Here is a 57,465-nt window from a genome sequence, read left to right as displayed (position 1 = left end):
GGCGGGGTGGGCCGGGCGGCCGCGCCGCGCACCACGGCGCCCCGCCCGCCGGGCCTGGATGGCACCGGAGGCGGGGCGCGGTGGTGGGCAGCGTCAGTGCCCGGTGCGGTGGTGGCGGATCTCGTCGAAGCCTTCGTGGAGGAGGAGGGCGCGGGCGGAGCGGGCCATGCGGTGCTGGTAGCGCAGGACATCGTCCGGCACCCGCTGGTGGTCGGGCCTGCGCGAGTTCCGTGCGAGGCACAGGTCGAGCGGGGCGTCGGTGAGGACCGCGACGGCGCGGCGCCCGTGGGCGTGAGCGAGGTCGACCAGCTGGAGCCGGTGATGGGCCTCGCAACTGACGTTGTCGATGTACGTCGTCAGGCCCCGGCGCAGCCGCACGTTCAGGATCTGGTGCTGGAGGAGGAGGGCGTCGGCCGTCGCGGCCTGGTCGCCGGGCTCGGAGACGACGGCGCGCAGCTGGTCGAGGCTGACGATCTGGTGCGGCGGCACGGTGAGCAGTGCGGTGGACTTGCCCGAGCCGCTGGGGCCGATCATGACGACGACGTCGCCGGGTTCGACGGGGTCGAGGGTGCGGGCTTGGGGGGTGGCGAGGTTGGTGGTCACGGCGGTTGACTCCGGGGCGGGGTGGGGTGGGTTAGTGGGTGGTCAGACGGCGGCGGACAGGAGCGCTGCGGCGGAGACGGCGAGGACGGCGACCCTGTCGGCCGGCTCCGCGCACCACAGCGCCCCGCACGGCCGGGCCTGGTGTGCGGGGCGCGGGGCCGGTGTGCAGCGTCAGCGCCCGGAGCGGCTGACCGCCGGGTGGAGACGCCTTTCCGGTGTGGGGCTGGTGGGCGGCCCCGGGGTGGCGGTCAGCGGGCGAGAACGGCGGCGGCGATGGTCTCGAAGCCGTGGTGGACGGCGCCGTCCATGCAGTACGCGCCGTTCATGCCGTGGTCGGCGAGCCGGTAGAAGTTGCCCTTGCCCGTGGTGTCGGCGAACTTCTCGAGAAGGCCTCCGGGGACCCGGCGATCGATGGCGTAGTGCGTCAGCCCGCTGATGGCGAGGGCGGCGGCCAGCTGGACGGGGCGCAGGCGCAGGCCGAGCGCGCGGGCGCCGAGCAGAAGGGCCGCGGCCTGGGTGGCCGAGTAGGTCAGGCAGTGCAGGGCGCAGGCCCGGCGGCCGGCGGCGGTGCCGTGGACGTTGCCGTCGCTGTCCTTTACGGGGGCGGCGTCGGTGGCGCCCTTGGTGCGAGCGCAGTGATCGCTCTGCACGAGGTGGTCACCGATGTCCGCCCCGACGCGGAGCAGGGCGTAGGCGGCGGCGAAGCGGGCGCTGCGGGTGGTGGTCATGGCGGGTACCTCCGTGGTGTTCGGGGTCGGCCGGACGGCCGGCGCCGCTCGCCACCAGGCCCCGCCGCCCCGCGGCCTGGCTGGCCGGGGAAGCGGGGCGTGTTGGTGGGCAGCGTCAGCACCCGGCGGGGGTGGGGTGGTCAGTCGTCCTGCTCGCCGGGGGAGGGGCGGGTTCGGGGGTCGTGCCAGCAGACGCGGGTGTGGCCGATGGCTTCGGCGACGTAGCCGGTGCTCATCAGGGAGCCGGACCGGTTGATGCGGTAGCGCAGCTCGTTGAGCATGTGGGCCATTTCCGCCGGGTCGGTGAGGTCGGCGGTGCCGTGGAGCGGGGGTTCGACGACGTCGCGGCCGACGTGCCGGTGGGTCAGGATCACGCTCGCGCCGAGGTCCTGGAGCAGTCGGCCGGTCTCGCGGCCGACGGCCACACTGCGGTGCCTGCCGCCGCGGCAATAGACATGGATGCGGACCGTCTCTCCGGGCAGCGCAGTGTGCTGGGCCAGGGCCCGGCTCACGGTGCGCTCCACGATCTCGCGGGCGCCGGGGGTGGCGAGGACGTAGTCGAAGACGTGCTGGTCGAGGCCGGTGGACTGGATCATCTGCTCGCGCACGGCGGGGTCCTCGGGCGGATTACGCAGGGCGGTGGTCAGGTCGACGGTGAGGGCGTCGCCGGGCGGCGGGTCCTGGTGGAGGGTGCCGTAGGTGGTGACCTCGACCTCGAAGGGCGTGGCGGCGAGATGGTCGTCCCAGGTCGTCGTGCTCAACACCGTTCTCCGATCTGGTGGTGGTGTCGGCCGGGCGGCCGCGCCGCGCGCCACCGCGCCCGCCGTCCCGGCCTGGTTGGCCGGGACGGCGGGCGCGGTGGTGGGCAGCGTCAGTGCCCGGAGGCGAGCAGGCCGGGTAGGCCGCCGCCCCAGGAGGGTGCTGGTCAGTTCTGGTCGTCGGGGCGGCTGGTGCGGCGCCCGTCCCGGTCGACGACCAGCACCGTCTCGATGCGCGGCTCGGCGGCAGGGTGGTCAGGCCGTGAGGCGGACCGGCAGCGGACGGGCCGGGGTCAGCCGGAGAGGCGGACCGGCATGACCAGGTACTGGTAGGTGGCGTCGTTGCCGTCGCCGAGGCGGCCGGCCAGGTACGCGGGCTTGTGCGGGTGGCGCACGTGCAGCTCGGCCTCGCTGGTGCCGAGCGCTTTCAGACCGTCGATCAGGAACTGCGGGTTGAAGGCGAGGGCCAGACCGTCGGCGGCGCCGTCCGCCCGGCCGGTGGTGTGGGCGGGGATCCGGTCGCTGGCCTGGGCGTCGTCGCCGGAGCCGGCCTCGACGCGCAACTGCTCGCCGCCGGGCTCGACGACCAGGCGCACGGGGGTGTTGCGGGTGGCGACGAGGGCAACGCGCTGGATGGCGGCGACGGCCTCGGCGACCGGGACGGCGATGGCCATCGGCCACTCGCCGTCGAAGAAGCCGCCCATCTTCGGGAACTCGTAGCCGTCGAGCAGGCGGGTCATGTAGGTGCGCCCGCCCGGGATGGACAGGCCCAGCAGCCCGTCCGACCAGTGCAGGGTCAGGGTGTGCTCGCCCTCCAGGGCCTTGGCGGCCTCGGCGAGGTTCTTGGCGGGCACCAGCGCCGCCACCTCCTCGCTGTCCTTCTTCCCGCCGCGCTTCGCCGGGGCCGGCATCGTGCCGGTCGGACGGACCCTGAGTTCCTTGTGGGCCATGCGGTAGCGGTCGGTGGCGTCCAGGTGGAGCAGCTCGCCATCCAGGCGCAGCTTGATGCCGGTCAACGCCGGGAGGGCGGTGTCGGTGGAGGCGGCGACGGCGACCTGGGCGACCGCCTCGGCGAGGCCGTCGGCCTGGACGGTGGCGACCGGGTCCGGCAGGGCGACGGTGGCCGGGTACTCGTCGACGGGGAGCACCGGGAGGGTGAAGCGGGCCGCGCCGCAGCCGACGGCCAGGCGGGCGCCGCCGTCGACCAGTTCCAGGTCCACGTCGGTGGTCTTGGGCAGGCGGGAGCAGATGTCGGTCAGGAGCCGGCCGGGCACCAGCGCAGTGCCGTCGTCGGCGACCTCCGCGGAGACGGTCGCGGACGTGTAGACCTCGCCGTCGGCGGCCGACAGGCGCAGGCCGCCGTCGCCGGTGGCCAGGAGCATGCCGAGCATGACCGGGACCGGCGCGCGGGACGGGAGGGCCTTGGCGGTGTAGGAGACGGCGTCGGCGAGGGCGGAGACGGGCAGGCGCAACTTCACGGTGGTGCCTTCCGAGGCGATAGTGGTTTGTTGTCGGGCGGGGCGGAGCCGGTCAGCCCTCGTCGTTGGGGCCGAAGGGCGCGCAGGTGGGGTAGCCGGTGTCCAGCAGCAGGCAGTCGCCGTAGTCGGCGGCGTGGTCCAGGACGAGCTCGTCGGTGCCGGCCCAGCCGTCGACGACGGCCATCACGGGGGCGTGGTCGGGCAGGTCGGCCAGGACGGCGGCGAGGTCGCCGACCGTCAGCACTCCGGCCAGGGCCGTACGGCGGGGCACGGAGGGCTGCGAACCCGGCGCTTCGCCGTCGGCGGCGGGCGCGGGCAGGTGGAGGTCGAGGGCCAGGGCGTTCGGGTCGGGGTCGGGCGCGGTGGTGTGCAGGACCAGGGCGCCGTCCCAGGTGGTGGAGCGCACCGGCCAGGCGGCGCGGCGGTTCGACTGCGGGATGCCGGAGACGACCATCAGGTGCCCGGGCATGTCCGCGATGCGGGCGGTGAGGTCGCCGACGGTGAGGCGGGCGGCGCTGTAGGGGGTGCCGGTGATCCGCCAGGGGGCCTGGCGGTCGACCGGGGGGCGGTGGCGGGCGGCGTCCTTGATGGCCTCGGTGATGGCGGTGACCGCGGCGGCGCCGATCTCCTCGGGGCTGGCCGGGTTGGCGGTGACGGTGACGGTGGTGTGCACGACGTCCTCCAGGCGAATTGCGGTGTCGGCCGGTCGGCCGGCCCCGTCCCCGGAAAGCGGCCCGCCCGCCCGGCCGCGGCGTGCGGCGGGGCGGGCGGGTGCGGGCCGGGGGCGAGACCGGCGGGCCGGTCAGACGAGCGAGCGGGCCGCGTGCGGCAGGACGGTCGCGGTGCCGTCGTCGATGCGCTCGCGCAGCTCGGGCGGTGCCGGGTGTGCGGGGGTGCCGTGGACGGTGAGGCCACCGGCGAGGAGCCGGGTGCGGAGGGTGTGCGGCCACACGTCCAGGTACAGGGTGCTGGTGGCGACGACGGTCTCGATGGCGAGTGAGCGACCGATGGTGACGATCTCCTGGAGCTGGGCGGCCCGGTCGGGCTGCTGGCGCAGGAGGTGGTCGGCCCGGTCGATCAGCAGCAGGACGCGCGGCTGCTCGGGGGTCGGGGTGTGTGCCGTCCTCTTCTTCTGCCGGGCGGCGGCGGTGCGCCGGTGGGCGAGGTCGAGGACCTGGCCAAGGAGCTGCCCGGCGTCCTGGAAGCCGACGTGACAATCGGCGCCGGTCAGCTCGCCGCGGGGGGTGATGGCCCAGGTGGTGGTGGCCGGGTCGGTGGCGGCCTGGGTGATCAGCTGCTGGAGGTGGTGGGTCTTGCCGGAGCCGGTGGTGCCGACGATCAGGTGCGTGGACATGGTGCGGGTCCTTTCGGTTGACGGGTGGTCGGGGCGGGTGGCTGGTCGTTGTCCGGGAAGCGGTCCGCCCGCCCGGCCGGCGTTCGGCCGGGCGGGCGGACGGATCAGCCGGGGTCAGAGGCTGTCGGCGAACTCCGGCACGCTGTCGCGGTCGGGGTTGTTGTGGAGCGGCAGGCCGTATTCGCCGGCGCCGCGGCGTACCAGCGTCTTGGTGCCGGCGAGCTTGGAGCAGGTGTTCTCGACGGTCTTGCGGGTGACGCCGGTGATCGTGGTGATCGCGTCGAGGCTGAGGTAGCCGATCTCCTCGTTCAGGGGGTCGCGCTGCTCGTCGAGGGCGCGGAGAATCTTCTCCTTGGCGGTGGGCTCCTTGGTGAGGACGGCCGGGGCGGGGCCGGGTTCCCAGCTGGTCCCGCCGTCGGCGGCGGGGCGTGCGGCGGGGTCGATGGGGGTGGCGGCGATCAGGTCGCGGTCGTCCCAGCCGGGGAAGTCGTGGGGGATGGCGATGTTCGCGGGGTCGAAGAGGCCGGCGGCGGATTCGAGGATCCAAGCGCGCATCATCTCGGCGCGCTCGTCGGGGCCGACGACGTAGCCGACGCCGAAGGTCCTGCGCGGGTCGTCCTCGGGGACGGTCGGGTCGTAGATGAGCGAGTCGTCGCCGCCCTGCCAGTAGGCGGGGATCTTCGACGGGTCGGCGCCGTCGAAGCTGTCGGGCAGGTCGACGCGGTTCTTCTGCGCCCCGTCGGACCTCAGCAGGATGAGGGCGCCGCCGTAGAAGATGTTGTCGCGGATGCTGGTGTCGGAGCCCATCTTGTCGAGGTTGAGGATCTGTCCGCACAGCACGGCGGCCATGCCCAGGGAGCGGCCCTGCTCGGCGATGGCGGCGACGATCATCGCGGCCTCCGCCAGGTGGGGGCTGTTCTCACCGAGGAGCTGCGCGAACTCGTCCAGCACGAGCGCGATGAACGGCATCTCGTCGCTGGCGGCGAAGTTCTTCATCCGCAGCTCCTGGGACTGCTTGATGCGGTGCCGCAGGATCGCGTACGCCAGGCGCAGGGCGCCCATGGCGCCCTCGCGGCCGCAGCCCGCGAACGACGCCATGTCCTCCACGTCCGGGTTGCTGGAGCCCTTGGGGTCGGCGTAGATGATCGCCACCTTGTTGACGTGGTAGGAGAGGCAGACGAGCTGCAGGACGCCGCCCTTGCCGGAGCCGGTGACGCCAGCGACCAGGACGTGCCGGGCGCCGCCCTTCGGGTCGAACAGCTGGACCCTGGACGGGCGGCCGCTGATGCCGGTACCCAACCGCACGAAGCCGTTGGCGTTCACACGCAGCGCCTCCGGGCCGGGCAGGGCGACGCCCTCCTCCAGCGGCGAGCGCAGCATCTTGCGGACCTTGGCCCGGCGCGGGTCCGCGGTCGGCTCGAAACTCACGAGCAGCGGCGTGGTGCGCAGGGCGCCGGCGAGCTGGTGGGCGTCGGGGACGGTGACGGTGTCGGTGTCCTCGTCGGCGACGACCCACGCGGCGACGCCGCCGGTGGCCGGGTCGTCGACCAGGCCCTCCAGGTGCGTGCCGGGCACGCACCCGCCCCTGCGGGCGACGCGCTGCATCCACAGCGTCTCCAGCTCACTGTGCTGCGCCTGGTCGGCGGGCGGGGCGACCAGGTCGACGTGGATGGTGCGGGAGCTGGTGTGAGGGCCCTCCTTGATACGCACCCAGGCCGCGGGGATGCGATAGACGCCGGAGACGGCGTCGGGGGAGACGTTGACCGGCCGGCCGGGGGCGGCTTCGACGACGCCTTCCCACGCCTGGGGGCCGTGGGCGGTGAGGGCCAGGTGCTCGCCGGGGTGGGTGCCGTACTCGCCGGAGATGTGGGCGTGCCACAGCTCCAGGACCTTCCGGGCCCCGGGCGGGATCTGGTCCGGCGTCTGCTCCGCCGGCTGCCGCGCCGGTGCGGCCTTGCGCCGGGTGCGGCCGCTCGTCAGGACCCGGCGCAGGGAGAAGCCGACGAACGCGACGCTGCTCCACCAGGCCACGGACACGAAGCCGGCGACGGACGGCATCTGCATCCACCCGGCGGCCAGGGCGTCGATACCGGGCAGGCCGCTGACCGTCGCGGTCGCGGCCGCCGTCGCCGTGGCCACCGCCGAGACGAGCAGCGGGCGCCGGTGCGCGCGCACGATGTCGCCGCCCGGCACCGCGTCCAGGGTCTGATCGGCGATCAGCCCCAGGTGGTTCGCCCCGGCGACCACGATGGGCACGGCGAGGAACGTGTCCATGGTCGCCATGGCCTGTGCCTGCAGCAGCGGCATCACCGCGGCGGTGACCATCGGCGCGGCGACCTCGCAGACGGCGAAGGCCTTCTCGACGGACGCGCTGCGCACCGCCTGCGCGGTGGGGGTCGGGGTGGCGTGGTCGGTGGTCACGGCTTTTCTCCTATTCCTGGGTGTACCAGCTGGCCTTGGCCATGGGGACGGTGGAGCGGTCGACGGCCTGCTGGATGCCTTCGTGCACGCGCATGGCCTCCTGGTCGGCGTCCGTCGCGGCGAGGGCGGCCTCGTCGGCGGCGCCCTCGTAGGCGAGGGCGGTGACGGACAGGCCCTGCATGATCCTCGACACCTCGCGGGTCTCGGAGACCGTGGAGGAGTCCACCTTGAGGGCGGCGATCTGCTCGGCGATCCGGCCGGTGTCCGTCGCCTCGCCGCTCAGGAGGCGGGCGTGCTTCTTGTGGGCCTCGGCGTCCTTCCTGATCTCCCGGGCCAGCGCCCGGACCTGCCTGCGCAGCTCCCGATAGGTCATCGAGGCGGCCATCAGATGCCCTCCTTGTCCTGGTAGAACTCGCGCTCGGCGGGGCTGGTGAGCGGCGAGTCGACGACGGCCCTGTAGATGACGCCGTGCCGCTTCTCAGCGTTGGCGGCCAGGACGATGACGGCCTCGGCACCGCGGGCGGCGCCCTTCTCGATCTCCTCGGTACGGGCCCGCAGCGTCTGGGCGCGTTCGGTCAGGCGCTGGAGCTTGGCAAGCAGCCGCTCCCCGCCCTTGACCTCCCGGGCGTCCTCGGTGAGGCGCTGGGCCCGGAGGGCCTGCTCGGTGGCCCTGGCCCGGGTGTCCCTGCTGCCCTCGGCGACCTTCGTCAGGACCGGACGCTTGGCGGCCATCCGCGCCTCGAACTGGCGGAGCGTGCGAACCTCGCCGCGGCTCAGGCGGTGCTCGGCGCCGTCGGCCTTGAACAGGACGAGACCCGGGCCGACGGCCAGGGCCCGCGCGGGTTCGGCCTGCGGCCGGTCCGTCGGCGCCTCGCCGGGAGCCGGGGGAGGTCCGGACGGGCGTGGCGGGTGGGCCGGGCGCGGCGGAGCGACGGCTGGGCCGGCCGTGGCCGTCGCGGGCGGGGGTGCGGGGGGCTTCTTCGCCAGGTCGGCGGTCGATCCGCTGACCGGGGCCATCCCCGCGGGTTTGGGCTCGTTCATCGTCACCTTTCTGTCCGGCCGGGCGGGACGGTTCATCGGGTTCAGGTCCGGCTTCCCGGCGCCGCCCGCCCGTGCTTGGGCTGCTGCTTGGGTACGGAACTTGTCCTTCTGGCCTCCCGGCTGGCCGTGGTCCAGGACCGGGCGGGCGTGCTGCGGACGGCCCGCGTTCACGGAGCCCGCGGCCCGGCCGAACTTGGTGGCCAGGCCCTTCGCGTCGACCGCCTTCGCCGGGTCGGCGGTCGGGCCGCCGGCCTTCGCCCCCAGGAACTTGCTGTCCGCCCCCTTCGCGGCAGCCGCCGTCGTGGGAGCCCCGGGCCTGCGGGCCCCGGGCGTACGGGGCCCGGGCATGGGAGCCCCGGGCGTGCGGCCGTCGGACGACGCCGGGCCCCAGGTCTTCACCAGGCTGCTGGCCTTCGCACCCAGGAACGCGCCCTTGGCCGGCTTCGTCTCGGCCCGGCCACCCGGGCCGGCCGGGCCACCCGGTGCCGGTCCCGGGCCCGGCGCGGTGCCGCCCGTCGGCCCGTCCTTACCGGCCTTCGCCTTGCCGGCGCCGGGGACGTCGTCGCCGCCCGCCTTCACGGGGCCCTCGGGCTTCAGCGTCTTCCTGCCGCCGCTGTCGCCCTTGCCGGTCTTCGACGACTCACCGTCAGCGCCCTTGCCGTCCGGCGCCCCGGCGGCCTTCCCACCGCCGGGGCCCTTGCCGTCCTCGCCGGTCTTCGACGCGGTGTCGCTCTTCGAGGCCTTGGCGTCGGCGGTCTTGCTGCCGGTGCTGCGGGTGTCCTCGCCGGTCTTCGACGCGGTGTCGCTCTTCGAGCTCTTCGTGTCGGCCGTCTTCGCATCCGACCCTTTGGAGGTCTTGTCATCCCGGTGGTGCTTGTCGTCCCGGCCCGTCTTCGACGTCGAGTCGTCCTTCGAGCTCTTCGTGCCGGCGGCCTGGGTGGCGGACGAGTTCGAGCTCTTGTCATCCCGGTGGTGCTTGTCGTCCCGGCCGTCCTTCGAGGCCTTGTCGCTCTTCGACGCCTTGGTAGCCGCCGTCTTCGCGTCGGTACTGTCGGCCTTGCGGACGTCCCGGTTGTCCTTGCCCTGGTGCTGGTGGGTCTTGTTACTCAGATCGGCGACCTTGGCGTCGCGCTGCGAGCGGTGCTGCGCCGTGTTCTCGTTCTTGGCGTTCCGGTCGGACTTGTTGGTGTTGGTGGTGGAGGTGCCGGAGACCCGGGTCTCCTTGACGTCGTGGGTGCGCTTGATGGTGGTGGCGGTGCCGGTGCGGCCCAGGCGCTGGGCGAGGGCGCGGACCAAGGCGCCGAGGGGACCGTCGTCGGCGCCGGACTTGCCGCCGGATCCGGCGGCGTCGTCCTTGCCGGTGCCCTTCGAGGTGCCGGCGGTTTCGGGACCGTCGTCGGCGCCGGACTTGGGGCCGAAGTCGGCGGTGGTGCCGAGGACGGAGCGGGCGGGCTGGACGGGGGCCAGGGCCCGGGCGAGGGTGCCCGGCCCGGTCCCCGTCCGGGGCCCCGCGGCCGCCTCCGAAGCGGGGCTCGCGGCCCCCTCCCCGGGGACGGCGATGCCGTCCGCAGAGGGGGGCGGCGGGGTGGCGGGGGTGCCGTCGGCGGGCGCCCGCAGGACCGTGGGCGGGTAGTCGGGCGGGGGAGGAACCGCCGGATCAGCGGGTGACACCATCTCAGATTCCTTACTCTCGGTGACTTCCCACCCATTCCCACCCACCCGGAGAATCCCCGCCCCCAGGGCCGTGACCGGCCCTGGGGAACGGGGAAGGACTGTTTCGTGGGTGGGTGGGAAAGGGTGGGAAGTCACTGACGGTTACTTACGGGCGAAGCGCCTCTTCATCCAGCCGCCCGCCACGAGGACGCCCGCGCCCCCCAGGACGGCCAGGCCGACACCGGAGGTCGAGGCGTCGCCGCCCTCGCTCGCGGCCACCTTCTGGGAGGTGTTGACCATGCCCGGGGAGTCGACCGCCGGGTACGCCTTGGCGCAGTCGGCGACAGCTCCGTAGGCGCCGGCGGCCTTCGCGACGCACGCCTGGACGGCCTCACGGCGGGCCTTCTGCGCGTCGCTCTCCACGCTGCTGGTCTTCGCCAGTTCGGCCGCCGTCGCGGCGTCCTGCTTCTGCCGCTCCAGGTCGATCCGCGACTGGTCGAGGGCGATCTGCGCCTTCTTGACCTCGGCGTCGGCCTCGGCGGAGGCGTACTGCGACCAGGCGAACATCCCGGTCGCGACCAGGACGACCGCCCCCGCGGCCACACCCGCCTTCGCGCGGGGGGACAGGCGGGCGTTGGGGGCGTAGGCGCCGTGCAGCGGCGGCGACTGCTTCCAGGACGGGATGCTGCTGATGTCGTACGCGGGGTCGTTGTAGACCGAATCACGCTCGGCCATGACGTGCTCTCCTTCTCTGTTCGGTGGTGCTCGGCGCGCCGGGGCCGGACGCCTTCGCCGGCCACCGGGCCCGTCAAGGGGCCCGGTGACCAGCCGAGATGCCCGGATCTCGATGGGGGGTGGACAGCCGGTCAGCGACGACGGCGCAGCCGGGGGTGGCACCACCAGCAGTCGGGGCCGTGCTCGGTCTCCGTGAGGGCGTGGGCCACGGCGATGGGCGTGACGATGGCCATGACGCCGGCCACGATCATCACGGCGATGCCGATCAGGGTGCTCATCAGCTGCTCCTTGTGCTCTGTACGGTGGTGCTCGGCGCGTCGGCGCCTTCGGCGGTCACCAGGGCGCTTCCTTCGCCCTGGTGTCACCGGAGAGGCCGAGTGCTCAGTCAGCCCGTCTTGGCGAGGTCGCGGTAGGCGGCCACGCGTCGGGAGGCGGTGGACTTGGAGACGCCGAGCTCTTCGGCGATGGGCTGCAACGGCAAACGCTCGGGCGGGCCCTGGTGGCGTTGCACGTGCCGGGTGATGACCTCGATGTCGGTCTCGGTCAGGACCCGTGCAACGCTCACGGTTGTTGCACCACCGGTCCCCGTTGCAGCGGCGGGCGTTGCAGCAGGCCGGGGCGTTGCAGCCGTTGCAGCCGCCCCATTGCGTCCCGTTTCACCGGCCGCCAGTGCCAGCCGCGTTGCACCGCCGACGGTTGCACGACTCGCGCCACCTGCGGTTTCACCCACGGCTGCGGGTCGTGCAACGGGCGCGGACGGGGCAGCCAGCACCACGGCCGGGGCGGAGTGGACCGGGACCGTTGCAGCGCCCGTTTCAGGCCCATCGGGCTCCGTTGCAGACGCCTCGTCCGCCGGGGCGGTGTCATCGTCGTGCGTTGCAGGGGCATGCGGGATGAGCGCGTGGACGCGCCACACGACGATCGGTGCGATGCATGCAACGGCGACGATCAGCTGCCATTGCGCGTGCCACTTTCCGTCGGCGCCCAGCGCGACTCCGAGGAGGTGGGCGTCGGCGATGTGGTAGATCGCGTTCGCGAGGATCATCGTCATCAGCGCGACGACGACTTCCTTCGCCTTGCGGGCGCGGATCGCGGACATCGCCCACACGTCGATGCACACCGGCAGCAGCCAGCCGATCGAGGCCGGGATGCCGACCAGCACCGCCAGCGCGTACTCGCCGCTGGCAGTGAGGCCGACACCGGCGCCCAGCGCCAGCCACGGCGCCTTCGTCCACGCCCAAGCGGTCAGCTGGGTGGCACGGCGCCGGGCCCGCGCGGGAAGGCCGCGCTTGCGCGCCGCCTGCTTGGCCGCGATCCGCCGCTCCTCCGCGACCAGCACCGTGACCCTGGCCTCGGCATCGACCACCTGCTGGGCCGCCCCGCCGATGATCTGCTCGGCCTCGATGCGGGCCTGGTTCACGATCCGCTGCGCCTCGCCCTCCGCCTTGCCGCGCGCGGCCTTGGCCTGGCGCTCCACCTCGGCGGCCCGGCCCTCGGCCGCGGTGCGCAGCGAGTCGGCGTGCTGCTGGCCGCGCTCGCGCAGGCCGGCGGCCTGGCGGGCGGCTTCCTCCCGGATGGTCTCGGCCTCGTTTTCCGCTTCTTCGCGCAGTCGTTCGGCTTCGGCCTGGGCGGCCTCGCGGATCTCGTCCGCGTCCGCCCTGGCCGTCTCCTCCAGTCGCGCGCGCAGTTCCTCGGCCTGACGGCGCAGTTCCTCGGCCTGGGCCTCGGTGGCGTCGGCGAGCTCGCGGGCCTTGGCGGCGGCGGTGTCGCGGATGCGCTGGGCATCGGCGGCCGCGTCCGCGCGGGCCTGGTCGGCGGCGGTCAGGGCGTCGCGGCAGGCCTGGTCGGCCAGCGCCCGACGGCCCGCCAGGTCGCGCTCGGCCTCGGCCTGGTAGGCGTCGACCCGGGTGCGGGTGCGCTCCAGGGCCTCGGTGGCGTCGGCGAGCTGCTCGCGGGCGGTGGTGAGGTCGGAGTCCGCTTTGCGGCGGATCTGCCGGGCCTCGGTCTCGGCGGCCTCCACGATCTGGCCGGCCGTCTCGGTCGCGTCCGCGATGATCTGTTCCGCGCGGCGTCCGGCCTTGGTCTCGGCCTCGGCGGTGAGCACTGCGGCCGCCTGCTCGGCCTGCGCCTTGGCGTCGGCCAGCAGCTGCTCCGCCTCGGTGCCGGCGGTGGCCCGGATCTCCTCGGCGCGGGTCTCGGCGTCGGCGAGCGTCTTCGCGGCGCTCGCCTTCGCGTCGGCGAGCAGCTGCTCCGCCTCGGCGCCGGCGGTGGCCGCGCCCTGCTGGCGCAGTGCCTGGGCGTCCTGCTCGGCTCCGGTCAGGAGGTCGGCCGCCTGCTGCCGGGCTCCGTTCAGGATCTGCGTCGCCTGCTCGTCGGCGGCCTGGGTGAGGGCGGCGGCGTCGGCGGTGGCCTGCTCGGCCAGGCCCAGGAGGTCGGCGGCGCGGTCGCGGGCGTCGGCCAGGGCGGCGCGGGCCTGGTCGAGTACCGCGTCGACAACGTCGGGCACCGGGGCGGTGGCGGGCTGCTCGACCGCGGCCGCGGTGGTTTTCTTCGTGGGGGGCTTCGCCGCGGTCGTGCGGCGCGCCGGGGTGCGTCGGGTCGCCACGAGGGCTCCTCCTCTCTATATGCGCGCGGGGAGCGCGGCGGGTCAGCGGCGGTGGAGCCAGGCGAGGCGGTCGGCGTTGCCGTCGGCGTCCATCACCAGCCGGACGTAGCGGGCGACCTCCTCACCGCGGGCGCAGCAGCCGGGCCAGGTGAGGGCGGCGGCGAAGGTGCCGGTGCGAAAGGCGTCGGCGGCTTCCTGGTCGCCGTCGGCGATCCGGGCCCTGATGTCGCGGGTCAGCTCTCGGTGGCTCAGGAACTCCGTGACGGTGTCGGTGATGACATCGCGCAGGCGCTCGAACATCGGGCTTCTCCTCTCGGTCCGCCGGAGTCGGCGGGCGGTGCCGTCGGGCACCGTCGAACGCCCCCGCAGCCGGTGAGCCGGTGGCGGGGACGAACGGCGGTACCCGGTCAGATCCGGTTGGGCTGGAGGTCGAAGTAGATGACGTTCGCGCGGGCCAGCTCGGGCTGCTGCTGCACGATGCTGTCGCGGATCGCCTTGTAGAAGTCGGCGCGGGTCCAGCCGGGGGCCGGGGTGTGGGTGCCCTCGGTGGTGAAGACTTGGAAGCCGTTCCCGAGGGACGCCTGCAGGGTGAGGATGAAGTGGTAGGAGCCCTGCGCGGCGGGGGCCTGCGGCTGGGCGGTGGTGGTCTGGGACATCAGCTGCTCCCGAGGTTGGAGGGACGGTGCGTCGGGCACCGACGAACGGCGCCGCGCCCAGCGCCCGCAGGTGCGGGGGCGGGGCGCGGCGGCGAACGACAGCAACCGCGGTCAGGTCAGAGGCACGCGAGGGCGTAGCGGTCGGCGAGCGCCGCCTGGCGGCGCAGTCCGGTGGCGATCTCGGTGGCCTGGTAGTCGCCGTCGGCGAGGCCTTCCAGGCAGCGGACGTAGGCGCCGGCGGCGGTGAGGATCGCGGGCAGGGTCATCAGGAAGCGCTGGAGGGCGGGCGGCGCGTCGATGGTGAGGGTGGACAGGGCCTCCAGCTCGGCGATGAAGTCGGGGCCGAACTCCGCGTCGGACAGCGGGTCGATCAGGGACATGGACGTCTCCTCGCTTGGTGTGGGTGGCGCGGTGCGTCGGGCACCGACGCCCGGCGCCGCGCCCGAGCCCCGTCAGTGCGGGGCGGGGCGCGGCGGCGAACGACAACAACCGACGGCGGGTCAGGCCAGGGCGGCGAGGCGCCGCAGCGCGGCGACCTGGTCGGGGTGGGCGGCCTCGTGCAGGAAGTGCCGCTGCTCCAAGAGCGCCCCGCCGGTGACCGGCTGCTCCAGGACCGGGTCGGCCCAGGCGGCGAGGTCGCGGGCGTCGAGCTCGTCCATGTACGCGACGGACTCGGCTTGGTCGGCCTCCTCGTAGGCGGCGTTCATCGCGGCCAGCTCGGCCTGCTGGCGCTCGTACTCCTCGATCGTCATCACGGTGCTCTCCTTCTCTCCTACTGGGGGTACGGCTACTGCTGCTGCCCGGCCTTCTCGGCCTGGGCCCGCTCGTGCATCTCGCGGGCCCGGCGCAGCAGCTCGTCCATCTGCCGCTGGGTCCAGGCTTGGTCCTCGGGGCTGCTCACCGGTCATCGCCGGCGGGGGTGGGTGCGGGCGGGGTCGGCGGGGTGGACGGCTTGGTGCCGGTGCCGTTGGCGTACGCGCGGCAGACGTGGACGGTGGTCACTGAGTTCCTCCCTGGGCGGCCTGCTGCTGGCGGAGCTGCTCGGCGAGCGCGCGCTCGGCGGCGTGCTGAGCGGCGAGGCGGTCGGCTTGTTCCTGGATCTGGCGCTGGAGTTCGGCGATGGCCTGGGCGTCCATGGCGGTCAGCCGGCGAGGGGGAGGGTGTGGAGGGTGGCGATCGTGGAGGTGGCGGTCGGGAGCGGCCGGGGCTGGGCGGGGACGGTGGTGGTCCGGGCGGCGAGGGTGTCCAGGACGTCGGGGGCCTCGGCGCGCGGGCGGGCCTGGGGGAGTCCGGCGGGCCACTCGCGGGTACGGACGGAGCGGACCCGGCGGGCGGCGCTGTCCAGCAGGACGAGGAGGCCGTCGAGGCCGTAGTGGTTGGTGGGGTAGTGGCCGGCGGCGACCTCGGCCCACACGTCCTGCGTGAGGTCCTCGTCCAGGCTGGTGGCGTCGGGGCCGATCGCGGCGAGGCGCTCGGTGGCGGCGGCGCGGAGGGGGGTGGAGTAGCGGTGGTAGAGGTCGTCGAGGTCGATCTGGGGGATGATGGGGGACACGGTCGTAGTCCTCTCCTGGGTGGGTGGTGCGACCGGCGACGGCTCCCGGGGGCGCAACCCCGGGGGCCGTCAATTTGCGCGCTGGCTGCCGTACGGGCGGCCACGGCCGCCGCCCACCCGGTGATCGGGTCGGCGACGGCCGTGGTGGTCCGTGCTGCTGCTGATGGGTCAGGCCGGGCGACGCCGGGACCAGGTCTCCTCCGACCCGGGAGCGGTGCCGAGGTACTGCCCGATGAGGTAGTTGGGGACGACGGCCGCGCACTCGTGCCACGACGGCCGGCCCCGCTCCGACGGGACGCGGGCCACACCGTGCTCGGCACCGTCACGGGTACGGGCCAGATAGGCAACCAGGTGGATGCGCATCAGGCCGCCGCGAGCTGCGGGCGGCGGTGCTCGGCGGCGCGGCGCGGGCGGGGAAGCGGCCGGTGGCCGGCGCTGTCCGCGGTGGCGAGGGCGAGCTCGGCGATGTCGACCGGGTCGGCGGCGGTGTCGAGCCGGCCCGCCGGGCACGCGTCCGGCTGGTGGTGGAGGCGGGCGACGAGGAGGTCGGCGAGTGTCTCCAGGCGGTCCAGGAGCTCGGTGAAGGTCAGGTCGCGGGTGGCGGTGACCTCGGCGGCGTACAGCCACAGGTCACCGCACAGGTCCTCGACCGTGTCCGTGCTGGTGTCCAGGCCGGCCTCGTCCAGCAGCTCGTGCACGAGCTCACGCAGGCCCGGCCCGTACCAGGTGAAGGCCTCGGCGAGCAGCTCGGCGGCGGGGATGTCGGGCAACGTGGTCTCCTCGGGGACGGTCTCGCGGGGCGGGTTGCTGTGCGGAGCGCGACGGCCGCCGCCCACCCCGGTAGGTCGGGGTCGGCGGCGGCCGTCGTTCGTGCTGCTGGCGGTGGGTCAGGCGGCGAGGCGGGAACGCTTCCGGTGCTTCCGAGGCGGCTCGGTGGCCACGCCACCGGGCAGGGGCAGCGAGAAGAGCGGGCCCCGCGCGCCGTACAACGGCTGCTGCCTCAGCGCGTCCGTCACGAGCGTGCTGACGCGGGCGGCCTCCCAGCCTCGGGCGCGCTTCCTCGCGGCCTGCCTGGCGGACTCGGTGGGCTCGGCCGGGCGACCCTGCGCGATGTGGAGCACCGCCGGGGCCTGCGGGGCCTTGACCTTCTTCAACACCGTGGTCGGCCGACGGGCGGCGGTCTCGGTGAGGCCGTCTTCGGTCCGCGTCACCCACTGGGCGACGGTGAGGTCGATCTCGATGCGCTGGCCGCTGCCGGGGCACCGGGTGTCGCGCCGGACCAGGTTGCCGTCGATGTCGCGCAGGTCGCGGCCGAGGTCGGTGGAGCGGTGCGCCGGGATCATCGAGCGGGTGAGCTTGCGCCAGGTGCGGCAGTCGGGGCAGACGACGGTGACGGGCTCGCCGGGGTGGAGGGTGATGTCGGACGGGTTGAGCTTCGTGGCCTTCAGGGCGGGCCGGCCGTTGTGGCGCACTGGGAGTCTCCCTCGGTCTCGGGAATGGCGGGGCGGTTGAGTTCTCCGACCGCCACGGCCGAAGGGGCCGTGGAGAGCGGGCAGCGCAACCGCTGCGTAAGGACTGCCGTAGCCCGGCGGCGGGGGACCTCGTGGTTCGTCACCCCAGTGCCTTGGTGGGCCCCGGTCAGGTCGAGCATGCAGTTAGAGCTGGTGCAAGTTGCTTAGCTGGTACCTCTTGCGCAACTTGTCTGCACCAGTTGTAGAGTGATCGTGCACCAGCAGAGCGTCACTCGTCAAGCGATTGGGCACGACATGTATGAACCAGTTGCGCATGTAGGGCATGATGGCCCTATGAGAAAGCCGCTGTACCGCCAAGTCGCCGACGGGTTGCGCTCGGAGATCGACGCTGGCATCTACCCGCCGGGCGCGTCCCTGCCTTCCGAGCGCGAGCTGAGTGCCCGGTTCGACGCCGCCCGCAACACCGTGCGGCAGGGCTTGAATGTCCTGGTCACCGAGGGTCTGATCGCTCCGAGTCAGGGACGCGGCTACGAGGTCCGCTCGCACGACCTCTTCATCCTGGACGCCTCACGGTTCGAGAACCTGACGCTGAATGAGGACCAGGACGGCGACGCCTACTCGGACGAGGTGCGACGTGCCGGACGCCGGCCGCACCAGGAGTTCCGCGTCGAGTTGCAGCCGGCCTCGGACGAAGTTGCCGCCCGGCTGTCGGTCGAGGCCGCGTCCTCGACCGTCCTCCGCTTCTGCCTCCGGTACGTGGACGGTGTTCCTTGGAGCACCCAGGCGACCCACTACCCGGCCTGGGTGGTGAGTGAGGCCCCGCGGATCGCCGAACCGCAGGACATCGCCGAGGGTACGACGCGGTACCTCAACGGCTTGGGCTTGGAGCAGGTGCGCTTCCACGACACGTGGTCGACCAGGATGCCGACGCCGACGGAGGCCCGCGAGTTGCAGGTCGGGCCCGGGGTTCCGGTGCTGATCTGGTCGCGCACCGGCTTCACCAGCACGGACCGAGCCGTCCGCAGCACGGTAACCACCTTCCGCGGCGATCTGAACCAGGTCACGTACGACATCGACACGCGCCACACGCCGCCAGGAGACGCCCAGTGATCATCTCTCAAGCCCACCCATCGGACCTCGCGCTGCTTCTGGCGTTCCGTCGCGAGACTGCGCAGTGGCTCGCCGGCCGGGGGATCGACCAGTGGAGCAACCCCTTCCCCGAAGAGGTTCTGCTCGCGAGCATCGAGGCGGGGACTGTCTTCCTGGTCCACGACAACGGCACCGCGGCCGCCACGGTCACACTGGACAACAATCCGGAGCCCAACCTCTGGACCTCGGAGGAGCTCGCCGAACCGTGCATGCATCTGCACAAGCTGACGGTCTCCCGGGCCTACGCCGGACAAGGACTCGGCGGCCAGCTGCTCGATTGGGCCAGCGACCGAACGGCACGAGCCGGCGGTCGATGGGTTCGGATCAACGCGTGGACCACCAACGTGGGTCTGCACCAGTTCTGGCTCGGCCACGGCTACCACCACGTCCGCACGGTAAGCGGCGGGGGGATCGGCGGCCAAGGCGTCTCCGGCTGGCTGGCACAGCGCGAGGCGGCCTTCGCTGATCACGGGTTCGACGACCAGACTGCCATCTAGGCGCCGGGCCGAACTTGTCGGACATTCAGCTCGTTGGGACGTCAGATCGACACGGTGTATTCGCCGCTACTCTGCGGGTTGTCCACAGGGGTAGGCTGGCATCGTCTGTGATCCAAAACGACTTCGCCGTCCGGACCCGAGGGTCCGGACGGCGTTCAAGTGGAGCGGCGCCCGGCCAGGGGCCCGTCCCGGTCAACCACGTAAGGGGTGGTGACGTGATGCAGGGTACCCGCAGTGGCACCCCCTCATACGCGCGGCACCCCGCCGTGGAGTCGACCGGGAGGTCCCGGGTCTCGCTCCGGCGGGGTGCCGTCGTCGTGTGTGTGGCCGGCCACGGCGGCCCCCAAGGTGGGGGTGTTCCGTGACCTAGCCCTCGTCTGCGGCGCCTGACCGTTCCACGGGTCTAGCTCCGCTGGCCGCTCCCCCGGGTTTTCCACCCCGGATCAACGCGGCCTCCCTGCTGTACCTGCTCTCGGGCTTCCACACCGTTGAGCGGGCTTGCTGGAGATCGGCTGCCAACCGACCACACCAGCGGCACTACCTAGTCGCACCACAACCGGCCCCTTTCCAAGGGCCGCCTGTAGCACCCGGCCCCCGGCAAGGGGCCGCCGCTTCGGCCCTTCCCAGGGCCAACCGCAGTTCCGCAGTCGGGGCCTTTCCAGGGGCCTCGGCTGCACCCAACCCGCAACGCCCGGTCCGTGAGGAGAGGAGGTCGCCGATCGGTTTTCCGCCCCCGGGAGGGGGCTTGTTGTCCGGCCCCGAGGGGCCGATGCCGTCCGTCCCGCTGATGCGGGCCGGCCCACTGCCGTTTTGTACGTACAGAAGGAGGCTCTGCCATTTTGCAGCAGCTCAGGGGGCCTTTCCAGTCTTCCCCGCCCACGTTTGTCGATCTTGATGTCCCCGGTGCGGGCCTTGACGCGGATCCCGTCCTGCGGGATCCGGGCGTCCCACCCTCAGTTTCCAGGGGATTCGTTGAGGGACGGGTTGGCGGACCGGTTCTCGGACCGGCTGCCCGCAATCCCGGGACTGTGACGGACATCACTCGTCCGGGTGAGGGTGTTGGTGCCGCCGTGGACAGCCTGTCGGGTGTAGTTCCGGCCGCCCGGCTGGTTCTCGGCCAGCGGGGCGCGGGGTGGCAGTCCAAGATCCCCTCACAGCTGTCGGCTCGGATGCGGGCGTTGGTGGTCGAGGGTGCGGGGATGGAGCGGTACCGGGAGGGCGGTTCGGACGGCGGTTCCGGTGCCGGCCGGGACACCCACCGGGTCACCTCCGCGATCGCGTTCGGGTTCGCCCGGGCCGGGGCTGATCGGCTCGCGTTGCGGGACGTCCTGCTGACCTCGCCGGCCCCTGGCGGTGCGTTGCTGCGGGACCTGGCACGCGCCAAGGGACATGACCACGCCTCGAAGTACTTGGACCGGGTGTGGCGGCGTGCCGTGCGTGTGACGGGTGAGTCCGCACCGATCCGGGAGCGGCGGGACGCGATGGCGGCCCTGGCCGAGCGCCGGGTCACGGTGGAGGTGTTCCCGTGGGTGGGGCAGGCCGGGCAGACGGATCGGGCGAATCTGCTGTACCGGCTGGGCCTGTGTGAGCGGGCCGGCGGCATGGACCACGAGGTGTCTCAGCGTCAGCTGGCGCTGGGCATCGGGGTGGGGGAGTCGACGGTGAAGCGCTCGGATGCCCGTCTGGTGGCTGCTGGGTGGCTGTGGCGGGCCGAGCAGGGGAGTGCCGGGAAGTCCTCGAAGTGGGTGTTGGGCAGGCCCAGGCGGGCGGCGGCTGACGTTGTGTCGCTGGTTGACCCCAACCGCCAGGTAGGGCACGAGGCCCCCGGGTACCTGAATGGGGTCAACCGGCGACACACCCCCGCCACGACGCCTGCTGGCCCGTCCGATGCCTGCGCCGAGCTGGACTTCCGCCTCCTCTCCGATCTGGTGGCCAGGGACGCGTTCCGTGCCCGGGGACTAGGCAAGACCGCTGCCGAGGTGGTTGCCGCTCTCGCGTACCGGGATGGGCAGACCGCGGGGGAGCTCGCGGCCAGCACCCGGCGGCACCGTGCCACCGTCCACGCCCGCCTGGCCCGGCTCATGGAGCACGGCCTGGTCGTGAAGATGGGCGAGCTGTACTACCTGGCCGAGGGCCTTCTGGACAGCCCCGCGAAGCGCACCGAGGGCAGCCGCCTGCCGTCCTGGCAGCCCGTGGACCGGTGGGACGAGGTGGCCGCTGACCTGGGCGTTTTCGGCGCTTCCTACCGGCAGTGGTGCCTGTACGCGTTCGACCGGATCGCGGCGGACGAGGTGTACCGCCGGGTGCGCGAGCACGTCCGTCCGGCCAGGCCGGCCAACGAGCTCACCGACCAGGACTGGGAGTTCCTGAACCTTTGGAGCTCCGAGAATGCCGACTGGGTGGTGAGTGCCTGATGAGCCAGCCCGTCACCAGCGGAGCCGACCTGGCCCGAACCGCCCTACGAGCTGCTCGTAAAGCCGCCGCCAACCGCGGTGACACCCAGGTGAAGCGCCCCGCCGCCAGCCTGCGCCGCGCAGATCGGTGCGGTCGTGAGGCCCGGGAGCCGCAGCCGATCGCGGACGTGTTCGTCGCCCTGGTCGCCGCGCACGGCTGGACCCTCGGCACCGCCGGCGGAGGCCTGCGAGACCGCTGGCCCGACATCGTCGGACCCGACGCCGCCGCCCACTGGCACCTCGCCGGCTACGACCCGACCACCCGCCGCCTGCGCGTGACCGCCGACTCCCCAGCCTGGGCAGCCCAGCTGCGCCTCCACCGCCGCCGCATCCTCACCGACCTTGAGCAGCTGCGCCCCGGAACCGTCCGGGCCATCGACGTCCGCGTCGGCCCCGCCCCCGTGGTGCAACACGCTCAGGACCTCGACGACCGACCCACCCGCCGCGACGACCGGCCCACCACGCAGCTGGCCCTGCTCCCGCTCGCCGACCACCACGCTTACCAGGGCCTGCGCCGCCGGATGCGGGAGGACGCCGCCGCCCGCCAGGCCGCGCTTGACGAGGCCGCCGCCGAGCCTGCGCCGGTACTACAACCGGCTGCGCGAGCCCGAGGACGCCCACTGGCCCGCGGTCGCGGACTCCCCGACCCCGGACGCCGATGAACACGCCCGTCAGCAGCGCGAACGCCACCGCGCCGCTCTCGCCGTCGCCCGCGCCACCCGGGCCGGAGCGATCCTGCTGCGCACCGCCCGGCCGGCTCCGCCGCGGACCGGAGCTGCGTGAGCCGCAGCCGTTCTCGCTCGTTCGGGGAAAGCCGGGACAACGGCGCGGCGAGAGCGGCAGGGTGGCCGCGACAACCGTTCGCCGGCCCCGGCCCGGGCCGCACCAGATGATCAGTAGAGAGGTGATTTCGCATGAACGAACAAGTGGAGACATTCCCACCCTTAAAGCGGATCGTCTATGCGATCGGCAGCAGCGCCTCGCCGCTGGTGAAAATCGGCATCACGAAGAACTTGCCGAAGCGCTTGTTGCAGATCCGCACAATGTCCCCCCTTCCCCTATCGGTCATCTGGCAACACGAGACCGAGGACATGCAGCTCGAAACTAAGCTTCACCGGCACTTCGCCGACCGCAGACGACACGGCGAATGGTTCGACCTCAGCGGCCTCGTAACAGACCAGGCCCTGGACAGGGCGGTCCTCCGCCTGGAGTCCAGCCTGCCGACGCAACGATCCAACGATCCGGTAGAGCCGCCTAAAACGCCGGAGCTCGACAGCAATTCCCCCGACTGTAACTGTGGCCATTCCGTCCTGCGGCACTCAGGACCGAATGTCAAAAACAATCCGCCGTATCTATGCGCCGCAGACGACGGGTACGGATTCGACTGCATCTGCCTCGGATACGACCCGGAACCGATGACCATGGAAAAGTGGCTCAAGCTCCGGATTCGGGCAGACTACGCAGTCCATCATCCGGCCTTCCGATCCAAGGAAGTCCGTTTCACCTCACCATTACGTCCTGCCCTGGCCCGCGCCGTACTCAGTGACCCGAGTGCCCACCCCGAGGGCTGCGAGCTCGTCCTGCGGGACCTCGGCCTCTACCTCACTGCCCTCGACCTGATCGAGCGCAACGGCTCGACGAACGCAACCGAGATCGCCGAAGCGATCGGAGGCCGGCTGTCCGTCGAGGCTGTACGAGCCGACCTGAAAGCCCTTGTCAAACAGGGCTTCCTCCGCCTGGGCCCGGAGTAGAGAACTTCTTCAAGAGGCACGTTCAGGCTCCGTAGTCGCCGTACTCCACGACCTTCCACCCCTGGGGAACCTTCCGGACCTCGACCCCGGGGGTGAGCACCTGGTGCAGGCTGGAGCCGTCCTCCCAGTTGGTGAGCGTGCTGTGGACGGTCGCGATGATCGGCTCCTCCGTGTTGTCGAAGAGCACCACCGGCTCCAGCTCGGAGCTCATGATCGCGCCGGAGTCCTTCACGATCGGCAACCACCCGATCACCGGGACCACCATGATCATGTTGTCCGCCGGAATCCTGATCGCCACCCGCCACCCGTTCGGTGCCGCCACGAACCCCGCCAACCCGCTCTTCTCATCGTTCGTCATGACCACCACCTTGGCCCTACGCCCGCCCTTACGTCCCGGTCTTCCCCGCTTTCCCTGTCCGCCGTGAAGTCGACGGGGGAACCAAGGTCCTCGCCGAGCCCCCGGGCCCGCGCCGACAAGGCACCGTGCGACGACCGGCCCGCCGCGCAGCCGGCCCGGCACCCGCTCGCCAACCATCCCGCCTACCAGGAGCTGCGCCGCCGGATGCGCGAAGGCGCCGTCGCCCTCCTGGCTGCGCTCGACGAGGCCGCCGCCGAAACGACGGCGGCGAAGTCGCCGATCGGGGAGGGGCCAGGGGAGGACGGTCATGCCGTTCGACAAGCGGGACAAGGGCCGCAGCGCCTACAGGGCGGCCAAACCGGTCGCGGACATCGTGCGGGAGCAGATCCGGCGGTCCGCACTGCACGAGCGCCTACTGGAGGAGTACCCGGCCGTCGGAGATCAGGCCGGGGGCGGCGAGTAACAGCCGACCTCGCTACAGGCCCTGGTCGGCCTCCCCGTCACAGCGTCAACCGGGCACACGACGTCTCCCCGCTTTCGAGTGGATCACGGGTCCGAAACACGCCCAACGGCGCCGTCCACCGAGACCATGACCCGCGTGAAGATCCCGCACCTGTCTCTGCGCGTCACCGCAGGCGTCCTCGGCGCTCTGCTCCTCACCGCCTGCGCCACCCGGACGCCAGCCTCCCAGGAGGCCCGGCTCACGAAGGCGTCCGGCGTCGCGAACGTATCGGTCGTCATGCCGGAGGGCCTCTGGAAGGACACCAAGCCGTACCGGGACCTGGACAAAGTCGCGGTCGACCACCTCGACGGTGACCGGGGCGCCCGCGGCCTCGTCCGGGTCAACCTGACCGGCACCCAGGTGGTGACCTACATGAAGTACCTCGACGGCAACGCCCACCCCGCACCGGGCGACGACCGGTTGAACAAGCAGTCCTCCGCGCGGGTCTACGACGCCATCGGCGGCGCGCTGGACACCATCAAGCCCGCCCGCACGGCCGGCGAACCCGCCCCCGAGGTTCTGATCGACGACACCCTGGCCACCACCGCACCGTAGCCACAGCCGACGTAGGCCCCGGCCGGCACCGCCACCCCGGCCGGCACCGCGGCCGCTGGCCACGCCTGAGGCGGCCACGGACCCGTCAGCCCCGCCAAAACGACCGGCCACCATCGGACAACCCGAACCAGCCACCGGCCGGGCCGGACGAGCGGACCCACGCCGCCACGGACGAACGTCAACGGCACCCTGGTTGAAACCGCACCTTCGAGTGGATCACCGCGGCGTGTCGTGCCCGGCCGGGCCGCAGCCCGCGACCATGACCCGCGTGAAGACCATCCGCCGCGCCCTGCGCGCCTCCGTCCCGCTGCTCACCGCCGTGTTCCTGACCGGCTGTGGTGCTGGGACCCAGTCCCCGCCGTCCCACGATGCCGCGCTGACCAAGGCGGCGGGGATCGGCACGATGTCGATCGTCTGCACGGCCGACATGTGGGACCGGACCCGGCCGACGAGTCTGAGCAAGGTGGACAAGCTGCCGGCGGAAGGGGAACGCGGGAGCCGGGGTCTGGTGAAGGTCACGTTGACCGGCTCCCAGCTAGTCGACTACCTGAAGGAGCTGGACTGGAACGGCCACCCCGGCTGGAATGCCGCAGAGGGAGGGGAGCATGGGCACCACGACGAGCAGATCGCCCGCCGGATGTACGACGTTCTCGCTCCCGCCGTGACCCGCGTCAGGAACGCGCGCTCCGCCGCGGACCCGGCACCCGAGGTCCTGGTCGACGACACCCTGGCCACCACCGCCCCGTAGCCGTGGAACCCTGGCGTTGGCCGAGGCCTGCGACGGGCTTCCCGGCCCCGGGACTCGGCCTCGGTCAATGGCCCGCGCCCTGCTTCGACCCTGCGGCTGATCGGCGCCGACCGTCCCGCGCGCTACGACGGCCCCTGCTCGCGCGGGAGCACAGTGCCGGCGTGAACTGTGCACCCGCCGACCGCGCTTGGCCTCCGGCCAGGACTCATCGCAGCGGACTTCCTGTACCGCAAGATCAGCGCTGACGTGCGGGCGAGTGCGACCTGACTCGAGTCGGGTCCGGCGGCCGCCGGGGCAGCCGGAGGAGCAGCGCGTCGGCGGTCGGGGTGCAGTGCTCCGTGGCCGAGGTCCGGCGCGGTGGGACCCGCTCACCCCGGCGCGTCCACGTGCGAGGGCCTCGTCGTCCAGCACGCCCAGTTCACCGTCGCCGACCGCCTGGAAGAGGTCCGCCCATGAACCCCCACACGCAGTACGGCCGGCCCCGGGCCGGCTGGATGGCCTGTGCCAACGGGGCCGCAGCCCTTGGCATCCTGACGCTGGTCCCGTCTCTGCCCTCCCTCCACCACCTGGCCGTGGTCTGCGGCTACGCCGGGACCATGGCCTGGGCGTGGGTCACGCTGCCCACCGGCCTTGCCGTCGCCGGTCTGTTCTCGGTGATGCTGCTGGTCTCGCTCGGGTCCAAGGTCGGGGCGTGGCCGCTGGTCACGCTCACGCTCGGGTTCGCCGTGACGGTGGGCGCCGATGGCTACGAGGGTGCCACGGCTGCCATGGGGACGGTCATGGCCGTGTTCCCGCTGGCCACCATGGCGGTCATCCTGGCCACCGACCGCGCCGTCCGCGCCGGGGTGGCCACGTGAGCGCGCGACAGCCGAACAGCGTTCGTGCCCGGCCCACCCTGGGCCGCCACCGCCGAGATTGACACCGCTGTCTCCGACACCACGACTACACCCGCAGGGGGGAACTCAATCATGGAAAAGCACCCGCCCAAGAAGGCCAAGCAGGCACCACCGCTGTCCGCCGACCGGGGACGGCAGACCGTCGGGGTCTCCGCTGCCGGGCACCCGGCTGACGGGGACGTCATGCCGCCCCTGGGCACGAGCAACCGTGTGGCCGACAGCACCGTTCACGGCGGTGTCTACCAGGCCGGTCACCTGACGGTCATCCAGAATCCGGTTCCGCCGGGCACGGCCGAGGGGGACAGTCTCACGCCGGGGGCTTGGCAGTCGTGGCCCACCGTGGCGCAGTTCGAGGCGCCGGCCGCCGGCGTGCGCCCGTACCGGGAGGACGACTGCCACTCGCTGCCCGACTACGTGCCGCGCGACCGCGAGCAGCAACTCGCCGATCTGCTGGAGCGAGCCGGCGCCCGGGGCGGCATGGTGCTGGTCGCCGGGGAAACCGCGAGCGGGAAGTCCCGCCTCGCTCTGGAGACCGCCCGCCGCGTGTTGCCCGAGCACCGCGTGTGCCAGGCGCCCCCAGGCGGTCTGCGGAGGGCGATCACCGCGGTGTTGCACTGCCCCAAGCCCCTTCTGTGGCTGGACGGCATCGAAGAGCACGACCGGCTGCAGGCTTTCGACCTCGCCGAACTGGTGAACCACCGTATCCCGGTCCTCGCCACCATCCACCTGCGGCACCTCTCGCCCTCGGCCGTTTCCCGCGACGCAGGTGGTGGGGCCACCGGCGCGGTGCTGTCCACCGCGGCCCTGAAGCACGTCTCGGTCGTCCACCTCGACCGGGTCTGGAGCCAGGCCGAGATGCAGCGGGCCCGGACCTGCTCCGATCCGCGCGTCCGCTCCGCGGCCGAGCAGTGCACCGGGCAGGGGGTCAGCGAATTCCTCGCGGCGGTCCCCGAACTGGGGAGGGAGTTGCGGGTGGCCTGGTGCGTCGGCCGCAACCCCAGAGGAGCCGCCATCGTCCGCGGCGCCCTGGACCTGCGCCGCACCGGACTGCGAGGCCCGCTGTCAGAGGACCTCCTCATCCGGACGCACCGCTACCACCTCGCCGACGCCGGCGGCGACGAGCGGCTCCCCGAACCGCTGGAGGACGCGTTCGCCTGGGCCGACGGCGTTCGGGTCGGGATGACGAGCCTGCTTCCGCGCGCCACGGGCGGGGGGCGCCTCCCTTTTCCCGGCCTGCCCGACGACGTCGCGGCGCAGCCCAGGCAATCCGTCCACCCACTGGTGTGGTTCGACGCACTCGCCAGTGCCGGGGACGCGCGAACGGCCTGGACCGTGGCCTCCAGAGCGCAACGAAAAGAGCCGTGGATCGCCGCCGGGTTGTGGCGAGGTCTGCGTGAGGCCGGTCTCATGCAGGTGCTGTGGCATCAGGCCGCTGCTCTGATCCAGGACGGGCGTGGTGAGGAGTCCCTCCGGTTCCTGAGGGAGTACACGGATCCCACCGATGCCTTCGCGAGGCTCCTCGCCGCCCTGGCCCTGAGCGAGCTCGGCCGCCTGGACGAAGCCGAGTCGGCGTGCCGCGAAGCCCACAGGCTCGGCAATGCCGACGGCCTCGCCTACCTGGCCGAGATCCTGGCTCAGCAAGGACGCCTCGATGAAGCCGAACGCGAGTACCGGCGCGCGGCCCGGGCCGGAGCCCGCAACGCCTGGTTCAACCTGGGCGTCCTGCGCGCGGACCGCGGCAAGACCCACCAGGCCATCAACGCCTACATACAGGCCGTCGCCGCCGGCGACCTGGACGCCCTGGGGAACCTCGGCCGGCTCCTCGCCGACACCGGGAAGACCCGATCCGCCACAGCGGCACTCCGTAAGGCCACCGACCTCGGCGACCGCGAAGCGCAGCTGACGCTCGCCAACCTCCTCAAGCGCCAGGGCCGAACCCGCGAAGCCGCACAGCACTACCAGCAGCTGACCGGGCACGGCGATGCCCGGGCCTGGATCAACCTCGGCAACCTCCATGCCGACAGCGACCGGCCGGCCCAGGCCGAGCACGCCTACCGGCAAGCCGTCGAAGCAGGCCTTCCCATCGCGCACTACTACCTGGGACGCCACCTGGCGGCCGGGCAGCGCTGGCACGAGGCCGCACCGTACCTGCGCAGCGCCATGCAGACGGGCACGGTCGAAGCGGCCTTCTGCCTCGGCCAGGTGCTCAGCGAACTGGGCCAGACCCAGGAGGCCAAGACCGCTTTCAGCACCGCCGCGCGAGGTGGCCTGCCGCTCGCCGCCGTCGGCTTCGCCGCGATCGCCGACGATGGCGATGCGGACGAGCGCCGTGCCCTGCTCGACCAGGCGGCCGACAGTGGAGACCCTGACGCCATGCTCCTGGTGATGGTCGACTGTGAACAGGCCGGCGACCGGCAGCGGGCCGGGGCTCTTCGCCGACACTTGGCCGACTGCGGGGACCCGCTAACCGCCGCGTTGCTCACCTCGGTTGCCGCAGCATGCTGAACCGACCGGGCCAGCGGGTGCGCTCCACGGCCGGTCGACCCGGCTGCGGGCGAGGCCCTTCGACGGCCGGTTCCCGCTCGTGCTGTACCGGCACGCCGGCGAGCCGATGATGCCCACCGCCCACATCACCGCACTGCTGCGCCACGTCGCCGAGACGGTGCGGATGCAGCGGGTGCGGGGCGAGGCGACGCTGGTCCCGGTGACCACCGCCCGCATCTACGACGCCGTGGTGAACTACGCCGCCGGTCTCGACACCGGCATCGCCGCCGCCGACACGACCGGCGAGTCCGACGCCCCGGATTTCGACCGAGCCACGACGGACGAGCTCGCGCTGGCCGAGCTCACCGCGGCCTACCTCGCTGGCGGCGCGCCCACCAGAGGCCCGTCCGTTCTGGTCCGCCGGGCTGCGAACTGACGCCCCTGGCCCGTGGGCCGGATCGCCTGGCCAGTTCTGTGGGCGGGGCGCCGGCGGATGGACCAGGATGTGTTTATGCAGGCTGATGGGGGTGGCGGGGGCGATCTCGCGAGGGATCTGTTGCGGGCGATGCGGCGTCGCGCCGGGCAGAGCCGTTATGTTCCAACCGGGTCGGTTGGTCGTGGGCCGTTGAGGCGGCCCTTCGGCAGCGAGCCGCTGGTGCTGGCGGAGCTGGTCGAGGAGTCCATGTCCGACCGGGGCTGGGTGATTCCGCCTCTGGCGGTGATTCGGGCCCGCTGGGCGGCGATCGTGGGCCCGGACATCGCCCGGAACCTCGTCCCAGAAGAGCTCAGTGAGTACTCGGGCGTCCTGCGTCTGGTCACGGCGTCGAAGGCGTGGGCGAGCCAGATGCAGTTCCTGGAGCGGCAGCTGCTGGCGAGGCTGCGGCACGAGCTCGGAGATGCGGCCCCCAGGGCGCTGCGGATCACGGTGCGGGGTCCTTCCGGTGGTCGGCTTCGCGCGGTGGGTCCTCGGGCCGAGGAGCCGGCCGTGCAGGTTCCCGTGTCCCCGGCGGGCGCGCGGCCGTCGGCGGAGGACGACTTCCCGCTGGTTTGCGAAGCGGAGTTCGCGGAGGTGTTCCCTGAATCGGCGTTTCCTGAAGGGGCGTACGTTGTGGGGGAGGCCGGGGCGGAGGCGGGTTCGGTGGACCGGGGCAAGGTCGTGCGTGGGCGGCTGCGGGAGCGGCTGGCGTTGCAGCGGGCCGAGGAGGAGCGGCGGCGGTGTGAGCGGGAGGATCTGCTGCGGTTGCCGCGCGGGTGGCTGGACGGGCCGGCGAACCTGAATCCCCGGCCGGTGCCGGAGCTGGGCCGGGCGCGGTGGGCGGGCGCGGTGCTGGCCGCAGCTCGGCTCCGTGCAGCTGCGGACCGTACGGCGGGCGGGGCTGAGTAGAGTCTGGGGACTCCAGAAGACGCAGGTCCTTCGGGGTAGAGCACGGTGAGCGAGGGGGCGTTTGTGAGCGGCGAGGCGAGCGGGCTCGGACCTGATGGGACGGCAGCATCGCGGCAGGAGGAGGCGGAGCTCCAGGACGAGCGCGATCTTCTCAGCGCGATGACGAGGTCGCGGGCCGTGGTCGCGGACGTGTTGAACATCGTCGGCGCCGGCGACTTCCGCAGTCCGGCCCACGGCCTGGTCTTCCTCGCGGTGCTGGAGGCGTACGCGGGGGACGGGCCGCTGGATCCCGCCGCGGTGTCGGCGGCGCTGGCGAGCAGGGGCGACCTGGAGGCCATCGGCGGCGGCGCCACATTCGACAAGGTCACGTCGGCCGACTCGCGTGCGGGCCGTGCGGTCAAGCGCGCTCACCGGGTCCGCCAGGCGGCCGTACGTCGGCGGCTGACCGAGGCGGTCACGGCCATCGACCATGCGGTGGCCTCCGACGCTCCGATCGACGACGTGATCGACCTGGCCGAGAGCGCCGTGCTCTCGGCCACCGACCCCGACCAGGTCCTCGAGGTGCCGCCGTTCTGCGACGTGGTGGAGGGAGCTCTCGACGAGATCGAGGCGTTCGACTCCCGGGCCGGCCAGGTGTCGGGTGTTCCCACCGGCTTCGCAGACCTGGACGCCCTCACCAACGGCCTCCAGCCCGGCCAGCTGATCGTCATCGGCGCCCGGCCGGCGATGGGCAAGAGCACCCTGGGGCTGGACCTGCTCCGGGCCTGCACGATCCAGAGCAAGATGTCGGCGGTGCTGTTCACGCTGGAGATGGGCTGCAACGAGGTCTCGATGCGGGTCTTCAGCGCGGAGGCGAGGATCGCACTCCACCACATGCGCTCAGGCAACATGACCGACGACGACTGGACCCGCCTCGCCAAACGTATGCCGGACGTGTCAGATGCACCCCTCTACGTCGACGACTCCGCGCGCACCCTCACCGAGATCCGGTCGAAGTGCCGGAGGCTCAAGCAGAAGCGCGACATCAAGCTGATCGTCATCGACTACGTCCAGCTCCTCGACTACGGCCTGCGCCAGTTCTCAAGCCGCTACGAGGAGATCAACGAGATCTCCCGGCACCTGAAGCTGATGGCCAAGGAACTGGACATCCCCGTCATTGCGATCTCCCAGCTCAACCGCGGACCCGAACAGCGCACCGACAAGAGGCCGCAGACTTACGACCTCCGGGACTCCGGCACTCTCGAGGACGACGCCGACATCCTCATTCTCCTCCATCGTGAGGATGCCTACGAGAAGGAATCCCCGCGCGCGGGCGAGGCTGATCTGATCATCGCCAAGCACCGCAACGGCCCCACTGCCACCATCACTGTCGCCTTCCAGGGCCATTACTCCCGCTTCGTCGACATGGCCCGGGACTGACCCAGCCCCGGGGCCTCGGGCCCGGCCCGAGGCCCCGCTCTCTCCCGAGCGTCGGCGACCGCGACGCCGAGCGGCCGACGCCGTCAACGCCGTCCTGGCCTGGAGGCTCCAGCGCCCGGCGATCCTGTCCTTCGACCACCACTACCGCGCCGTTCTCGTCCCGAAGAAGAAGCCGGCGATCGAGGTGTTCCCGGGCAGGGTCGGCTGCTGACCCCCGCGCTCGCGGGGGGAGCTGACAGTCCCCGAGATCGGGCGCGCGATGAGCGGCTGACCCCCGCGCTCGCGGGGAGGACGTCTCCACCACCAAGGCTGGAGCTGGGAGTACCTCCCCAGCGAGCAGCACGTCACCGCCGGCGACAAATGGCGGCCGAACTCGTCCGCGCCGCCGAAGCGCTCTACCTCGACGGCACCTCTTACCAGGGCAGCGGCGAGCCGATGCGCTACCTCGACATCGCCGGCGGCCTGCTCGCTTACTACGTCGTTCCCCGCCTGGAACTCGTCGTCGTCTGCCAGGTCACACCACCACCGACACACTGACCCCCACGGGCACGGGCAGGACCGGTGGGGCTGCCCCCGCAGGCGCGGGGAGGACGAGAATAAACTGACCCGCCCGTCCTTGGCTGACCCCCGCGCCTGCGGGGAGGACGCCACGCTGGTTATTGACCTTGAACGTCCCGCCGGCTGACCCCCGCGGCGCGGGGAGGACGGAGGCGAACCAGCGCAGCCTCTGGAGCACGTCGGCTGAGCGGGGGAGGACCACCAGCGCACCACCGCGCTGGAGGGCATGGGCGGCTGCCCCCCCGGGGCGCGGGGAGGACGCCCTGTGGATAACTCCGGCATTTGGCTGCCGCAGCTGACCGCCGCGGGCGCGGAGAGCACGGGCGCGCGGTGACGGCCACCATCTGCCGGGCCGGCTGCCCCCCCGTTACCTTCTTCGTGGGCCCGCAATGGGGCTCCCGGCCTCCGGTCCGGCATGACTGTTCCCCCCTGTAGTTCGCATGATCCGGGGGGTGGTGTCACCGGCTCGGAGGCATCGGTAGACCGCTGATAGAGGCAGGACCACCAGCGCGCTGGGAGGCTCTTCGTAACGTGGATGCCGGCAACTGGTGCCACGCCAACGAGGCCGGGACAGCACGACCTCGTAAGGGAACAGCGTGATCGACACCGGCGATGTGGACGTCTTCCTCGGCCTGGACGTCGGCAAGGGCGAGCACCACGGGACCGCGGTGACCCGGGCGGGCAAGCGGGTCTTCGACAAGCGGCTGCCGAACAGCGAGCCCAAGATGCGGGCCGTACTGGACGAGCTCACCGCCAAGCACGGCACGGTCCTGGTCGTCGTCGACCAGCCCGCCTCCATCGGCGCCCTGCCGCTCGCGGTCGCCCGGGACGCCGGCTGCCGCGTCGCCTACCTGCCCGGTCTGACGATGCGACGCATCGCCGACCTCTACCCCGGCGAGGCCAAGACCGATGCCCGCGACGCCTTCGTCATCGCTGACGCCGCCCGCACGATGCCGCACACCCTGCGCGGCATCGAGCTCACCGACGAGACCGTCGCCGAGCTGGAGATGATCGTCGGCTTCGACGACGACCTCGCCGGCGAGGCGACCCGCGTCGCCAACCGCCTGCGCGGACTGCTCACCCATTCCACCCGCACCTGGAGCGAGTGCTGGGGCCCAGGATCGACCATCCGGCGGTGCTGGCCCTGCTGGAGCGGTTCGGTTCCCCGGCCGCCCTGCGCAAGGCCGGACGCCGCCGCCTGCTCGGCGTCGCCCGGCCCTTGGCCCCGCGCATGTTCGAGCGCCTGGTCGAGGAGATCCTCACCGCGCTCGACGAGCAGACCGTGGTCGTCCCGGGCACCGAAGCGGCAGCGCTGATCGTGCCGAGTCTGGCCGGCTCGCTGCGGGCCGTCCTCGACCAGCGCAAGCTTCTGGAGAAGCGCATCCAGGAACTGCTCGACGAGCACCCGCTCTCGAAGGTCCTCACCTCGATGCCAGGCATCGGCACCAGGACCGGTGCCCGCGTCCTGATCGACGTCGGCGACGCAAGCGCGTTCCCGACCGCCGCCCACCTGGCTTCCTACGCCGGCCTCGCCCCCGCGACCCGCAGTTCCGGCTCCTCCATACGCGGCGAGCAACCCTCCCGCCGGGGCAACAAGCAGCTGAAACGGGCGTTCTTCCTGGCCGCGTTCGCCTCGCTCGGCGACCCAGCCTCCCGGGCCTACTACGACAAGAAGATCGGCCAGGGAAAGCGGCATACCCAGGCACTCCTCTGCCTGGCCAGGCGCCGGGTCGGACGTCCTGTTCGCCATGCTCCGCGACGGGACCTTCTACGAGTCCCGGCCGGCCACAGCGGTCAGCTGAAGTGCGGATCCGCCAGCGGCACCACACGGTCGGCCTCGACATCGAACCCTAGAACTGGGTGGAGCGGGTCAGACTCCGGAGTCAACGTCACCGGCTTGCCAAGGCGGCGCCCGATCGCCCGCAGCAGACGGCACAGCAGATTGACGCCGTCCTGGCTGCGCAGCTCCCGCAGATCAACATCGAAGTCGATCGAGCCGGCCTCATACGCCCGGAAGATCACCAGGAATCCAGTGGCAGGCCAGACTTTCAACACTGCGTCGGTGCCCTCGCTGCGAACCAGCATGTCCGCAGCCCGCGGCAGCCGAACAGCGACACCATCCTCGGAGTACTCGCACGACCACCCCTGCGAGCGCACCAGATCCAGCACCGCCTGCCAGTCCTCGACCGAGGTGTCTGCGACCTGGGCATCCGGCAGCGCCCCCATCAGGTCAGGGTCGAAGAAGTTCCGGACGTCGTCCCACAGCAGATCTGGCATCCCGACATGCTGCCTGTCCGCCCCACCCGAATGCAGCCCGATTTCCTTGACGAACCCCATAGAGGCACCCCCCGCGGGCGCGGGGAGGACCCCCAACGGCAGGAGGGCCCACAGCCCGAAGTGGCTGACCCCCGCACCTGCGGGGAGAGCGGAGATCCGCAGGGCGGGGAGAGCGGAGCGGCGGGCTGACCCCCGCGCCTGCGGGGAGAACATCGCCAGCAACCAGCACAAGCACAACGGGGGCGGCTGACCCCCGCGTGCGCGGGGAGGACGACTGCGAGGAAGCGGGTGTAGCAAAGGCACCCGGCTGACCCCCGCGCTCGCGGGGAGGACGCGCTGATCAGGGCCCGTGGGCCTCCGCGGTGCGGCTGACCCCCGCGCCTGCGGGGAGGACGCCTCGGCCAGGGTCGTGCCGAACTTCTCCCACGGCTGACCCCCGCGCTCGCGGGGAGGACGACGGCCGGGTGCAGGTCCTGGGCGTGGCCGGCGGCTGACCCCCGCGGGCGCGGGGAGGACTCGGCCTGTTTCGGCCGCCACCAACAAGCTGACCGGCTGACCCCCGCGGGCGCGAGGAGAACAACGCCCGGTGATCCTGCGCGGCGTCGAGAGCCGGCTGACCCCCGCGGGCGCGAGGAGAACAACGCCCGGTGATCCTGCGCGGCGTCGAGAGCCGGCTGACCCCCGCGGGCGCGGGGAGGACGGCTCAGGAGAGGAGAGGGTTGTCGGATTTTCCATCCCGGCTGACCCCCGCGCCTGCGGGAAGGACGCGGCCAGCTCGTCATGCACGGTGCGGGTCTGCGGCTGACCCCCGCGCCTGCGGGGAGGACCAGCCGAAGCCGGGTGAGATCCGGGCCCGCGCCGGCAGACCCCCGCGCGTGCAGGGAAGACCCGGGGGCGCCGATCCATTCGCGCCGCTCGGACGGCAGACCCCCGCGCGTGCGGGGAAGACGCACCGGAGCCCTTCCGGTGAAGTTCCGGAACCGGCAGACCCCCGCGCGTGCGGGGAAGACTCGAGACCGGCCAGGGCTCGGGTAACGGTGTCCGGCAGATCCCCCCGCGTGCGGGGAAGACGCCTTCGGCGCGATGCGGGGCGTGTGGCTCACCGGCAGACCCCCGCGCGTGCGGGGAAGACGTGCGCGGCGTGCGCAGCACCCACTTCGAGGACGGCAGACCCCCGCGCGTGCAGGGAAGACCTTCGCGACCTGCACCGTTCTGATGACTTTGCCTTTCTTGACCATCCTGCCGAGGAGCAGAAGTCAGGCGGGGCTGTTGAGGTGTCAAGGAGCAGCGCTCATCGTGGCAGACGTCCACGACACCGCGCTCCGCGATCATCGCCGAACGCCCTGGGCAGCGCTTGAGTCGGTGTGCAGAGACGGAGCCGAGGGAAGGAGCCACCGTCAAGGCCTGCAGCACCGTACGACGGCCGGCCCCGAGAACAGACCGACCCCCGCGCCTGCGGGGAAGCCCCTCGACCCCACTACGAGTCCCACCGACCACGCGGCTGACTCCCGCGCTCGCGGGGAGGACAACAGCTAATTGGGAGCTGCGACGTGCGACACCGGCTGACCCCCGTGCGTGCGGGGAGGACTTGCCGCGGCCCCACCGACAACCACCGAGAGCCGGCTGACCCCCGCGCCTGCGGGAGGACTCACCACGGCTGTTCTTGCGAGGGTAGGCGCCCGGCTGACCCCCGCGGACGCGGGTAGGACGCCATCAACACCCCCGGCCGCAATCCCGGCTACGGCTGACCCCCGCGGGCACGGGGAGAGCACCTCTCGGACGGCCCTGTTCAGGTCCCGGTCCGGCTGACCCCCGCGCCTGCGGGGAGGACGCCAGCCACTCGGCGAGCCGGGTGTTCGGCGTCGGCTGACCCCCGCGCCTGCGGGGAGGACACGTCCCGATCAGCGGCGCCGAGCGCGTCCAGCGGCTGACCCCCGCGCCTGCGGGGAGGACTCCGGGTCCACGCCGGAAATCTCAGCAAATCGCGGCTGACCCCCGCGCCTGCGGGGAGGACGGGTCGTCGGGCAGGGCCATCTCCTTCTCGATCGGCTGACCCCCGCGCCTGCGGGGAGGACACCGGCGACATGCGCCGGATCTCCCCGAAACGCGGCTGACCCCCGCGCCTGCGGGGAGGACGGCAGTCGCCGCCATCGGCCACCCCGTCAGGTGGGCTGACCCCCGCGCCTGCGGGGAGGACAGAAGGTCAAGGCGCCGCAGCCCGAGGCGGTGCGGCTGACCCCCGCGCCTGCGGGGAGGACGAGAGAACGGCATGGAGTACACCGCCGAGGCGCGGCTGACCCCCGCGCCTGCGGGGAGGACGCCCTGTCCGCTCCGAGGGGCGTGTCCTGAGCCGGCTGACCCCCGCGCCTGCGGGGAGGACCGCGCCAAGGGCCACGACCATGCGGTGCGGTACGGCTGACCCCCGCGCCTGCGGGGAGGACTGCAAGGGCGAGGGCCACGGCACGGACGTGCGCGGCTGACCCCCGCACCTGCGGGGAGGACCGATTTCAAGCGCACGATCTGACCTGCGGGTTCGGCTGACCCCCGCGCCTGCGGGGAGGACGAGGTCCTGGGAGTCGTCGATCACCAGGGGTGCGGCTGACCCCCGCGCCTGCGGGGAGGACGGGGCCCCCCTCGCAAAGGGCAAGAAGCTCACCGGCTGACCCCCGCGCCTGCGGGGAGGACCTCGGCTACCAGGCCTCGTTCAGGCCGCACGACGGCTGACCCCCGCGCCTGCGGGGAGGACCCGAGGGGCCCCGCAGCGACGTGCGGAGCCCCCGGCTGACCCCCGCGCCTGCGGGGAGGACCGCGAGAGGGCGTCAGAGAGCCTCTGAGGCTTCGGCTGACCCCCGCGCCTGCGGGGAGGACGTCACGCCGTCGCAGCGCCTCGCGCAGCCGCCCGGCTGACCCCCGCGCCTGCGGGGAGGACTCACCCGCCCGCCCTACCTCGACAAGCGCGACCGGCTGACCCCCGCGCCTGCGGGGAGGACCCGCCGCCGACGCCTGGTCCACGTCACCATCGCGGCTGACCCCCGCGCCTGCGGGGAGGACGCTGGACCGACTGGACCCTGCACACCGACACCCGGCTGACCCCCGCGCCTGCGGGGAGGACCCCTTCGCGACCTGCACCGTTCTGATGGCTTTGCCGCTTCTTGACCATCCTGCCGAGGAGTAGGAGGCGGGCTGGCCTGTTGAGGTGTCAGGGAGCAGCGCTCATCGTGGCAGACGTCCACGACACCGCGCTCTGCGATCAGGTCGAAGGCTCGGGGAGCGCTTGAGCCTGCGTGGACCGGGACGGAGCCGAGGGGAGGAGTCACCGTCAAGGCCTGCAGCACCGCACGACGACCGACCCCGAGGGCAAACCGACCCCTGCACTCGCGGGGAGGACGGGTGGGAGCGGCCCAGGCGCTCGCCGGTAGCCGGCTGATCCCGCGCTCGCGGGGAGGACATGCGCTGGGCCAGCGGCTGCCCGCCACCGTTCGGCTGACCCCCGCGCTCGCGGGGAGGACTGCTGGGCCTGCTCGGCCTGGTCCGCGCGCGCCGGCTGACCCCCGCGCTCGCGGGGAGGACCAGATCGCCGCACTGCTCGCCGAGATGCACCTCGGCTGACCCCCGCGCTCGCGGGGAGGACCAGATCGCCGCACTGCTCGCCGAGATGCACCTCGGCTGACCCCCGCGCTCGCGGGGAGGACCGCTCCCAGAGCCCGTGGATCAGCCACAACGCCGGCTGACCCCCGCGCTCGCGGGGAGGACGCGCATCCCGATGCCGAGCCGGAGCGCCTCGTCGGCTGACCCCCGCGCTCGCGGGGAGGACTACGTTGTCGACCGGCCCGGGTTGGACGCCGCCGGCTGACCCCCGCGCTCGCGGGGAGGACACACTCTCCAGGCCGGCAGCCTGGAAGTCGACCGGCTGACCCCCGCGCCTGCAGGGAGGACAGGGTGACGCCACGACACCGCAGATCACCCGCACGGCTGACCCCCGCGCCTGCGGGGAGGACACGACGGCCACCACGCCGATCACCCCCGGCCACGGCTGACCCCCGCGCCTGCGGGGACGACCCGACCGGCCGATTCAGCTCGCCCGCCTCGAACGGCTGACCCCCGCGCCTGCGGGGAGGACGATAAGGGGGTGCATGGTGCACCAGATTGCGACGGCTGACCCCCGCGCCTGCGGGGAGGACCCTTCGCGACCTGCGCCGTTTTGATGGCTTTGCCGTTCTTGACCAGTCTGCCGAGGAGCAGGAGGCGGGCTGGCCTGTTGAGGTGTCAAGGAACAGCGCTCATCGTGGCAGACGGCACGACACCGCGCTCTGCGATCACGTCGCAGGCTTGGGCAGCGCTTGAGCCCGCGTGGACCGGGACGGAGCCGGGGGAGGAGCCACCGCCAGGGACTGAGCACCGCACGACGGTCGGCCTCGAAGACGAAATCGGCGAAGTCCACGGTGGCGGGCTGGCCGATCTTCACGCTGTTCGCGGCCGCCGGGATCGCACCGCCCGCGGCGGCGCCGCCGGCGGTGGCCCCCGGGGCCGCGCCACTCTGGGCCGGGGCAGCGCCGGTGGCGCCGCCGGTGCCGGCCGGAGTGTCCGCGTTGTCCGGTCCGCAGGCCGCGAGCGACAGGGCGGTGGCCGCCGCGAGCGCGGCGAAGGTCAGCTTGGTGGTGTACGAACGCATGGTGCGCAGCGGTCGCCGCGACATGTACGGCTGACCCCCGCGGGTGCGGGGAGGACACGATCAGCGTCACGTACGGGTCGTAGTGATACGGCTGACCCCCGCGGGTGCGGGGAGGACGACGAGACGCTGGAGTACACGGCCGGCAGCACCGGCTGACCCCCGCGGGTGCGGGGAGGACACCATCACCCCGAGCGCGATCCGCATCTCCACCGGCTGACCCCCGCGGGTGCGGGGAGGACCCCTCATCGCCCTGCCCCTGGTGACCGGCCCCCGGCTGACCCCCGCGGGTGCGGGGAGGACGGCCCGTACCGCAGCGCCCGGGTCGCGATGAGCGGCTGACCCCCGCGGGTGCGGGGAGGACGCACCCCAGCGGATAGTGGGCGCCTGCAGAGCCGGCTGACCCCCGCGGGTGCGGGGAGGACCACCGTGCGCCGGTCGGTGTCGAGTCGGCCGGTGGCTGACCCCCGCGGGTGCGGGGAGGACCTGGACCTGTGGGTGCTGGTCCTCAGCGTCACCGGCTGACCCCCGCGGGTGCGGGGAGGACCCCCGACGGGTGCCGGCCTTTTTCGCGGGCGCCGGCTGACCCCCGCGGGTGCGGGGAGGACCCATGAACGTACAGGTTCTGCGGCGGGTGCGACGGCTGACCCCCGCGGGTGCGGGGAGGACAGGCGGAGTCCCCGCGCGCCGGAGAGATCGAACGGCTGACCCCCGCGGGTGCGGGGAGGACCCATGAACGTACAGGTTCTGCGGCGGGCGCGGCGGCTGACCCCCGCGGGTGCGGGGAGGACCCTTCGCGACCTGCGCCGTTCCGGCAGATTTGCCATTTCTTGACCATCCTGCCGAGCGACTCGGTCCGGACCGGCCAGTAAAGGTGTCAAGGAGCAGTGCCCATCGTGGCAGACATCGGTGGCACCGCGGCTTCTGATAGGAGTCACCACCTCCGCACCACACGCCCGCCGAACACCACCGTGGGTCCTGCGGCCCGCTGTTTCGGCGGCCGCCACCTTGAAGGGGGAGGCCCAGGTGACCATCCAGCCCGACCACCAGAGCCCGGCCCCGGCCAGGCCGGCCACCCTGCACGAGCTGCGCACCGCGCTGTCCCGCCACGGCCTGCCCGGCGAGCGTGCTACCCGCCGGACCTGTGACGCCACACCTGGTACAGGCGAAGGACGTCGACAGCCCATGGCACGCTGAAGTTCTCGCCGTCCGCAGGTACCGTGCGGCCTGCCCGCTTCAGGACCCGGGGTAGGAGTGGGTGCGGCTGCCCGGTGGCCGTGGTGAGTAGCCCGGTGAGTAGCGGTTCGTCGGGCGGGGTGTCCCTGTCGACGAGTGCCAGAAGGTCGAGCAGGTCGGCGTGGCCGAGGCGGGGAAGGTCGACCCCCGAAGCGCGCAGCCGGGAGAGTGTCGTCGTGCTCTGGTTTCTGGCCTGCTGCTGGAGGTGGCTCCGGACGGTCCGTGCAAGGGCATGCAGACGATCCTGGCGGTCCTGGTCTGGGGCGGGTGGGGCGGTGGTGTTCGACGTCGTTGGTCCTTCAGCCGGCGTGTGCTCCAGTTCGGCCAGGCGCCTGGTCCAGGTGCGTACGGCCTGTGCCTCGTAGCCCGGCAGAGTGCCAGCGGTTTTGGTGAGGTGCGTGAGTTCGGCGACGGCCGTGCCGAGGTGTTCGGCGTCGAGGTCGTAGCCGCTTGAGGTCAGGTCGGTGAGTCGGGCGCGCAACGCTTTTAGGGCTTCCCGCCGTTCACGTGCCCGGGGCGTCCGCGGCTCCAGCCAGGCCAGCTGCGGTGCAGGCGCGCGTCGCAGGGCATGCTCGTCGGCGGGGCGTTCGTTCGGTTCGTCATCGGTACGCGGGGCCCTCGTCGCGGCCTCGCCGTCGGCTGCGCGGGCTACTGGAGGTGACTGTAGGAAGCCGCCGCCCGGGTCGGCGGGTTCAGGCTGTGGGGTCGGCGGTTGGTCAGGGGTGCCTGGGTCAGTGTCGGTGGTTGGGGGAACGGCGGTCGGCGGTAGAAGGGCGGGTGCCTTGGTGGCGGGCTGGGTGAGTTCTGCGAGGCGGGCGCGGGCTGCGTGAAGGGTGTTGCGCTCGGCCGGGGTTTGGGGCGTGGATGTCAGCCGCATCACCTTGTGTAGGGATGCGGACAGCTGCTGCGGTGTGCCTGCCGTGGTGAACCGCTTGAGTTCGGAGAAGGCGGCTTTCTGCCGGTCGGCAGGGTCCACGCTGCGTAGCCAGGCCTTGGCGTCCATCACGGCGGTGCGCAGGGCTGTGCGGGTGGCGCCCTCGGCGTGCAGGCACAGCTGGAAGGCGCGGTCGACCAGTTCCTCTGCCTGTCCGGCGTCGAGCCGCCGGCATGCCTTGCGCAGGGATTTGATGAGTTCGCGAGCCTCGGGTTCGAGTGCTGGTTCCTCTGGGCGTCCGGTCTTGGCTGTCGGTTTTCTGCTTCGATGCCGGGCGAGGGTCGGTGTGATGAGCCCGTCACGGGTCAGCGAGCAGTCGGCGAGGTCGAACCACTCCAGGGGGCCGGCCGCTGTGCCGACTTGGGTTCCCACCTTGACGCGTCGCTCGGTGCCTGCCGCTTCACACCGGATCCGGTGGACGAAGCCCTGTTTGCGGAGTTGCGCGTCAGCGGTGTGGTCCTCGGTCAGCAGGGTGCGCATCGGCGGTGTCTCGCCGATGGGTCGGTCGTGTGTCCGGGCTGCGGAGGGCAGGTGGATCCACCAGCCGGAGCCGGTGGTCGGTTCGCTGAGCACGATCGTGCCGGTGCCGCCGACCGGGATCTGAGCGGCGATGTCGACGCCGCGTCGGGCGAGCCAGCGGGCCATGCCCTGCTTGATGTAAAGGTGGTCGGCGCTGGAGACGCCCGTCGACGCGCGGCGGCACACCGTGGGCAGGCCGCCGGGTACCGGGTAGTGCGCGAAGTGACAGGCCCTGTCGACGTAGAGCTTGGTGGTGAGCTGTTTGCCGCAGCCCCCGAGCAGGACACCGCACCAGAAAGTGTCACCGCGGTGGGCGCGCCGGAAGGCCTCGACCTCGATCGCTTCCAGCGGCAGAGCAACGGGGGTGTCGCTGTGCTCGTTGCCGATCACGGCAGTCTGGATGCGCCGCCGGTCCCAACCTTGCTCCGCCAACATGTCTCCGTCCGGTCGCGAGTCATACTTCCACCCTGTGGCCGTCGTGTCAGGCGGTTTGGGTGGTGCGGGGGACAGCCGCCCCGGTACAGGAGGCCGCGGACCGGCACGGCTACTGGCACTACCCCTACACGGTGGTGAACGCGTGACCTGCCACGGGCGCGGGAAGGACGCCTGGACGTTGGCGGCCCGGACGGCCAGGACCGGCTGCCCCCCGGGCGCGGGGAAAACCACGACGCCCCCGACGACACGTGCCGCCGCTGCGGCTGACCCCCGCGGGCGCGGGGAGAACGGTCAAGGGCGTCGGGGTGCATCGTCAGTTCCCGGCTGACCCCCCGCGGGCGCGGGGAGAACTTCCTGCGCTAACTGCACGTAGCAAGTTAGTGCGGCTGACCCCCGCGGGCGCGGGGAGAACCAGGGCTGGGCGCCGGACTGACGGCGGCTGACCGGCTGACCCCCGCGGGCGCGGGGAGAACGCCTGATCGCCGACGGCGGCATCGCCGGTCAGCGGCTGACCCCCGCAGGCGCGGGGAGAACATCCTCCAGCGCGCGGGTCGCGGCCAAGCGGGCGGCTGACCCCCGCGGGCGCGGGGAGAACTTGCGCATACGAAGATCCGACCCGGACTCGAACGGCTGACCCCCGCGGGCGCGGGGAGAACGCCAGCGCCGGAGACAAGACCACCTCGGCCGACGGCTGACCCCCGCGGGCGCGGGGAGAACGGCGGGAGCCACCGGGCATAATTCCTCTACGGCGGCTGACCCCCGCGGGCGCGGGGAGAACTCCTCGGCGACCTGGCGCAGCTTCTCCCCCGCCTGGCTGACCCCCGCGGGCGCGGGGAGAACGTGCGCCCGGCAACGGCGAGGGCCTCCGATGCCGGCTGACCCCCGCGGGCGCGGGGAGAACGGCCAACCATCCAGGCAACCCCGGCCACCAACCGGCTGACCCCCGCGGGCGCGGGGAGAACCGGCGGACGGTCGCCCGGCGCCGAAAGGTCACCGGCTGACCCCCGCGGGCGCGGGGAGAACGTCATCCAGGCCCTGCGGCGGGATGGCGGCGCCGGCTGACCCCCGCGGGCGCGGGGAGAACCACCCGAGAAGGAAGAAAACGATCATGGGATTCGGCTGACCCCCGCGGGCGCGGGGAGAACTCTTCGTGACCTGCACCGTTGTGATGGATTTGCCATTTCTTGACCAGCCGAGTACGCGGCAGGGCTGGCCTGTTGAGGTGTCAAGGAGCAGCGCCCATCGTGGCAGACGGCCACGGCACTGTGCTTCGCGATCACCGCCGAATGCCCAGGCGGTGCTTGAATCCGCGTGGACGGAGCTCGGAGGGGAGGCGAGGAGCCACTGTCAAGGGCTGCAGTGTCCGAGGGGGCGGGATTTTATCGGGTTGGCCGGGGATGGGTGTGCGGTTTTGAGGGAGTCGGCCTGGCTGGTGGCCGGTGCAAGGCCGGTTGTCGGTGTCGGGTGGTACTCCACTGAGCATGGTTCTCGATGAGGGCGCAGGACAGTTACCAGATCTGCGGTTGTGGGGCAAGGAGAGCGGGCTGCCGGCTGAGTATCCGGTGATCTGTCATCTGTTGGACACCGCGGCGGTCGCGGTGGCGTTGTGGGACGCGGTGCTGCACCCGCAGGTCCAGAAGCGGCTGGCCGAGGCCCTGGGTGTCGAGGTGGACGAGGCCCGGAGGCTGGTGGGGTTCTGGGCCGGCCTTCACGACGTCGGGAAGATCACCCCAGGGTTCCAGGCGCAGGTGCCCGGCGCGTTCGGCCGGCTCGCCGACGAGGGCCGGTACGCCACCGGTTTCGGTGGCGGGGGCGGGGGCGGGGGCGGGGGCGGGGTGGGAGAACGGCTGCGGCATGAGGTGGCGACGCACTGGGCGCTGGTGGAGTTCTTCGAGGAGTGCGGTTATCCGCCGGTCGGCAGGCTGGTGAGGAAGTCCGCGGCTCATCAGATCGCGCAGTTGCTCGGGGGGCACCACGGCTGCTACGGGTCGGTGCTGGAGGCGCGGAAGCTGGCCGATCCGTCCGGGTACGAGCCCGGGCTCGGGGCGGGGCCGGGCTGGCGGGAGCAGCGGTTGGTGCACGCCCGTGTGGTGCGGCGGGTGACGGGGGCGTGTGGGGTTCCGGTGGGGGTGTTGCCGGGGTGGGCGGCGGTGGTGGTGACGGGTCTGGTGGTGGTGGCGGACTGGTTGACGAGTCAGGTGGAGGTGATCGTCGGTCGGATTCCGTCGTCGGGGTGGGTGGCCGGTGAGGAGGCGTTGGGGGCGCATTACGGGGTGGCGGTGGGGGCGGCTGCGGGGTGGGTGCGGGAGGCGGGCTTGGGGCGGGCGGTGTTCCCGGCGAGGTCGTTCGCCGAGCAGTTCCCGGGCTTCCGGGTTCCGAATCCGCTGCAGAGGAGCATCTCGGAGGATCTCCCGGGTCTGGTGCGGGGGCAGGGAGGGGTGGGGGGTTCGGGGTTGGTGCTGGTGACGGCGCCGACGGGGGATGGGAAGACGGAGGCGGCGTTGCACGCGGCGTCGGTGCTGGCGCGCGGGTCGGGGGCGTCGGGGTTGTTCGTGGCGTTGCCGACGATGGCGACGGCGGATGCGATGTTCGGCCGGGTCGGGAAGTTCGCCGAAGCGAATGTGGAGGGTGATCGGGCGCTGATGCTGTTGCACAGCATGGCGTGGTTGAGCGTGCTGCGTGAGCACGGTGGCGGATCACCGGTGCTGGCCGACTCGGAGGCGGGGCGGTGGTTGCGGACGGGGCGGCGGGGGATCCTCGCGCCGTTGGGGGCGGGGACGGTCGACCAGGCGCTGGCCGGGGTGTTGCCGCTGCGGTACAACGTGCTGCGGCTGTTCGGCTTGTCGGGCAAGGTGTTGGTGGTCGACGAGGCGCACGCGTACGGGCCGTGGATACACAGTCTGCTGGTGCGGTTGCTGGAGTGGCTGGGCGCGTTCGGCGCTCCGGTGGTGCTGTTGTCGGCGACGCTGACGGGCCGGGCGGCGTCGTCGCTGGTGAACGCCTATCGCAGGGGTGCGGGTTTCCTGGAGCCGGCGATGGTGGAGCCGTGCTACCCGGGCTGGCTGTTCGTGGACGCGGGCACGGGGGAGGTGGCCGCACCGCGGGAGGTCGGCAGCGGCCGGGAGCGGACGCTGCGAGTGGAGCGGCACCCGGTGCGGTGGGACGTGCGGGAGGATCCGGGGAAGCCGCCACCGGCCGGAGGCCGTCGGGCGGTGTTGCGGGAGCTGCTGGCGCCGGTGGTCGATGGCGGCGGGTGCGTGCTGGTGTGCTGCACGACGGTCGCCGAGGCGCAGGCGACGTACCGGGACCTGTGTCAGGCGCTGCCGGGGCTGGCGGCTCGCGAGGGGGGCTTGCGTCTGCTTCATTCGCGGTTCCCGGCGTTCGAGCGGCAGCGGATCACCACCGAGTGCGAGGCGGCCTACGGCAAGCCCAAGCGGGACGGGGAGGTCGGCGTGGTGCGGACGGGTTCGGTGCTGGTCGCGACCCAGATCGTCGAGCAGTCCCTGGACCTGGACTTCGACCTGGTGGTCTCGGACCTGGCGCCGCTGGCGCAGCTGCTGCAGCGGGCCGGGCGGGGCAAGCGCCACGACCGCAAGGTGCGGCCGGAGTGGAGCGGGCCGGTGAACGAGCCCCGGCTGGTGGTGCTGGAACCGCTCGGCGACGACGGCGCGGTACGTGCGCCGCGCAGCTGGGGGACGGTGTACGACGCGTCGCTGCTGGCGCGCACCAGTGTGCTGCTGGCGGAGCCGGGTAACGGTGCGATCGCGGTTCCGGGTGATGTTCAGCGCCTGGTGGACGCCGTGTACGCGGACGACTTCGGCGAGGGCCTGAAGGAAGCGGCACGGCGTGAGCTGGAGCGGATGGACGCCGAGCGGGTGGCCTCGGCTGTGGCCGAGGGGCAGCTGGCCGAGTGGACGGCTGTGTGTGCGCCGTTCGACGTGCGCGGTGACCTGTCCGTGCTCAGCGAGCGCCCGGTGGCGGAGGAGCTGTTGACGACGCGCCTGGGCGCGGACAGCGGCCGCGCGGTGTGCGTCTACGTCCGGGCCGGTGGCGGGGTGACGCTCGACGCCGACGGCGAGATCCCGCTGCCGGGCCACGGTGGCGGGGTACTGCGGCGTGAGGACGTCGAGCGGATCGTGCGGCACACGGTGCCGGTTCCCGGCTGGTGGCTGAAGGGCCGGGATATCGAGCACGAGGTGCCGACCTTGTGGCGGAGGCGGCCAGTCCTGGCGGACCTGGTGCTGCTGCCGATGCGCCAGGGCGCGGACGGTCGGTGGCTGTGCCGGCTGGGGGAACGGGAGATCGAGTACTCGGATGAGGGAATTTCCGAGAACTAGCCTCACAAACACCGCACTTGTCGATAGCTTGGCAGCGCCTCTGCTGGAGCAGGCCCTTCGGCCTGCTCCAGCAGGGGTAACGCCCCCGCCTGCGCGGGGAGTTGCCGCCTTTGCAGCGGTTTCCCAAACACCGCATGGCTCACCCCCGCTCAATGCGGGGACCGCCCAGAGCCTACTTACCCAGCCCATTTGCCCGTACCCGCCTCGTTGGAGGCCCCTCTTGCGGCCCTCACCCCCCGAAGCCTCAGCACCACCGCTCGTGCCGGCCCCGTTCGCGCCGACCGCATCGCCGGCCTCACCGCAGCGACCGACGTACGACCTGTTCGATGAACCGTGGATCCCCGTCCGCTGGCGCGACGACGCGCCCACCGGTGACAACCCACCACCCAAGGCGGTGGGCCTTCGCCTGCTGCTGCTTCACGCCCACAAGATCGAGCGAATCACGGTCGCTCTCCCACCGGCGCTGTCGGCGCTGTACCGGGTCCTGTACGCGATCACCGCCCGTATGACGGGCCTGGACGCCACCACGCCCCGCCCCGGCGACACCCAGGCCGAAGGCGAGGACTGGTCGGAGCGGCGGATCGCACTCGTCGACGACGGGCGCTTCGACACGGACGACGTGGAGAAGTTCGCGGCGGAGTGGCGGCACCGCTTCGACCTATTCGACCCCGAGCGGCCGTTCCTTCAGGACCCCCGGCTCGCCGGGCAGTGCGACCCGGCAAACACCGCCGGAGTGGACAAGCTCGTCACCACCCGCCCATCGGGCAACAACCACGCCTGGTTCCGGCACGTCGACCCCACCGCTCCCGACCTGCCCACCAGTGCCGAGGCCGTTCTGCACCTGCTGGTCTGGCACTACTACGGGCCATCCGGGCGCTGCTCGAGCCGCACCGTCGACGGCACCAGCACTGCCAATAGCAAGGCCGGGCCGCTGCGCAGCACGCTGTCCTATCACCCGGAGGGCGAGTCGCTGTTCGAGACGCTCTTGGCGGGGCTGCCCGAACCCGGGGGCGCGGATCGCCGGGAGGAGGACCTGTGCCCGTGGGAGTGGGCGCAGCTGCCGGACCCGGGCGGCGCGCCGCCGGTCCTGGCGGGGCGGTGTTCGGAGCTGACGGCGCGTTCCCAGCACGCGTTGCTGCTGGTGGCCGATGGTGATGGGGAGCGGGTGCGCGACGCGTTCATCACGTGGTCCTCGCTTCACAAGATCCCCCGGGACGGGGACCCCTACCTGATCTGGCAGACCAGCAAGGAGGGCAACTCCTACCCGCGTCCGGCGGACTCGGGGCGTGCGCTGTGGCGGGACCTGGACGCGTTGCTGCTCAAGGAGCCGGACGGTGTTGCCCGGCCGCGTCGGCCGAAGGTGTTCTCCACCGCGGTCGAGGTGTCGGAGTACCTGCGGGTGCGGGCGCTGGGCTTCGAGCAGGACGGACAGGCCAAGGACGTGCAGTTCGTGGACGCCACCACTCCGCCTGTCGTCGAGTTCGTCGAGGAGCGGAACGGAGCGCTTGCCGTCGAGGTCGGTCGGCTGCGGGTGCTGGGGGAGCGGTACGGCGTGCGGCTGGAGCGGGCGGTGAAGAAGGCTTGGGTCGCGTTCACCGACGCGTCCAAGGTCCGCGACTGCTCGTGGGCGGTGGATGCCGCCGCCCGATACTGGCCGGCGGCCGAGGCGGTGTTCTGGAAGTGCCTTGACACCCGCGACTTCGAGGGCGCCGCCGCCGCGTTCCGCGCCATTGCCGAACAGGCCTACGACACCGTCACCTACAAAGCTCTCGGCACCGCGCGCGGTGCCAAGGCATGCACCACCGCCCGCCTCGAGCTGTACGGCGGGCCCGCCAAGAAGACGGCCAAAGCCCCCCGCGGAGCGGGCAAGGCCGGCGAGCGCTCCAGCAGCACGGAGGACCAGTGACCGACGCCGCGACGATCCCCGCCCTCACCCCGCCCACGGAACTGCCGGCCGCCGCCGCGGACCGCGGCGCCGTCCCCGCGCTGGGCCGCGCCCGCGCCTTCACCGCCTGGATCGACCGGCGCAGCCACGACGACCCCGGCGTGCGGTCGGCGCTGCGGCGCGGGGTGGGCAAGCCGGTGGACAAGGCGCCGTTCATGCACCGCTACGTCGCGTCGTGGCTGAGCGAGGAACAGTTGCGCGACCGCGACGTGGAGCGCGCCCACTACACGGTGGCGGCACTGATCGCCGCGCAGCGCCGCGACCAGTACGCGGCCGCCGTGTGGGAGGCGGACGGCGGCGGGCGGGACGGGGACGCTGCGGCGGCGGCCGAACCCGCCGACGCGGCCGGGAACGGCGAGGCCGACACCAACGGGGATGACGCCGAGGCCGCTGGGGGTGGGCTGCGGACAGCGAATGCGACGGTCCCGCCGAGCCGCAGTCTGGGCCGATCGTTGGCCGACGGTGTCACTGCGGGACTGCGCGAGGCATCGGTGGAAACCAGGCTCAACCTGCTGACCCGCCAGAGCGTCGAAGGGCTGCACCGGCACCTGCCCGCCACGGTGCGCCAGCTGCGCGAGCGCGGCGTCGAGGTGGACTGGGCGCAGCTACTGGTGGACCTGTGCCGGTGGCGACGGCATTCGGGTGCGGTGAGGCGGCGATGGCTGCAGGACTACTACCGGGCGGTGCAGGCCGGTGAGGAACGGGCCGCGCGCGAGGCGGACAAGCGCGACAGCGAGAGCACCAGCGGCGACGGCTCGGAGGCCGTGGGGGAGGTGGACGACCGGACCTGACCCCTTCGGGCGACGACCCCGCCTTCTGCTGCCGCACCGATTTCCCCCGTTGACCACAGTTCAGGAGAAGAACAGTGCCCTCCCGTTCCGACGCCGCGTCCGCGCGTTTCCTCGACCTGCACGTCGTCCAGGCCGTGCCGTTCGCCAACCTCAACCGCGACGACAACAACTCCGTCAAGACGGTGCGCTATGGCGACACCGACCGCACCCGGGTCAGCAGCCAGTCCTGGAAGCGCGCCATCCGCGAGTACTTCCAGGACGGCTTCGGCGAGCGGGCGCTGCGCACCCGCCGCATCGGCGCGCGCGTCACGCGCCTGCTGCAGGAGGAACACGGCTGGCCTGAGGACCTCGCGCAGCGCGCAGGCCAGCACACCGCGGCGGGCAGCAGCATCAAGTTCGAGACGGCCAAGGACACCCCGGTCGTAACCACCAACGCGATGGTCTACGTGCCGGAGAGCGCGGTCGCCGAACTCGCCGCGCTCGCCGTCGAGCACCGCGACGCGCTCGCCGCCGCCAAGGACATCAAGAAGAGCAGCGACAAGAGCGTGCTGCCCAAGGACCGCATCGACGCGATCCTGCGCACCCGCAACGGCGTGATCAACCTCTTCGGCCGGATGCTCGCCGAGGTCGACGACGCCGGCGTCGACGGCGCCGTCCAGGTCGCCCACGCCATGACCACGCACGGTGTCGATGTCGAGCTCGACTACTTCTCCGCCGTCGACGACGTCACGTCCGCCTGGGGCGACACCACCGGCAGCGCCCACATGGGCACCGCCGAGTTCAGCGCCGGCGTCTTCTACCGCTACGCCACCGTCGATCTCGCCGACCTCGCCCGCAACCTCGGCGGCGACCTGGCCGCCGCCCGCGAACTCGCCGGCGGCTTCGCCGAGGCGTTCCTGCTCTCCCTGCCCCGCGCGAAGAAGACCGCCACCGCCCCCCACACCATCCCCGACCTCGCCCACGTCGCCGTGCGCGCCGACCGCCCGCTGTCCTACGCCGCCGCGTTCGAGCAGCCCGTCCGCTCGCACGCCGACGGCGGCTACGCCCTGCCCTCTCGCGCTGCGCTCGCCCGCTACGCGACGGCGGCGGACCGGCTGCTCGGCGGCCGTGGCAGGGTGTTCGCCGGCTGGGCGAGCCTGGAGGACAAGGACCTGACCGGGCTGGGCGAGCACACCGAGTCCTTCCCCGCTCTCATCGACGCCGCCCTGGACGCGGCGTACGCGCGCAAGACGGTCGACGCGTGAGCACGCACCTGCCCGCCCCCCGCCCGGCCCCCGGCGGGCGGGGGCTGCTGCTGCACCTGGCCGGGCCGTTGCAGTCATGGGGCGAGCGGAGCCAGTTCAACGAGCGTGACACCGCGCCGTTCCCCACCCGCTCGGGTGTCTTCGGCCTGCTCGCCGCCGCACTCGGCCGCGAGCGCGGCGCGGACATCACCGACCTGACCGGGCTGTCGCTGACCGTGCGCGTCGACCGGCCTGGCGTCCTGCTGCGCGACCTGCACACCGTCGGCGGCGGTCTGCCCCCCGGCGCGACGGTCACCACTGCTGATGGCAGGAAGCGGCCCGGCGCATCGTCCACGCTCCTGTCGTACCGCCACTACCTCGCCGATGCGGCGTTCACTGCGGCGATCACCGGCGACCCGGCCGTGCTCGCCATGTGCGCCGACGCCCTCGACGCACCGAGGTGGCCGCCGTTCCTTGGCCGACGGTCCTGCCCGCCCGAGGGCCCGCTACTGCTCGGACTGTTCGAGGAGGCCGCCCAGCACCTGATCCGCCTGCCGATCGCCCGCCGCCGACCCGCGAGCGCCGCGAACGTCGAGGTCGTCTTCCACGGCGACCGCCCGCTCACCACCCTCAGCACCGGCGGCAACCCCGGCGACGACGGGACGCACCCGGCAGGCCAGGTCACCGACGAGCCGTCGACCTTCCACCCCCGCCACCGCACCTACCGCGCCCGCCCCCGCTACCAGCGCACCCTCACCCTGCCCGCCGACCGGTGCGCCGGCCTCGGCACTGCCTACCTCACCGCCCTCGGCAACCACCTCGATCCCAGCGCCGACCGGCGCCGCCCCGAAAGCACCCGTCCATGAGCCTGTGGCTGACCCGCATCCTCCCCGACCAGCGCAGCCGCGAGGCGCGCCGCGACGGCACCAACGCCGTCGATCTCCACCACCGCCTCATGGCGCTCTTCCCCGACCACACCGCGGAAGCCGCCGCCCGGCAGAATCTCGGGGTCCTGTTCCGCACCGAGCTGGCGGCCGACGGCGGCCACCAGATCCTCCTGCAGAGCAGCGTGCAGCCTGACCTGACACGGCTGCCCCCCGGCTACGGCCGTGGCGCCACCAAGTCCCTCGCCCCGCTCCTGGCCGCCATGCGCGAGGGACTCGCGGTGCGCTACCGCATCGCCGCCAACCCCATCCGCAAACCCGGACGCACCACCCGCGAGCTCTACAACCTGAGCGCCGTCGTCCCGCTGCGCGGAGCCGCAGCCGACGACTGGTGGACCCGCCAGGCCGACGGCGCCGGCCTGCAACTCACCGCCCTGCGTTCCGAGCCCCTCGACGCCGCCCGCGGCACCCGCCGCAGCGACCAGCACCGCGTCAAGCACGACCGGGTCCTCTTCGAAGGCATCGCCCGCATCACCGACCCCGAACTCCTGCGCACCTGCCTGACCGCCGGAATCGGCAAGGGCAAGGCCTACGGCTGCGGCCTGCTCAGCCTCGCCCCCCACCGGGATGACCAGTGACCGCAGCTGCCCGACGTCCCGACCCCAACGCCCGCCGCAAACTGGCCGCCCCCACCGTCGCGATGCTGCCCCGCATCGCCGACTCGCTGTCCTTCCTCTACCTCGACATCGTCCGCATCGTCCAAGACGACACCGGAGTCTGCGCCGAGGTCACCAGCCCCCAGCGCGGCACCGAAGCGGTCTACCTTCCCACCGCCGCACTCAGCTGCGTCCTCCTCGGCCCCGGCACCTCCATCACCGCCCGGGCCCTGAGCACCCTGGCCCGGCATGGCACCACCGTCGTCGCCACCGGCTCCGGCGGCGTCCGCTGTTACGCCGCCACCATCCCCGACTCCCTCAGCACCATCTGGCTCGAACGCCAGGCCCGCGCCTGGGCCGACGACACCACCCGCCTGGCTGTCGCCACCGCGATGTACGAGCAGCGCTTCGGACGCGGCGCCGCACCGCCCGGCAGCAATCTCAACAAGCTCCGCGGCCTCGAAGGCCAACGCATCAAGGCTCACTACCGCCTGCTCGCCCAGCAACACCGCATCGGCCGCTTCCGCCGAAACTACGACCCCGACTCCTGGGACACCCAGGACCCCGTCAACCTTGCCCTCTCCTCCGCCAATACCTGCCTCTACGGCATCGTCCACGCCGCGATCCTCGCCCTCGGCTGCTCACCCGCCCTCGGGTTCGTTCACAACGGAAACCAGCAGGCTTTCGTCTACGACATCGCAGACCTCTACAAGGCCGAGCTCACCATCCCGCTCGCCTTCTCCCTCCACGCGTCTCCTAACCCGGAGGCCGACGCCCGCCGCAGCTTCCGGGACGGACTGAGGCTGTTCCGGCTGCTGCCACGGATCGTCATGGACATCCAGAGACTGCTCGCCCCGGGGGAGGACATCGAAGCCCCGGACCCGGAGGAGCAGCTCGTCGACCTGTGGGACCCCGTCAGCGGATCCCTGCCCGGCGGTGTTAACTACGGCGGCGGTGAAGACCTGTGACGCTGTCGCCGGCCAAGGGCCGGACACGAGGACGGGGTACAACGTGGCCTCGATGATCGTCATCTCCGTTACGGCCGTACCTGATCACGTACGTGGCGCGCTGACTCGCTGGCTCCTCGAGGTCACGCCCTACCTTTACATCGGAACGGTCTCCGCCAAAGTGCGGCAGGAGCTATGGAGTGCCGTCAGCAACAGCATCGGAGACGGTGTCGCAGTCTTGGCCCACCCGGCGACGAACGAGCAGGGCTTCGTTCTGGTGACAGCAGGGGAACAGCGACGACACGCCGTCGACTTCGATGGCCTTACCTTGATCGCCGCCGCAGCATTGAAGAATGGTCAAAAAATGGCAAAGTCGTAGGAACGGTGCAGGTCGCGAAGGTCCTCCCCGCGCAGGCGGGGGTCCTCCGCAGAAGGCGATGACCACGATGGCTGCGGCGACGTCCTCCCCGCGCAGGCGGGGGTCCTCCCCGTCACCGGCCAGCAGCCGGCCGTGGACAGCCGTCCTCCCCGCGCAGGCGGGGGTCCTCCGCTGTCGGCCTGGGACGAGTACATCAAGGGAGTGTCCTCCCCGCGCAGGCGGGGGTCCTCCGTCGTCCCACTCCTGCGGGGTCACGCCGTAGTAGTCCTCCCCGCGCAGGCGGGGGTCCTCCGTCGTCCCACTCCTGCGGGGTCACGCCGTAGTAGTCCTCCCCGCGCAGGCGGGGGTCCTCCCCGTCACCGGCCAGCAGCCGGCCGTGGACAGCCGTCCTCCCCGCGCAGGCGGGGGTTCTCCGGTCGGTGACGACCCTTTCGTACTGCTGCGCCAGTCCTCCCCGCGCAGGCGGGGGTCCTCCGGGCTTGCCGAGAGCGGCGCCGCGCGAGGACGTGTCCTCCCCGCGCAGGCGGGGGTCAGCCGCGGGCGTCCGGCCCGTGCTGGGTGCACCTCGACTCCTCCCCGCGCAGGCGGGGGTCAGCCGCCGATAGCACGCTGTCCGGGCCCGTCTCCTGGGTCCTCCCCGCGTAGGCGGGGAAGACGACCAGTGCACCGAGTGTCGGCAACGGGGAGACGAGTACCACGACGGCGGATCAAAAGCGGGTCACCCCGCGCTGGCGCAGCCGGCCACCGGCTGAGGCCCGCGGCGTTTCGCGGAGGCCGTCCTCGCCTCGGTCGCCGTCCCGCCGCCCGGGCCGGAACTCCGGTGCGCCGTCCCGACGGGACTACAGCACGACCCGCCAGCCGATGCGGTGGTGTCCGGGGGCGTGCCGGTGGGTGTCCGGGACGAAGTGGTGGAACGGCCGGCCGGTGGTCAGGCTGTCCGTCAGGGCCGTGAACATGTCTGTGAGGTCGGTGGCCCATAGGCTGCCGGCGGCGTCGCCTGAGCCGAGGCCCATCTCGTAGACGTGCCCGTAGACGGGGCCGGGGAGGTGGTCCACGAAGAGCAGGCCCCCGTCGTTGGGCAGCGCGATGGGTACCCACCAGTGCGCGTGGCTGACTAGGACGCGCCAGTTCTCGGGGCCGAAGGTCTCCGCGGGGAGCACCTCGGCGAACTCCCGGTGGCGCGTGAGGATGTGCCCTGTGGGGATCAGCCGGTGTCCCAGCGGCAGGAAGGATCCCGCGGGGTACGTCTCCCCGTCGGGTGGCTGCGCGACGCCATCGTGCAGTTCGAGTAGGGCGCGCAGCTGGGGGTGCAGGGTGAAACCGAGTCCTTCCTCCAGGCGTGTGATCCGCCCGGCGTCGGCCGGCGGGCGCAGGGCCGCGAGGTCGTCGGGGGAGTGGGCGGCCAGCCAGGCGCTGAAGTGCCGCCAGGCCGCGGTGAGAGCAGCGGTGTCAGTATCGGTCACACCGGGACCGTAGGACCGCGCACCGACAGACCGGCCGGGCGCCCCTCGGCTTTCCCCTGGTCGGGAGCAGAAGGAGTGAACCACCCGAGCCGCCGACGGCAGGGCGGCCCGGCACCGTCCTGCCATCGACGTCGTCCGTGTCGGCCCCGCCCCTGTGCTGCGGCGCGGCGCTGCAGCGAGCGGCCTCGGCCTCAACACGTCCACCCTTGTCGCGCCACCACCGACGCCCCGCCGTGGCTGTACTTCTACGGTGAATCCTGGTTCGCCGCCCAGCGCGGCATGGCTGAACTGCACCTGGGGGGATCGACCGCCAGGCGCCGGCCGCCAAGGTCCCTGCCGCGGGGGCGGGTCAGGTGGCCGCCTCTCAGGGAGTGCAGGAGTCGACCACGGACAGCGTGTGGCTGCAGACCCACAACGCCCGGTACCAGGGGCAGACCTGTGGCACGAACCGAGTGGACATCGTCACCGGCTGGGGACCCATGACCCTGTCGCTGTCGCAGAGCCGGGCTGTGGCCAGTCAGTGGTCGTCGAGCGTGTCCGTCGCGGCATGGAAGGTCTCCGGCACCGTCGGGTTCAGCATCACCGACACCGCCACGAACACCGAGACCGGCTCCTACACGGTGCCGGACGGGGAGGCATACCCGCTGTTCGACCACTTCACCTTCGACGTCTACGACACCTCGGTCGGCGACCGCTACGTCGGCGGTGGTGACGCCTATCACCCGGTAGGCTACTGCTACAACCACTGGGCCAACTAGCGGAGATCAGCACATGCGGCGGTCGAGTTGGCTCGCGAGCACGATACTTCTCCTCACGGCCGGCCTCGCGACCGCATGCACCGGCGGCGACACCCCGCCTCAAGGCGGTGACGGGCCCTGGGCCCTGGACGGGCTCGCCGCCACATCCGTGGACGGGCCGATCCAGCGCAGCATCGACGCTCCACCATCCAAGGGCGTCGCGAAGATCCTTGGGGTCGCCGGGATCTCGGGCACCAACGTGATCCTCTCGGTGAGGGACGGAGCCTGCCAGGTTGCGCTCCTGCCCGACGTGCTGACCGAGCCGACCACCACGGCGCCTACCTCACTCGGCTCACCCCGGCCAGCCGGCCACACCGGATCCTCGGACAACCGTCAGAATTTCCCCGGAACAATTCTTGAAGGGAAATACGCTCTGGCGTCCGCCCGGCTGGACCCCTTTAAATTTGCGACCGTCGGATGCTCTGAAAAAGCAATGACAGTCAAAATAGAAGGGGTCGGGGAGGCTTCGATACAGAAGAAGTCAGGTGACTTGCTGCAACTCTGGAAGGAATCCCAGGACGCGGTACTCGCCGTTGGCTTCCCTGAGGCCATCCACGGGCCGGTTCCGGAACACAGCACATCCTGAACGAACGTGAGGGTGCCCTGCCGGCAGGGCACCCTCACGCGTTTCGGGAACCACCGGACCAGCCGGCTGAGTGTCAACTGAGTCTTGAGAGTTCACAAGCCTGTGGTTCACCCCGCTGGCCGGCCTGGAGCAGGCCGGCCACGAGGGCTGGGCCGCTTTCCTTCGCGTCGCAGTCGAGTACGTCGATGCCACGTAGGCACGACAGGCGACGGCTGCACCTTGGCGGCGACGCTCGTGCGGTGGTACACCGCCAGAGGGGTCACCTGCCGGCCCTGACCCACGATCAGGTGGCTGGCCCTGCCTTGATGGTGACCCGCGGTACCCGCCAGGGCCCGCACCGCACCGGCGCCCGTGCGCGGCGTGCATCAGGTCCACGACCAGCGTCTTGCCGCTGGCGGTCTGCCCGGCCACGAACACCACCACTGGCCGCACCTGCGGCAGCGCCCGAACGAACGCCCGAGTTGCGGCTACAGACCCGCCCGGTTCAGCAGCCACTCCATGTGCTCGACCGGAAGGAACGGTGAGGAGCCGGCGGCTTCTGCGACGTGCTCCGAGGAGTCGGCGAGGAGGCGGAGCAGGGGTTGGAGCGGGAGGTTGCGGTGGGGCGCGACCGCGCGGCGGACACGGTCTTCGGGGTCGGCGGCCAGCTTCTCGGCGAGTTCCGAGGGCAGATCCGGATCGCGGGGTGCGAAGGAGCGGAGCCGGGGCTCAGGGTCGGTGGCGAAGCGGCGCAAGGCTGCCGGCGGGAACGTCAGGACTTCCTTCTCGTCCCACCAGAACGTGAACTTGTCCCGCCGGGGCCGGTAGCGGCGCTCGATGCTCTCGGCGGTCGCGAGATCGACCAGGTGCGGGGCGGTGTACGCCATGGTGAGGCGGACCATCTCCTCTTCGTCGTCAAGCAGTCGGGCCACCGCGTTGGGGGGAAGGGCCTTGCTGGCGGCCGCGGAGACTCGGAAGCTGACGTAGGGCGAGTCGATGTGCGGCAGCGGATCGGCCGTCACCCAGGGCAGCCGCAGGATCCGCAGTTCCGTGGGTGCGAACTCGTTCCGGAACCACTGCAGGACCGTTTCGTCGTCCGCGTCAGGGTCCGGATCAGCCATCGAGCGCGACAGCTCGTGGACCGAGGCGTGGATCTGCGCCCGCACGTGCTCGGGCGTGTCCGGCCGGGCGAAGACCTTCACACGGACGCTCAAGGCCGGATCGACCGCAAGGGCCTCGCGGGCCGGCGGCGGAAGGTCAGGATGCCGGGCGAGCTCAGCGCGAACCTCGCTGTCCGGATCTGCGGCGAGCCGCTGGAGGGTGTCCGCGTCGAGAGCGGCGTGAATGACCGCGCCCGCCCGAGTCACCGGGTCCGCCAACAGCGCCGGCAGTAGGTCCGAGGGCGGTATCGGTTGCGGCCGGTGCGTGTAGTACGTCGAACAGGCCGCAGCGCGGACCTTGGCCTCGGGATCGGTCAGCAGGATCCGGCGGACCGCCTCCGGGGCTTGCGGCCAGTGCTTCGCCAGCGCGGCGCGGATCGCGGGGTCTGAGTCGGCGGCGAGACGGGCCCGGAGGTCGGGCGGCGTGTGATGGCCCTG

50 protein-coding genes, 1 pseudogene and 5 CRISPR repeat arrays (1 of these 56 only partly in view) are annotated in these 57,465 nt (G+C 72.3%); of the genes and pseudogenes, 25 read left to right on the top strand and 26 right to left on the bottom strand.

From position 1 onward, the window contains the following. Positions 1–93 precede the first annotated feature (93 nt). The 21 genes from ACZ5OX_RS35245 to ACZ5OX_RS35145 form a co-directional block, all read right to left on the bottom strand. Positions 94–603 (bottom strand): AAA family ATPase, encoded by a 510-nt coding sequence (locus ACZ5OX_RS35245; RefSeq protein WP_465635886.1) that lies wholly within the window; start codon positions 601–603, stop codon positions 94–96. A 248-nt stretch (positions 604–851) separates the two neighbouring features. Next, positions 852–1,331: a hypothetical protein gene (locus ACZ5OX_RS35240; RefSeq protein ID WP_465635884.1), complete on the bottom strand. Its 480-nt coding sequence runs from the start codon at positions 1,329–1,331 to the stop codon at positions 852–854. Positions 1,332–1,471: 140 nt separating this feature from the next. Continuing rightward, positions 1,472–2,092 carry a RapZ C-terminal domain-containing protein gene (locus ACZ5OX_RS35235; RefSeq protein ID WP_465635882.1) on the bottom strand — a complete coding sequence of 207 codons (621 nt, stop codon included), beginning with the start codon at positions 2,090–2,092 and terminating at the stop codon, positions 1,472–1,474. A 290-nt stretch (positions 2,093–2,382) separates the two neighbouring features. Continuing rightward, positions 2,383–3,567, bottom strand: a complete 1,185-nt coding sequence (gene dnaN, locus ACZ5OX_RS35230) for a DNA polymerase III subunit beta (protein ID WP_465635880.1) — start codon at positions 3,565–3,567, stop codon at positions 2,383–2,385. A gap of 52 nt (positions 3,568–3,619) precedes the next feature. Beyond that, entirely contained in the window at positions 3,620–4,240 is a 621-nt protein-coding gene (locus ACZ5OX_RS35225; RefSeq protein ID WP_465635878.1) for a hypothetical protein, read from the bottom strand. Between the two features lie 129 nt (positions 4,241–4,369). Further along, positions 4,370–4,921, bottom strand: a complete 552-nt coding sequence (locus tag ACZ5OX_RS35220) for an ATP-binding protein (RefSeq protein WP_465635876.1) — start codon at positions 4,919–4,921, stop codon at positions 4,370–4,372. Positions 4,922–5,035: 114 nt separating this feature from the next. Next, positions 5,036–7,342: a hypothetical protein gene (locus ACZ5OX_RS35215; protein WP_465635874.1), complete on the bottom strand. Its 2,307-nt coding sequence runs from the start codon at positions 7,340–7,342 to the stop codon at positions 5,036–5,038. 10 nt (positions 7,343–7,352) lie between these two features. Further along, a complete protein-coding gene (locus ACZ5OX_RS35210) occupies positions 7,353–7,727 on the bottom strand; it encodes a hypothetical protein (RefSeq protein ID WP_465635873.1) in 375 nt (124 codons plus the stop codon). Then, the gene (locus ACZ5OX_RS35205) at positions 7,727–10,057 is read right to left on the bottom strand and encodes a hypothetical protein (protein ID WP_465635871.1); all 2,331 of its coding nucleotides are present in this window, start codon (positions 10,055–10,057) and stop codon (positions 7,727–7,729) included. The genes ACZ5OX_RS35210 and ACZ5OX_RS35205 overlap by 1 nt, the downstream gene beginning before the upstream one ends. A 141-nt stretch (positions 10,058–10,198) precedes the next feature. Continuing rightward, entirely contained in the window at positions 10,199–10,771 is a 573-nt protein-coding gene (locus ACZ5OX_RS35200; RefSeq protein ID WP_465635869.1) for a hypothetical protein, read from the bottom strand. Positions 10,772–10,902: 131 nt separating this feature from the next. Continuing rightward, positions 10,903–11,049 (bottom strand): hypothetical protein, encoded by a 147-nt coding sequence (locus ACZ5OX_RS35195; protein WP_465635867.1) that lies wholly within the window; start codon positions 11,047–11,049, stop codon positions 10,903–10,905. 107 nt (positions 11,050–11,156) lie between these two features. Next, entirely contained in the window at positions 11,157–13,376 is a 2,220-nt protein-coding gene (locus tag ACZ5OX_RS35190) for a hypothetical protein (protein WP_465635865.1), read from the bottom strand. A 42-nt stretch (positions 13,377–13,418) separates the two neighbouring features. Further along, on the bottom strand, positions 13,419–13,676 hold the full coding sequence (locus tag ACZ5OX_RS35185; protein ID WP_465635863.1) for a hypothetical protein: 258 nt from the start codon (positions 13,674–13,676) through the stop codon (positions 13,419–13,421). Between the two features lie 107 nt (positions 13,677–13,783). After that, positions 13,784–14,032, bottom strand: a complete 249-nt coding sequence (locus tag ACZ5OX_RS35180) for a hypothetical protein (RefSeq protein ID WP_465635862.1) — start codon at positions 14,030–14,032, stop codon at positions 13,784–13,786. 116 nt (positions 14,033–14,148) lie between these two features. Further along, entirely contained in the window at positions 14,149–14,412 is a 264-nt protein-coding gene (locus tag ACZ5OX_RS35175; RefSeq protein WP_465635861.1) for a hypothetical protein, read from the bottom strand. A gap of 120 nt (positions 14,413–14,532) precedes the next feature. Next, entirely contained in the window at positions 14,533–14,784 is a 252-nt protein-coding gene (locus ACZ5OX_RS35170; RefSeq protein WP_465635860.1) for a hypothetical protein, read from the bottom strand. A 246-nt stretch (positions 14,785–15,030) separates the two neighbouring features. Next, a complete protein-coding gene (locus ACZ5OX_RS35165; RefSeq protein ID WP_465635858.1) occupies positions 15,031–15,168 on the bottom strand; it encodes a hypothetical protein in 138 nt (45 codons plus the stop codon). Between the two features lie 5 nt (positions 15,169–15,173). Continuing rightward, positions 15,174–15,584, bottom strand: coding sequence for a hypothetical protein (locus tag ACZ5OX_RS35160; protein WP_465635856.1), 411 nt, complete (start codon positions 15,582–15,584; stop codon positions 15,174–15,176). A 168-nt stretch (positions 15,585–15,752) separates the two neighbouring features. Further along, positions 15,753–15,947 carry a hypothetical protein gene (locus tag ACZ5OX_RS35155; protein ID WP_465635854.1) on the bottom strand — a complete coding sequence of 65 codons (195 nt, stop codon included), beginning with the start codon at positions 15,945–15,947 and terminating at the stop codon, positions 15,753–15,755. Continuing rightward, positions 15,947–16,354, bottom strand: a complete 408-nt coding sequence (locus tag ACZ5OX_RS35150) for a hypothetical protein (RefSeq protein WP_465635853.1) — start codon at positions 16,352–16,354, stop codon at positions 15,947–15,949. The genes ACZ5OX_RS35155 and ACZ5OX_RS35150 overlap by 1 nt, the downstream gene beginning before the upstream one ends. Before the next feature lie 117 nt (positions 16,355–16,471). Then, positions 16,472–17,056: a hypothetical protein gene (locus tag ACZ5OX_RS35145; RefSeq protein ID WP_465635851.1), complete on the bottom strand. Its 585-nt coding sequence runs from the start codon at positions 17,054–17,056 to the stop codon at positions 16,472–16,474. Between the two features lie 333 nt (positions 17,057–17,389). Here ACZ5OX_RS35145 and ACZ5OX_RS35140 point away from each other — a divergent pair, with 333 nt between their 5' ends. The 5 genes from ACZ5OX_RS35140 to ACZ5OX_RS35120 all read left to right on the top strand — a co-directional run bounded on the left by ACZ5OX_RS35140 (position 17,390) and on the right by ACZ5OX_RS35120 (position 22,906). Next, positions 17,390–18,166, top strand: a complete 777-nt coding sequence (locus tag ACZ5OX_RS35140) for a GntR family transcriptional regulator (RefSeq protein WP_465635849.1) — start codon at positions 17,390–17,392, stop codon at positions 18,164–18,166. Next, positions 18,163–18,702, top strand: a complete 540-nt coding sequence (locus ACZ5OX_RS35135; RefSeq protein ID WP_465635847.1) for a GNAT family N-acetyltransferase — start codon at positions 18,163–18,165, stop codon at positions 18,700–18,702. The genes ACZ5OX_RS35140 and ACZ5OX_RS35135 overlap by 4 nt, the downstream gene beginning before the upstream one ends. A gap of 1,178 nt (positions 18,703–19,880) precedes the next feature. Further along, the gene (locus ACZ5OX_RS35130) at positions 19,881–21,116 is read left to right on the top strand and encodes a MarR family transcriptional regulator (RefSeq protein ID WP_465635845.1); all 1,236 of its coding nucleotides are present in this window, start codon (positions 19,881–19,883) and stop codon (positions 21,114–21,116) included. Then, entirely contained in the window at positions 21,116–21,817 is a 702-nt protein-coding gene (locus tag ACZ5OX_RS35125) for a DciA family protein (protein WP_465635844.1), read from the top strand. The genes ACZ5OX_RS35130 and ACZ5OX_RS35125 overlap by 1 nt, the downstream gene beginning before the upstream one ends. Before the next feature lie 252 nt (positions 21,818–22,069). Then, positions 22,070–22,906, top strand: a complete 837-nt coding sequence (locus tag ACZ5OX_RS35120; RefSeq protein WP_465635842.1) for a GIY-YIG nuclease family protein — start codon at positions 22,070–22,072, stop codon at positions 22,904–22,906. A gap of 22 nt (positions 22,907–22,928) precedes the next feature. Here ACZ5OX_RS35120 and ACZ5OX_RS35115 read toward each other — a convergent pair whose 3' ends face one another. After that, positions 22,929–23,264 (bottom strand): hypothetical protein, encoded by a 336-nt coding sequence (locus ACZ5OX_RS35115; RefSeq protein WP_465635840.1) that lies wholly within the window; start codon positions 23,262–23,264, stop codon positions 22,929–22,931. 307 nt (positions 23,265–23,571) lie between these two features. On the opposite strand from ACZ5OX_RS35115, the gene ACZ5OX_RS35110 reads away from it, so the two are divergent. From ACZ5OX_RS35110 to ACZ5OX_RS35065, 10 genes and pseudogenes are all read left to right on the top strand, one after another. After that, positions 23,572–23,727: a hypothetical protein gene (locus tag ACZ5OX_RS35110; RefSeq protein ID WP_465635838.1), complete on the top strand. Its 156-nt coding sequence runs from the start codon at positions 23,572–23,574 to the stop codon at positions 23,725–23,727. 135 nt (positions 23,728–23,862) lie between these two features. Beyond that, the gene (locus ACZ5OX_RS35105) at positions 23,863–24,321 is read left to right on the top strand and encodes a hypothetical protein (protein WP_465635836.1); all 459 of its coding nucleotides are present in this window, start codon (positions 23,863–23,865) and stop codon (positions 24,319–24,321) included. A 268-nt stretch (positions 24,322–24,589) separates the two neighbouring features. Beyond that, the gene (locus ACZ5OX_RS35100) at positions 24,590–25,069 is read left to right on the top strand and encodes a hypothetical protein (protein ID WP_465635834.1); all 480 of its coding nucleotides are present in this window, start codon (positions 24,590–24,592) and stop codon (positions 25,067–25,069) included. Positions 25,070–25,521: 452 nt separating this feature from the next. Beyond that, positions 25,522–25,926 (top strand): hypothetical protein, encoded by a 405-nt coding sequence (locus tag ACZ5OX_RS35095; RefSeq protein ID WP_465635832.1) that lies wholly within the window; start codon positions 25,522–25,524, stop codon positions 25,924–25,926. Between the two features lie 111 nt (positions 25,927–26,037). Further along, complete coding sequence (locus ACZ5OX_RS35090) at positions 26,038–28,470, top strand: tetratricopeptide repeat protein (RefSeq protein WP_465635830.1); 2,433 nt, start codon at positions 26,038–26,040, stop codon at positions 28,468–28,470. 79 nt (positions 28,471–28,549) lie between these two features. After that, on the top strand, positions 28,550–28,885 hold the full coding sequence (locus ACZ5OX_RS35085) for a hypothetical protein (protein ID WP_465635828.1): 336 nt from the start codon (positions 28,550–28,552) through the stop codon (positions 28,883–28,885). 57 nt (positions 28,886–28,942) lie between these two features. Continuing rightward, a complete protein-coding gene (locus ACZ5OX_RS35080; RefSeq protein ID WP_465635826.1) occupies positions 28,943–29,833 on the top strand; it encodes a DciA family protein in 891 nt (296 codons plus the stop codon). 63 nt (positions 29,834–29,896) lie between these two features. Beyond that, a complete protein-coding gene (dnaB, locus tag ACZ5OX_RS35075; RefSeq protein ID WP_465635824.1) occupies positions 29,897–31,252 on the top strand; it encodes a replicative DNA helicase in 1,356 nt (451 codons plus the stop codon). 360 nt (positions 31,253–31,612) lie between these two features. After that, positions 31,613–31,789 (top strand): hypothetical protein, encoded by a 177-nt coding sequence (locus tag ACZ5OX_RS35070; protein WP_465635822.1) that lies wholly within the window; start codon positions 31,613–31,615, stop codon positions 31,787–31,789. Positions 31,790–32,406: 617 nt separating this feature from the next. Beyond that, positions 32,407–33,612, top strand: a pseudogene (locus ACZ5OX_RS35065) (IS110 family RNA-guided transposase). On the opposite strand, the gene ACZ5OX_RS35060 reads toward ACZ5OX_RS35065, so the two are convergent. Continuing rightward, complete coding sequence (locus ACZ5OX_RS35060) at positions 33,605–34,087, bottom strand: hypothetical protein (protein WP_465635899.1); 483 nt, start codon at positions 34,085–34,087, stop codon at positions 33,605–33,607. The pseudogene ACZ5OX_RS35065 and the gene ACZ5OX_RS35060 sit on opposite strands and share 8 nt — an antisense overlap. Before the next feature lie 1,801 nt (positions 34,088–35,888). Beyond that, positions 35,889–37,199: a CRISPR direct-repeat array (repeat unit 29 nt; unit sequence CGGCTGACCCCCGCGCCTGCGGGGAGGAC). 367 nt (positions 37,200–37,566) lie between these two features. Next, a CRISPR array of direct repeats spans positions 37,567–38,268; the repeat unit is 29 nt; unit sequence CGGCTGACCCCCGCGCCTGCGGGGAGGAC. Between the two features lie 517 nt (positions 38,269–38,785). Next, positions 38,786–39,547: a CRISPR direct-repeat array (repeat unit 29 nt). A 338-nt stretch (positions 39,548–39,885) separates the two neighbouring features. Next, complete coding sequence (locus ACZ5OX_RS35055; protein WP_465635820.1) at positions 39,886–41,835, bottom strand: serine/threonine-protein kinase; 1,950 nt, start codon at positions 41,833–41,835, stop codon at positions 39,886–39,888. Positions 41,836–42,263: 428 nt separating this feature from the next. Then, a CRISPR array of direct repeats spans positions 42,264–43,025; the repeat unit is 29 nt; unit sequence CGGCTGACCCCCGCGGGCGCGGGGAGAAC. 336 nt (positions 43,026–43,361) lie between these two features. Between ACZ5OX_RS35055 and cas3 the strand changes: the two genes are divergently transcribed. The 8 genes from cas3 to cas2e all read left to right on the top strand — a co-directional run bounded on the left by cas3 (position 43,362) and on the right by cas2e (position 53,042). Then, complete coding sequence (gene cas3, locus ACZ5OX_RS35050; protein ID WP_465635819.1) at positions 43,362–46,217, top strand: CRISPR-associated helicase Cas3'; 2,856 nt, start codon at positions 43,362–43,364, stop codon at positions 46,215–46,217. A 259-nt stretch (positions 46,218–46,476) separates the two neighbouring features. Beyond that, on the top strand, positions 46,477–48,123 hold the full coding sequence (gene casA / locus ACZ5OX_RS35045; protein ID WP_465635817.1) for a type I-E CRISPR-associated protein Cse1/CasA: 1,647 nt from the start codon (positions 46,477–46,479) through the stop codon (positions 48,121–48,123). After that, on the top strand, positions 48,120–48,953 hold the full coding sequence (gene casB, locus ACZ5OX_RS35040; protein ID WP_465635815.1) for a type I-E CRISPR-associated protein Cse2/CasB: 834 nt from the start codon (positions 48,120–48,122) through the stop codon (positions 48,951–48,953). Before casA ends, casB begins: the two co-directional genes overlap by 4 nt. 74 nt (positions 48,954–49,027) lie before the next feature. Continuing rightward, complete coding sequence (gene cas7e, locus ACZ5OX_RS35035; protein WP_465635814.1) at positions 49,028–50,197, top strand: type I-E CRISPR-associated protein Cas7/Cse4/CasC; 1,170 nt, start codon at positions 49,028–49,030, stop codon at positions 50,195–50,197. Continuing rightward, entirely contained in the window at positions 50,194–51,042 is an 849-nt protein-coding gene (gene cas5e / locus ACZ5OX_RS35030) for a type I-E CRISPR-associated protein Cas5/CasD (protein ID WP_465635812.1), read from the top strand. Before cas7e ends, cas5e begins: the two co-directional genes overlap by 4 nt. After that, positions 51,039–51,698 (top strand): type I-E CRISPR-associated protein Cas6/Cse3/CasE, encoded by a 660-nt coding sequence (cas6e, locus tag ACZ5OX_RS35025; RefSeq protein WP_465635810.1) that lies wholly within the window; start codon positions 51,039–51,041, stop codon positions 51,696–51,698. The genes cas5e and cas6e overlap by 4 nt, the downstream gene beginning before the upstream one ends. Before the next feature lie 62 nt (positions 51,699–51,760). Beyond that, positions 51,761–52,684: a type I-E CRISPR-associated endonuclease Cas1e gene (cas1e, locus tag ACZ5OX_RS35020; protein ID WP_465635897.1), complete on the top strand. Its 924-nt coding sequence runs from the start codon at positions 51,761–51,763 to the stop codon at positions 52,682–52,684. 43 nt (positions 52,685–52,727) lie between these two features. Next, positions 52,728–53,042: a type I-E CRISPR-associated endoribonuclease Cas2e gene (cas2e, locus tag ACZ5OX_RS35015; RefSeq protein ID WP_465635808.1), complete on the top strand. Its 315-nt coding sequence runs from the start codon at positions 52,728–52,730 to the stop codon at positions 53,040–53,042. A 20-nt stretch (positions 53,043–53,062) separates the two neighbouring features. Continuing rightward, positions 53,063–53,695: a CRISPR direct-repeat array (repeat unit 23 nt; unit sequence GTCCTCCCCGCGCAGGCGGGGGT). Positions 53,696–53,881: 186 nt separating this feature from the next. Here the strand turns inward: cas2e and ACZ5OX_RS35010 are convergent. Continuing rightward, positions 53,882–54,505, bottom strand: coding sequence for an SMI1/KNR4 family protein (locus ACZ5OX_RS35010; protein ID WP_465635806.1), 624 nt, complete (start codon positions 54,503–54,505; stop codon positions 53,882–53,884). Between the two features lie 353 nt (positions 54,506–54,858). On the opposite strand from ACZ5OX_RS35010, the gene ACZ5OX_RS35005 reads away from it, so the two are divergent. Both ACZ5OX_RS35005 and ACZ5OX_RS35000 read left to right on the top strand, forming a co-directional pair. Next, entirely contained in the window at positions 54,859–55,263 is a 405-nt protein-coding gene (locus tag ACZ5OX_RS35005; RefSeq protein ID WP_465635804.1) for a hypothetical protein, read from the top strand. Positions 55,264–55,276: 13 nt separating this feature from the next. Further along, positions 55,277–55,888, top strand: a complete 612-nt coding sequence (locus tag ACZ5OX_RS35000; protein WP_465635802.1) for a hypothetical protein — start codon at positions 55,277–55,279, stop codon at positions 55,886–55,888. A 467-nt stretch (positions 55,889–56,355) separates the two neighbouring features. Here ACZ5OX_RS35000 and ACZ5OX_RS34995 read toward each other — a convergent pair whose 3' ends face one another. After that, positions 56,356–57,465, bottom strand: partial view of a hypothetical protein gene (locus tag ACZ5OX_RS34995; RefSeq protein ID WP_465635800.1) — the 3' portion only. It continues 366 nt past the right edge of the window; only the last 1,110 of its 1,476 coding nucleotides appear in the window; its start codon lies beyond the right edge, outside the window — the gene reads right to left on this strand; it ends in the stop codon at positions 56,356–56,358.

The sequence above is a fragment of the Kitasatospora sp. NPDC032121 genome (assembly GCF_055580145.1).
The sequence above is the reverse complement of the archived record's forward strand: the minus strand, read 5'-3'. Positions and strand labels throughout refer to the sequence as shown.

What these genes read in the sequence shown, in the direction of transcription:
- ACZ5OX_RS35095 (WP_465635832.1), top strand. Translation starts at nt 25,522, where the DNA reads ATGAACCCCCACACGCAGTACGGCCGGCCCCGGGCCGGCTGGATGGCC.
- ACZ5OX_RS35070 (WP_465635822.1), top strand. Translation starts at nt 31,613, where the DNA reads ATGGCGGCCGAACTCGTCCGCGCCGCCGAAGCGCTCTACCTCGACGGC.
- ACZ5OX_RS35170 (WP_465635860.1), bottom strand. Translation starts at nt 14,784, where the DNA reads ATGACGATCGAGGAGTACGAGCGCCAGCAGGCCGAGCTGGCCGCGATG.
- ACZ5OX_RS35205 (WP_465635871.1), bottom strand. Translation starts at nt 10,057, where the DNA reads ATGGTGTCACCCGCTGATCCGGCGGTTCCTCCCCCGCCCGACTACCCG.
- ACZ5OX_RS35080 (WP_465635826.1), top strand. Translation starts at nt 28,943, where the DNA reads ATGGACCAGGATGTGTTTATGCAGGCTGATGGGGGTGGCGGGGGCGAT.
- ACZ5OX_RS35175 (WP_465635861.1), bottom strand. Translation starts at nt 14,412, where the DNA reads ATGTCCCTGATCGACCCGCTGTCCGACGCGGAGTTCGGCCCCGACTTC.
- ACZ5OX_RS35155 (WP_465635854.1), bottom strand. Translation starts at nt 15,947, where the DNA reads ATGCGCATCCACCTGGTTGCCTATCTGGCCCGTACCCGTGACGGTGCC.
- ACZ5OX_RS35000 (WP_465635802.1), top strand. Translation starts at nt 55,277, where the DNA reads ATGCGGCGGTCGAGTTGGCTCGCGAGCACGATACTTCTCCTCACGGCC.
- ACZ5OX_RS35180 (WP_465635862.1), bottom strand. Translation starts at nt 14,032, where the DNA reads ATGTCCCAGACCACCACCGCCCAGCCGCAGGCCCCCGCCGCGCAGGGC.
- ACZ5OX_RS35200 (WP_465635869.1), bottom strand. Translation starts at nt 10,771, where the DNA reads ATGGCCGAGCGTGATTCGGTCTACAACGACCCCGCGTACGACATCAGC.
- ACZ5OX_RS35125 (WP_465635844.1), top strand. Translation starts at nt 21,116, where the DNA reads ATGAGCCAGCCCGTCACCAGCGGAGCCGACCTGGCCCGAACCGCCCTA.
- ACZ5OX_RS35110 (WP_465635838.1), top strand. Translation starts at nt 23,572, where the DNA reads ATGCCGTTCGACAAGCGGGACAAGGGCCGCAGCGCCTACAGGGCGGCC.
- ACZ5OX_RS35195 (WP_465635867.1), bottom strand. Translation starts at nt 11,049, where the DNA reads ATGAGCACCCTGATCGGCATCGCCGTGATGATCGTGGCCGGCGTCATG.
- ACZ5OX_RS35060 (WP_465635899.1), bottom strand. Translation starts at nt 34,087, where the DNA reads ATGCCAGATCTGCTGTGGGACGACGTCCGGAACTTCTTCGACCCTGAC.
- cas3 (WP_465635819.1), top strand. Translation starts at nt 43,362, where the DNA reads ATGGTTCTCGATGAGGGCGCAGGACAGTTACCAGATCTGCGGTTGTGG.
- ACZ5OX_RS35165 (WP_465635858.1), bottom strand. Translation starts at nt 15,168, where the DNA reads ATGGACGCCCAGGCCATCGCCGAACTCCAGCGCCAGATCCAGGAACAA.
- ACZ5OX_RS35210 (WP_465635873.1), bottom strand. Translation starts at nt 7,727, where the DNA reads ATGGCCGCCTCGATGACCTATCGGGAGCTGCGCAGGCAGGTCCGGGCG.
- ACZ5OX_RS35185 (WP_465635863.1), bottom strand. Translation starts at nt 13,676, where the DNA reads ATGTTCGAGCGCCTGCGCGATGTCATCACCGACACCGTCACGGAGTTC.
- ACZ5OX_RS35115 (WP_465635840.1), bottom strand. Translation starts at nt 23,264, where the DNA reads ATGACGAACGATGAGAAGAGCGGGTTGGCGGGGTTCGTGGCGGCACCG.
- cas1e (WP_465635897.1), top strand. Translation starts at nt 51,761, where the DNA reads ATGCTGCCCCGCATCGCCGACTCGCTGTCCTTCCTCTACCTCGACATC.
- ACZ5OX_RS35220 (WP_465635876.1), bottom strand. Translation starts at nt 4,921, where the DNA reads ATGTCCACGCACCTGATCGTCGGCACCACCGGCTCCGGCAAGACCCAC.
- ACZ5OX_RS35120 (WP_465635842.1), top strand. Translation starts at nt 22,070, where the DNA reads ATGAACGAACAAGTGGAGACATTCCCACCCTTAAAGCGGATCGTCTAT.
- cas6e (WP_465635810.1), top strand. Translation starts at nt 51,039, where the DNA reads ATGAGCCTGTGGCTGACCCGCATCCTCCCCGACCAGCGCAGCCGCGAG.
- ACZ5OX_RS35090 (WP_465635830.1), top strand. Translation starts at nt 26,038, where the DNA reads ATGGAAAAGCACCCGCCCAAGAAGGCCAAGCAGGCACCACCGCTGTCC.
- ACZ5OX_RS35140 (WP_465635849.1), top strand. Translation starts at nt 17,390, where the DNA reads ATGAGAAAGCCGCTGTACCGCCAAGTCGCCGACGGGTTGCGCTCGGAG.
- ACZ5OX_RS35240 (WP_465635884.1), bottom strand. Translation starts at nt 1,331, where the DNA reads ATGACCACCACCCGCAGCGCCCGCTTCGCCGCCGCCTACGCCCTGCTC.